The organism is Legionella qingyii (genome assembly GCF_003184185.1).
Genome location: NZ_QHJG01000029.1, coordinates 1 through 55784, shown reverse-complemented (window position 1 = coordinate 55784; position 55784 = coordinate 1). Strand labels below are relative to the sequence as shown.

Genomic DNA, 55784 nt, shown 5'->3' with positions numbered 1-55784 from the left:
GATGGTTCAACCGCATTGTTAGATGGTACAACGGCAGTGTTAGATAGTTCAACTACGACAGCGTTAGATGGTTCACTCGCTTATGCAGGGGGTGAGTCAGGTCCCGGAGTGGTGAGCCTTGATCGTATTGTTGAAACTGTAGGAGATACAAACTATGCATATGCAACTGATCCCGCATTGCAAGGTGCTTTAACTGGGAGTTCTCTTGATTCCGCTGCACTTGTTCCCACAATTGACTTAACTCCACAAGATAGTATTTTAGATGTAAGTGCACAAAGTGTTTTAAGTGTGGCAGCTGCTGATAGCAGTTCAACTATTACAACAATAGATAGCTCAACTATGACAGTAGCAGATAGTTTAACTGTGACCGCAGTGGATAGTTCGACTGCAATAGTAGATAGCTCAACTGCAATAGTAGATAGTTCAACTGCAACAGTAGATAGTTCAACTGCTATAATTTCAGGCCAAACAGATGCGACTCTATCATTACAAGGAACATATACAGATATAGGTATAGGTGGCGTCGAACTAAATCAGACACTGATCTAAGTCACAATAGTTTGTGTTAGAACTTTAGCTTAAATCTGGCATCAAAGGTGAGAAGGCCTAATCAGCCTTCTTCTTATTTATGGTGGAGAAGCAGTTCCATTTCTAAACATAGGTTTAAATTTCTTTTGTTGTTAATGCTAAGCCTTGCTTATAGCTTCTACAAGCAAGCGCTTCTTCGCCAAGCTTTTCATGTAACTGCCCTTGAGTTTCATAGGCTAAAGCGGTAGGCTCTATCTCGTTTGATTTTTCAAGATAATATTTGGCTTTTCCCCATAATTTCGTTTCATGCAGATTTGTCCCAAGCATAAATAAAGTGCCGCTGAATGAGCATTTTTTTTCAGTAATCCTTCAGCAAAAGCCAGTTGTTTTTCATCTATTGGTAATAGGCTATAGAGCCCGATCAATTGGGGACTGAGGTCTTTGCGCAGTGTACGACGTAATAGGTCGCTTGCGGTAGTATAATCAGCATTTTTTAATAAGAATCGAACATATTCTGCTATGATATTGGGCTCATTAGCTAAAGCTTTGGGTAATGAATGGAAGAACGTATTCACTGCCTCGTGTTGATTTTGCCTAACAAGGTCAATAAGCCGCTGTAAATAAGCATTGTACTGTAATAATTCAAATTCTTGTGGATTAACAACCTGATATTTTTTTAAGTCAGGCAAAATATGAATGAGCTGAGGCCAGTCCTTTACTTCTTGATAAAGTTGCATTATGAGCTTTAAAACATAAGGATGACGAGGGGCTATATCATGTAAATGCTTGAGTGTTGCCAGAGCTTGCTCCCATTGATGATTGGCTAGTTGCAATTCTGCTTGGGTTAGTTCAACGGCAATTTTAGCCTCAGGCATCGATTGTTGTGCTTCACGCAGATAATCATCGCGTAATTGATTGTCTCCCATTTTTTGGGCGGCGCGAGCTGCTGTTAAATAATTAAGTAAAGGTGTGTCCGTATTCGGCAAGGCTTGAATCAAATGATTTTTGGCTTTTAACCAATATCCTTCACTGTATTCAATTAATCCTTTTCGAGTAATTGCCTGTGCTTTTTGAGCAAGCCGTTTCGAATGCCATTGCGTTAATGTACTTGGGGTATGAGAAATTTTCTGACATAAGCGCAAAACAAGATACATGGCAATGAATAAAATAATGATACCAAAGACAGCTACCCAGACCGTAGTTTCAATGGTCCATTGGTTGATTGCAATTAATACATAGCCAGGGTCTTTATTGAGTTGAATTCCTAAAGCTACGGAGCCGAGTAAGATCAAGAAGGCCAAGATAATACGCATCATGGTTGATTTCCTCCTTGTTCATGATTTAAAGATTGAGTCCCTGGAGTCTTTTTAGTTTCAATCAATTCATTGAGCATGGGGAGCGCAGAACCCATCGCTGGTCTTTTTCGAGTGATATTCGTTTGCTGTAACTCAGTCAGCTTTCTGATTAAAGTGGCAGTGCTTGGCTTGTTTTCATTAAAATTTGTTTTAAGACTACTAATCGCTTGATTTAGAACCAGTTGATAAACAAAAGGCTCATTATTAAGAACAGCCCATTGCGCTTCCTGGAAATTGAGGCGGAGCTTTTCTTTAACTAAGGCTTCAAATAAAGGAGACATCAGTGGTTCAATCCCTTGATCATGTCGTCGAATTACAACAAGCTTTTCCAGCACATTCATACTGCTTTGTAAACGAATTTTCCATGTAGAAGAGTCATTTGCTGGGACTGTTGTCTTTTCTTTCGGTGGTGTATTTCCACTTACCGGTAATGGGATGCTCAAATCGTTAATGCTGTTTTGCGCTGCATCCAATTGACTAAGCAATCCAGCAATATCGACAGAGGGTAGAGCTTGAATTTGTGCTATATCTTTAGCTATTGCTTGGCGGATATTCAAAATTTTAGGGTCGTTTAATTGATTTAAGAGCTGATCAGCCTGCTCCAACAATGCTATTGTTGAGTCAATTTCGTTGCTCCAATGTGCATTGATCTGTGCTAACTCAAGATAATAACGTGCCTTGAGGAGAAGCCAATCCTGATTTTGATAGAACTTTTGCTGCATTGCATTTTGGATTTGCTTATTTAAATTTTCAAATTTGGCTTGTAATTGTGTTTGTGTTTCTTCGGCCTTATTTGCTCTTACATTGATTTGTTCTTGGACTTGGTCTTGACTTTGCTCCAATTGTTGTAGCTGGGTGGAGAAAGTATTTTGCGCCTTGCTTAATTGATTTTGCAATTGATTGTTCTTGGAAAGAGTATAGGCAGCAACACCTAATCCTCCTAATGCAAATATAAAGGCAATGGTAGATATCAGGTATTTATTTTTACACCCAGTAGAATTATTTTGAGGTTTTGTCTTTTCATTTTGAGCAGTACTGAGTGTTGTTTTTACTTTTTGTATTTGATCTTCGTTGCCGTTTGCCATAAGTTAATCCTTTTTCACGTAATCAAACAATGTATTCATCACCCGATTAGGGTTACAAACTCTGATATTTTTTATATTCATCGATGAAGCTACTTGAGCCAGGCGCTCGCTGATCATGAGCCATTTTTTATTACGGAGCCATTCCTGGGCCTCTTTATCAAACAGTTTAAAAAGGTTATGCAGAGACTGTTCGCTTGTTAACAGTATAATGTCCACTAAATCATTGCGCCATATCGACTCAATCAAATTGCAGCTAATTTTAGGGATCACCCTTTTATATACCTTAAGAATAATCAGGTTCGCTCCTCTTTCTATTAATTGCTCCTCAATAAGTGGCCTGCCTCCCTCGCCCTTAAATAGTAGTACGTTTTGTTTGGCTGGTTGTTGTAATGTTTTTAATGCCAATAAATGTTCACTATCAGGTATATCGGGGATTGCGTTGACTTGTATGCCAAATTTTTGGAGTGCTGCAGCACTACCTTGACCGATTGCAATGACTTGAATTGAAGATGGCCATTTAATATTTTGACTGTTTAATTGAGTAAAACAATAATGAACGGCATTGGCGCTAATGAAAATGGCTTGGTCTACTTTTTTTAAATCAGGCAATAAATTGATCCAGTTACTATCGGTTGCTTGGATCTCTAGAGTGGGTAGTTCAATTACGACGCCTCCCGCGTCGCGAATGCTTTGACTCAGCGGCTGTGCCTGCTCTTGTGGGCGAGTATTTAAAATGCGTAAACCGAGTAGGGAGCTGTTCATTTTGGTACTGATGCCAGAATGTTTGCGGCTCCTTGAGCTAACAACGTTTGGGCGCAAAGTTCAGCCAAGTGTGTTGCCTGATCCAAGAGGCCTATTTGCTCGCTCTTAATGATTTGCGAACCATCAAGAGTTAGAACTTTTGCTTGTAAGGAAAGTTGATTGCTTGCTATCGGGACACAAAAAACTGCCAAAGGAACATGACAATTACCACCCAAGAGGGCATTGACCTTTCGCTCTGCATGTACACAAATAGAGGATACTGGATCATTAAGTTCGGCAAGCAGTGCTTGCATTTCATGATCGTCACTTCTGCATTCGATTGCTAGAGCGCCTTGACCACACGCAGGAAGCATGATTTGAGCAGATAATTGTTCTGTTATTAGATCGGTAAATCCCATACGCTCAAGACCCGCAGCAGCAAGGATAATTGCTTGAAATTCTCCTGCTTTCAGTTTCTCAAGTCGAGTATTGATATTTCCTCGTAAGGACTTAACATTTAAATCCGGCCTGTACGCCAATAATTGAGATTGCCGCCTAAGACTTGAGGTTCCAACAATAGCTTGTGGGGGGAGTGTTTGTAAATCGGTATGTTGGTAACTGACAAAGACATCAAATGGATTGTCTCTTTTGCAGATCGCAGCCAAACCGAGGCCTTCAGGAAATTCCGCGGGCATATCTTTTGAAGAGTGAACAGCAAAATCAGCTCTTTTGTCCAGCAAAGCTTCTTCGAGCTCTTTGACAAATAAACCCTTGCCGCCAACAGTGAGAAGCTTATCCTTGAGGAACTTATCTCCAGATGTGCTCATAGGTAATAGTTCAATCTGCAGATTCGGCCATTTATTTAACAATAAATCTCGAACATGATTGGCTTGCCACAAAGCCAAAGGGCTTTGGCGGGTTGCTATGCGTAGGGTTCTTGAGTACATATGATACCGCATTTTGAAGAGCATGCAGTATCATACTATGTTCATTACACAGATGCACGTACAGAAAGAGCGATAAAAATGTAAGTCCATCCATTTACAATCATATCAATAGCAATGAACATTCCTATAACCCATAAGCCGCTAATTGGCCATTGCATGATGATTAACACACCAAGAATAATAGCAATAATTCCTGCAAATAATAACCAACCCCATCCTTTGCTGTCTTTTAAAGAAAAGGCAAGAATTATTCGTGTGATGCCAATAACAATGAGCACGCCAGCTAAGAGTGCAGTAATTAAAGTAGATGCTAAAAAGGGATCATAAAGAACAACACCAGCTCCGATTAGGTATAAAACTGCAATTATTGTTTGCCAGAAGATACCTTTCCAGTCTCGATGTTTGAAAATATCAATAAAATGGGATATCGCAGAAATAATTAATAAGGCAGCAAAAAAATACATGCTAACTAAGGTCAACCCGATGACCATGCTCAAGCCTACACAACCTAGAAAAACAAGTAATATTCCTAATCCCAAAAGCCAACCCCAATTTCGTCTTAACGTGCTTGGGGTGTAAATTTCATTTGTATTTGTCATATCCTTTCCTTTCCTTATTTTAAACATCCATAATCAATCAATACCATTGAAATATAACCTAATTTTCCGATAGTTGTCGAATGGCGTTACAATGTGGCCGCTCTTTGCCTGGGTTATAAAAATTAGATTATTTATAATTATCGTAAAAGGCATAAGGTTGTTGTTTATAGTAGGCCCAATAACGATCTCCATACGACCAATGCCAATATTCATTGCGATAATTGACGAAACCTACAGTGTCTAAGACATGGCACATGATTTTTCGATTTTGTTTTGCTTCGTGAGTAATAATTTCTGAAGCAGTTAATGACAGAGAACCGTCTAAATCCTCCATCCAATCTTTAGGATGAATTCCCATGTCAATGGCCTCTCCTTGTTCATTGATTAAATAGACATCAATTGCAGCGCCTGTCGAGTGAGGTGGAATATTGGGTGAACCATCCAGGTTGATGACGGGGGAGACCAGTCGTGTTGTTTCAGTAAAAATCTGCTCTGATGACCATTCGGGATGTTTATTTTTAACTTTTCCATAACGTGTATCAAAAAGCAATTTTTGTAATGCCAGACTACGGTAGCTTTCATACAAGCAAAAACGTAATCCTTTAGGTAACAAGGATTGGGCTTGGTTTAGTTTTTCATAAACCGCTTTTCGCATTTTGGTGTAATCAGTATTATTCGGTATTTCTGGAGACGGACCATAGCTAATCTCAGGATGATTCATTAAATCAATCATCGGGTCGTGATTATCAATCACCGGAATGGCAACTATCTTAGGATCGGCAATGAGCAAAATAGAGTCTTGTATGGTGTAGTCTGACATTTCAAATCCTTATAGCTTATTTTTTTCCATAGAGGCGAATGCCTCTGCTGCATTGTTCCTGATTTCTTCATCGGTTAGATCTTTGGTATGTGTGGCAATCATCCACGAGTAGCCAAAAGGATCTTTAATTAACCCGGCACGATCCCCCCAAAACATGTCCGCTACAGGCATTGTTATTTGACCTCCAGCATTTACAGCGTGTTGAAAAAAGGAGTCTACGTCAGGAACATATACAAAAAGTGTGATTGGTGATTTTCCAAGCGTTTCAGCACTTTTGGAGCAACCCTCTCCTTCCATTTCATCACCCATCATAATAATCGAGTTACCAATTTGAATGTGAGCATGCATAATGCCTTTTCCATCCAAGGAAGGGAAAATATGTAGTGTTTTAGCATTAAATGCTTGTTTATAAAACTCAATTGCTTTCGCACAATCTTTAAAAGTAAAGGCTGGCGTTACGGTATGAAAGCCTTCAGGAATTGCTTGGACCATGTTTTTGCTCCTTAGTTTTTTTAACGATCCATTATAGTTTGAAGATTGTTTCCTGGATACAAGATGATTTTCCACTTATTTGATTTTGATCCTGCTGGAAAAAAAATTCACTTCTAGGTATTATCCTAAATTATTATCATGAGGTGTATCGGCATGAGGTTGCAGTTTTTAATATCATTGTTTTGTTTTTCATTTGTGGTGTATGCAAGTGAAGAATCGCAACAACGAGAAATTCAATTAAGAATTCAACCTGTAGGAAAGGTCACTGTACAAGGTCAGGCTCAGACAGATAATAAGGCAATTAGTAATGTAGCGACAAAAGAACCCGGACAAGACACGTACCAGCAATATTGTATTGTTTGTCATCGAGACGGTCTCGCGGGAGCACCAAAATTCAGAAATGAACAGGATTGGAAACCGCGTTTAGTCAAGAGAGAATTAAATGATTTACTTGCTTCTTCAATAAAAGGTTTAAATGCTATGCCTGTAAAAGGAACGTGTATTAAATGCAGTGATGATGATCTTAAAGCAGCTATATCTTATATGTTGCCAAAATCATGAGAAAGCTTACTTATCGAAGAATTCAAACGCTCAATGCAACACTGACCGTGTTTGTATTATTTGCATCTTTTTACTTTCAATACGTTGTTGGTCTTATTCCTTGCCCTTTATGCATCATGCAGCGCATCTGTGTCTTTTTGTTGTTGGCCGTTATGGGATTGAGCTTTCAAACCTTAAAAAAGGCGCATATTATTAGTTTTCTACAAAGTCTTATTGCGTGTGCCGGTTTATTTTTTGCTTTACGCCAATTATGGTTACAGTCTTTACCTGCGGGCGAGGCGCCTGCGTGTATGCCTGGTCTCGATGTTTTAATCCGTTATTTTCCCTGGCAAACTGTAGTAAAAACTCTATTTTGGGGTAGCGGCGATTGTGCTGAGGTAAGTTGGCAGATGCTGGGAATATCAATGCCAGGATGGTGTGCTCTATACTTTTCATTCATGGTACTAATGGGATGTTTTTTATTTTGGCATACCCGACGAAGAGCGCTTCACGAAGATAATTTTTAAGCTCGTGCTTTGTAGCCTGGGTGCCGCAAAATAGAACCCAGGATTGAGCGGTTTGTTTATGTCCTAAAACCTGTGTTTCGCTGCGCTGCATCCAGGCTATATGAGCATTTTGTTAAATTGTTTTTGAAGTATTGAATTGCAGATTTTTGCTAACAGTAGCTGGAGCGCATTCTGGCACTATCGAGGATAAATAAGACTTGGGTTGATTTGTTTCCGGATGTGCGAAGCGAAGCATCTGATTTTTAAAGTGAGCGATACGAGCGGCTGATTCGGGTGATTGAGCTAAAGTAATTTTTTGCAATAACTCCAACAATACTTGCCGTGGTTGGTGGCAGACGATCAACATATCACAACCTGCTTTAAGGGCTTCTTCTGTTCGGGTCATTAAATTGCCTATATCGGCACCGGTCATGCTCAAGCAATCGCTTAAAACCAAACCTGTAAAATCTAATTCATGGCGTAATATCTCTTGCAACCAAATGGTTGAAAAGCCAGCAGGCTTATTTGCATCAACTGCCTTATAAGTTACATGCGCGGGCATGACTGCGCTAAGCAGTCCTTTATCGATTAGCTCGATAAATGGTTTTAAATCTTTGGTTTTCAACTCATCCATCGAGGCAAGAGAAACCGGCATTGTGCTATGTGAATCCCCACTGACCGAACCGTGTCCTGGAAAATGCTTGGCAACAGCTGGCATACCAGCCGCATTCATCCCTTCAATAAAAGCACCAGCTAAAGTGACAATCACATCAGGATTATGGTGAAAAGCACGATCTAAACGTGCAATAATAAGATTTTTATCATGTAGGTCAAGGACTGGGGCAAGACTTAAATCCACACCACAAGTTAATAGGTCTTTGGCCATAATTTCGCCGTATTGTCTTGCAAGTCTGATGCCGACTTCCGGGTTAAGATCATAGGTATCGCCATAAACGCGAGGAGCAGGCAAAGCACGAAATCCATGGCGCATAAAACGTTGCACAAAACCACCTTCATGATCGGTTGCTATAAAAATATTAGGATTGATTTCGCGAATTTCACAAATTAAATGTTCTAACTGCTGTGGACTTGAGAAGTTACGAGTGAAAAGAATCACGGAACCTACCAGAGGATGTTTTATGATTTCCCGTTCAATGTCTGAAAGTTCATTACTTTCTATATCGATCATGAATAAATTTGAATTTGAACTGGGCATATACATATATCCTTTTTAGAATTTGGATTAATAGGGCCATGCTTCCATAGGTTTTGCGCATGATATCATAGATTAGACTTCTTTCGAAACTCTACTGGAGTGGCAAATTGCTCTGTTGATTCGGTGCTCTGATTCTCATGCATTTCGCGTGTACACACTGATTTTTGCTCCATTTCTCCCCGACTTTTACTCACCTGTGTGCATTGCGAAAGTAGTCTATTGATTAATTATTAACAGGGCTAATGCTGGTAATCTGAGTTTGACTTAGCTATTATCGGCATTTTTGAATTATTTCTAACCGATGAAAACCTTTTCTTGCGATGTGTTGCATAAACACTCATCTACTCAAGCGCGAGTGACGCGTGTTACTACAGCTCACGGTGAATTTATAACACCAGTTTTTATGCCAGTTGGTACGCGTGCTGGTGTAAACAATATGACTCCCGCTGAATTGCATGACGCACACAGTCAAATCATTTTAGGGGGTAATACCTATCATATGTTATGTGCCCCAGGTATGGAGGTCATCGAAAAAGCGGGAGGAATGCATCCTTTTATGGGGTGGCATGGACCGATGTTAACGGATAGTGGCGGCTTTCAGGTTTTTAGTTTATCCAAGAATAAAGAAATTTGTACGATTGATGAGGATGGCGCGCATTTTCGATTGCCTGGGAGTCAGCGGCTAATTCATATGACGCCGGAAATGTCCTTAGAAACCCAAAAGATTATTGGTGCGGATATTATTATGGCCTTTGATCAGTGCACGCCGGATAGTTGTACTAAAGATGAGGTCAGTCATATCATGACGCGTACTCATCGTTGGTTAAACCAATCCATACATTATCATCAACAATATCCCAATTCACGCTATGGTTATGAGCAAGCGCTTTTTGGCATTATTCAAGGCGGAACTTTTAAAGATTTACGTCGTGAAAGTGCGGATTTTGTCTCTTCAATGGATACCGAAGGGATTGCAATAGGTGGTGAAACTATTGGCTTTGATATGAAAACTACGGTGGAAGTTATACGCTGGGTGCGCGATTACTTACCCGAAAATAAACCAAGATATACCATGGGTGTTGGAATGTCACCTCAGGACCTTTTGGATGTAGTCGCTGAAGGAATTGATATGTTCGATTGTGTTGCTCCGACGCGTAATGCGCGACATGGATCTTTATATTGCGGTGAATTGATTCGAGAAGGCAATTGGTTGCGTTTTGCCAGTGAGTATGAGAATGAACGCATTCAAATAAAAAAATCATGCTTTGCTAATGATATGTCGCCGATTATGGCACAGTGTACATGTTACACTTGCCGTAACTATTCACGTTCTTATCTACATCAGTTAACAAAACAAAAAGCAAATTTATTTACAGCATTGGCAAGCATTCATAATGTTCATGTAATGCATGATGTTTGTGATAAAATGCGTGAGTTAATAATTAACGAACGTGTGAATTAAAAGGCACTCATGCATTTAAGTCATATTACGAATAATATCCTGTAAAAAGCATAGTCTTTTTACCTATACTAAGATTCATCAATTTATTTAAAAAATGACAGGAGATATTAATGGTTGTAATTAGCACATCTAAAGGTGATATTCATCTACAGTTAGATACAGAAAATACTCCAGCTACAGCAGAAAATTTTCTTAATTATGTGCGCAGCGGTTTTTATAATAATACAATTTTCCATCGTGTTATCGCAGGCTTTATGATTCAAGGTGGTGGACTTGACTCAGAGATGAAACAAAAATCAACTCGTGAGCCTATTAAAAACGAAGCTAAGAACGCTAAGCCCAATAAACGAGGTTCTATTGCAATGGCAAGAACTATGGATCCACATTCTGCAACAGCGCAATTTTTTATTAATGTCGCTGATAATGCATTTTTGAACTACAGTGGTGATCATATGCAAGGATATGGATATTGTGTATTTGGTGAGGTAGTTGAGGGTATGGACGTTGTAGATGCGATTGCTAAAGTAAAAACTGGGCAACGTATGGGACACGCTGATGTACCCGATGAAGAAGTGAGTATTATCGAAGTTAAAGAAGTCTAAGAGTGATTTTTAGCCTGGGTGAAGCGAAGCGGAACCCGGGTTTTGCTAACGGTTTTTCCCTCATTTCGCCTCACCCAGGCTATATTTCTACAGTTCTGTTTGTCCTACGATTTTCGCTTCCGTTTTTTGATACTTTCTGAATAGTCAAATATCGGTATTTCAATGTGGAAAAAAATGGCTATAAGTCGAGCACTAAAAATACTGATTAGTGTAATAATCACATTGAGATTTTCTGAAATCTCAAAATAGTGAAGGGTGGTAAACAGTACCGCACCTGCCAAAGCAATTACTGCGTAAAGTTCTTTTCTTAATACCAAAGGAATGTCGTTGCATAGAATATCACGTAACATACCACCACAAATACCGGTAATCATGCCACTAATGACGGCAATGCTGGGTGATAAACCATGGTTGAGTACTTTTTGAGTACCAATAATCACAAATGTAGACAATCCCAATGCGTCGAGGATTAAAAATATTTTCATGATTCGAATCAATGAATGTGCAATAAATATAGTCAGGAATGCACATACTGATGTGTATAATAAATATTCAGGATGAATAACCCAAGTTAGAGGGTACGTGTTAAATAGGGCATCTCGTACAGTGCCACCACCTAATGCAGCAATGCTTGCAATCAACATAACTCCAAAGAAATCCATTTTTTTACGACCAGCCGCTAAGGCGCCAGTGATTGCTTCAACACAAATACCAATGATGAAAAGACAATGGAGTAACATATAAACTCAGTGTGTTTTTAAAATGCAATGATATCACTATTGGGCCAAATGGCGAAATATATAGAAAGGAGTTCTTTTGCAAAATGTGTATTATCAAACAAATTTTGATTTTTGGCTCTATATCAATAAATAAAGATGCCGCTGCCAAAGGCTTGATGAGTCAGGTTCGAATGGTTATTAATTGTTAAATTACCCTATCTTTAAACATGAATTGCCGATGACGGTCATTATGTCTTTCTGACTCTCTTATAAAGAGCCGTTTTATTATGTTTGGTGTGAATGACTAAAATGTTTGAGCGAAGCCAAAGCTAGATCAATAATTTTTTTAGACTGTTCTTCGTCTGCATTAATTAGGCTGACATCATTGATTAATTCAATTAAAAAATTGGGTATTTCTTGTTCTGGAAGCATTTCATTATAAAGACAGGAAGCTTTAGTAAAAATATAGTGAAGTAAATTTTTACTAATGCATACTTTTTCTTGGGCAATTCCTTGGTCATTATGAGAGCCGCCAAATAACAACCACCCTGGTGAAACATGAAGTTTCGCTGCGATTTCTATCAGTTTAACAGGATCAGGAATGGCTTCGCCGCGAAGATACTTGCGGCATATTTGTAACGAATAGCCGGTAATTTCCGACAATTTATGAATGCAAACTCCCGAAGTAGATCGTTGTGAATTAAATCCTGCCGCGATCATGGCATCACGCAGGCGATCAGCGAACTGCTTTGCCAGGTTGATTTTTTCCATGGTGTATAGAGCTCCAATTTAAGAGTAAATAAATTATAATCAATAGAAACGAAACATGCAAAATATTATAATATGCGAAACCATTGGTTTCTAATGGAAACCGATTGTTGACAAAAATGGCAAACGAAGTATAATGCCAGAGAAACCTATGGAAAGGTTATCAGCCCCAAAAGGAACAGTGATGTACGATGGAACAAATATCACAGTATAGTCCAATCGAGAAAAAGTGGTATGACTCGTAGCAGTTTACCTCGCAATATCATGGCTTGAATGGTTCCCCTCCATTTGAGCCTATCTATGACCCTTTAAAAATATCAAACAGGGGCTTACAACATACTTACAAGTGCCTTTATATGGACGTAAACTGTCATTCTCTTAAAAATAAAATCAGGACTTACGAAAAACCCCAATCTCTTTGTTAAAAAATGTTTTTAATTCGGTCATTTAGTCTATCTAAACTCCCTCATTAAAAACATTTTTTGCCTCGACCTTGAGATTTTTCGTAAGTCCTGAAAATGTAGCTTGGAAAGGCCATTGTGCAATTTTAACTCGATCACGATAGATTCATCCGTTTTTTCTAGGTAAATGATTGCTTTGTAATATAACCTTATTATATACTTCCCCACATTGGGTATGCAGGTCGTTTTATAGGCACGTAGCTCAGTGGTAGAGCACCACCTTGACATGGTGGTGGTCGGTGGTTCGATCCCACTCGTGCCTACCATGCAACTAAATCGTATTCCAGGAGCCCCGCTTTCATTTGGGATGATGCTTAAGATTGACTCCTTTTAAATTAAGGTTTAAGCCCTGCCATGCAGGGTTTTTTTTTGAAAAGAAGTGCTTACGGATAAAATTATGCCAAACATTAAATTGCCGGATGGAAGTATAAAACATTTTGAAGCGCCTTTAACTGTTTATGATGTAGCTCATAGCATAAGTCCTGGGTTAGCTAAAGCGGCTATAGCAGGCCGCATCAATGATCGCTTAGTCGATACTTCTTTCCTTATTGAGAATGATTGTGCATTAGTCATCCTTACAGAAAAACAAGATGAAAGCCTTGAAGTGATTCGCCACTCTACAGCGCACTTATTAGCGCAAGCAGTTAAAAGTCTTTTTCCAACAGCGCAGGTGACTATAGGCCCTGTTATCGAAGATGGCTTTTATTATGACTTCGCCTTTCAAAGACCTTTTACGCCAGAAGATTTAGAGTCAATCGAAGCGAAAATGATGGAATTAGCCAAAGCGAATTACCCCGTAACACGTAGAGAGTTACCCCGTGACGAGGCAATTAAATATTTCAAGGGTATTGGCGAGGAATACAAAGCCAAGATTATTGCTGATATTCCTAAAGATGAAGTGTTGTCTTTGTACAAGCAAGGCGATTTTGAAGATCTTTGCCGTGGTCCTCATGTTCCTTCCACGGGATTTTTAAAGGCATTTAAGCTGACTAAATTAGCAGGTGCTTACTGGCGTGGTGACTCCAATAACGAAATGTTGCAACGCATTTATGGTACTGCCTGGGCTGATAAAAAATCCTTAACCGACTATTTATTCCGTCTTGAGGAAGCTGAAAAACGCGATCATCGTAAATTAGGCAAGAGCTTAGAGTTATTCCATTTCCAGGATATTGCTCCTGGAATGGTATTTTGGCATCCCAAAGGTTGGACAATTTATCAAGAGCTTGAACGCTATATGCGTCATCGTCTGGTTGATTTTGGTTATCAAGAAATTAAGACCCCTCAATTAGTTGATAGGATTCTTTGGGAAAAATCAGGTCATTGGGCTAATTTTAGAGATGAAATGTTCGTTACCGAAACTGAAAATCGTCACTATGCTGTTAAGCCTATGAATTGCCCATGCCATGTGCAAGTATTCAATCAAGGTTTAAAAAGTTATAGAGATTTGCCATTAAGATTGTCTGAGTTTGGTAATTGTCATCGTTGTGAACCCTCTGGTGCATTGCATGGTTTGATGCGTGTCCGTAATATGGTTCAAGACGATGCTCATATCTTTTGTACTGAAGATCAAATCCAATCAGAAGTAGCGATGATGCTCGAATTGGTTCAATCCGTATATGCTGATTTTGGTTTTAAAGAAATTAAATATCGATTGGCATTACGTCCTGAAAAACGAGTTGGTAGTGATGATGTATGGGATAAAGCAGAGGCTGCTTTAAAACAAGCAATGAAAGATCGCAATATAGAATGGGTTGATGCGCCAGGTGAAGGTGCTTTCTATGGACCTAAAATTGAGTGCTCTTTGGCTGATTGTTTAGGCAGAATTTGGCAGTGTGGAACCATACAAGTTGATTTTTCGATGCCGGGTCGTTTGGATGCTTCATATGTTGCTGAAGATGGTAGCAAACAAATTCCTGTTATGTTGCATCGTGCAATTTTAGGCTCTTTTGAGCGTTTTATGGGGATTTTGATAGAACATTACGCAGGGAAGTTTCCCTTATGGTTGTCCCCTGTACAAGCGATTGTGCTCACAATTAGTGAAAAACAGAATGAGTATGCCCAAAAGGTAACTCAAATTTTGCAAAAAAGAGGTATTCGGGCCAACTATGACTTGAGAAATGAGAAAATTGGCTTTAAAATTCGTGAACATACTTTACAAAAAGTACCTTATCTCTTAGTGATAGGGGATAAAGAAGTTGAATCAAACCAAGTCGCAGTGCGTTCTCGCGAAGGAACAGACTTGGGTGTGATGACAATAGATACAATTTGTGATACCTTGGCGCAAGAAATTGCTCGGAAAGGATCAATTCCTAATTAACAAGCAGGGGGGGTTAAACCATTAGTGCACCAACTAAGCGTGAAAATGATCGCGCACGAATTAATGAACAGATCAATGTACCTGAGGTACGCTTAATTGATGTCGATGGTAATCAGGCAGGAATTGTCTCAACACGTGAAGCCCTGCGTGCAGCGGAAGAAGGTGGCTTGGATCTGGTTGAAATATCGCCTACAGCCAAACCTCCAGTATGCCGGATCATGGATTATGGCAAGTTTCTCTTTGAACTGAGTAAAAAACAAGCTGAAGCAAAGAAAAAGCAAAAGCAAATTCAGGTCAAAGAATTGAAATTCCGTCCTACGACGGAAGATGGGGATTATCAGGTCAAGCTACGCAACCTGATCCGTTTCCTAAATCATGGTGATAAAGTCAAAATTACGCTGCGTTTTCGTGGTCGTGAAATGGCTCATCAAGAACTGGGTATGAAGATTCTTGAGCGTTTACAGCAAGATACCGCTGAATTTGCTGTTGTAGAACAGCAAGCAAAACGCGAAGGAAGACAATTACTGATGGTTTTATCACCCAAAAAAACCAAGTAGCTGAAATCAAATGCGGAGTACATTGTTATGCCGAAGTTAAAGTCACATCGCGGAGCGTCTAAACGCTTCCGTAAGACAGCAAGTGGCGCGATTAAACGTCGTGGCGCTTATAGAAACCATATCCTCACCAAAAAGTCTACTAAGGCAAAGCGTCATTTGCGTGTAGAGGCTGGTACTTTAAAGCCATGCGATGCACGTTTGGCAGAACGCATGTTGCACGGTAGTTAAGGGGGGAATGAAGAATGCCAAGAGTTAAACGTGGTGTGACAGCGAAAGCGCGTCACAAGAAAGTTTTAGACCAAGCAAAAGGTTATTACGGAGCCCGTAGCCGAACCTACCGCATGGCAAAACAAGCAGTAATCAAAGCGGGTCAATATGCTTATCGCGATCGACGTCAGAAAAAACGTCAATTTCGTGCATTGTGGATTACGCGTATTAATGCACAAGCTCGTGAGTGCGGATTATCATACAGCCGTTTAATTGATGGGTTGAAAAAAGCATCAATTGATCTGGATAGAAAAGTATTGGCTGATCTAGCTGTTCATGACAAAATAGCTTTTGCTGCAATTGCTGAACAAGCTAAAGCTGCATTAGCAAAATAATCTTTATAAAGTATCGATAATTATTGTAGCCCGGTTCCACTAACTTGCAGCCAGGCTACACGTTAGTTTAAGAACACTAGCTTAAAGATGAAATTTATTTTAAGGAGGCTGCGGCCTCCTTTTTACTTGTGGGTATAATTATGCAGGATATCATCACCATACAAGAGCAGGCTTCTGAAGCAATTAACAATGCACAAGATGTATCTGAATTAGAATCAATTCGCGTTGATTTTCTAGGCAAGAAGGGCAAGCTGACTGAAATTTTAAAAGGACTTGCTCACTTATCCGCCGAAGACAAACCTAAAGTAGGTCAATTAGTAAATCAGGCAAAACGTGAAATCAGTGCATTGATTGAAACAAAAATGCTTGAACTCAAAGAAAAGCAATTACTAGAAAAACTTTCAGCAGAACGTATTGATGTGACTCTTCCAGGACGGAAGAAAGAGGGTGGTTCATTGCACCCTGTAACTCAAGTAAAACATAGAATTAATGAGTTTTTTAGTCGTATGGGTTTTGACATTGTTGACGGCCCGGAAATAGAAACTGAATTTTATAATTTCGAAGCGTTGAATATTCCTGGACATCATCCAGCACGTGCAATGCATGATACCTTTTATTTTGGTGATGGTCGTTTATTGAGAACGCATACGTCTCCAGTACAAATTCGTGCTATGGAACAACGTAAACCTCCTTTTCGTTTAATTGCTCCAGGGCGTGTCTATCGTTGCGATTCAGATTTAACCCATACACCTATGTTCCATCAAGTTGAGGGGTTGTTAATTGACAAGCAGGCTACTTTAGCCAGTTTAAAAGGCTTGCTCCAAGATTTATTCGCAGATTTCTTCGGTCGAAAATTGGCATTGCGGTTTAGACCCTCCTATTTCCCGTTCACTGAGCCATCTGCAGAAGTTGATATTGAATGTACCCAATGCAGTGGTAAAGGATGTCGTTCTTGTAAGTTTACTGGATGGCTTGAGGTTTTAGGCTGTGGCATGGTGCATCCTAATGTACTTAAGGCCGTGAATATTTCCCCTGATGAATATCAAGGTTGGGCGTTTGGCATGGGGTTGGATAGATTAGCAATGTTGTATTATGGAATAGATGACTTACGGATGATGTTTGAAAATGATCTTACTTTTTTAAATCAATTTTAAGATATTTTGCACTGTTGATCTGTTGTTTTCAGTATTATGGTTCGGTATCCGAGTGAAGCTCTGCGAACCTAATAAAAAGTTTAATCAGGTGGTAAGGACTATAAATGAAATTAAGTAAATTATGGTTACGTGAATGGGTAAATTACTCATTAACTGAACAAGAATTAGCAAGTCAACTGACTATGGCTGGCCTGGAAGTAGATGCGGTGAGTCCAGTAGCAGGAGAGTTTACTCATGTAATCGTTGCTGAAGTTCTTAGTACCAAACCTCATCCCAATGCAGATAAATTAACTGTTTGTGAAGTCAATGCAAACATGGATAAACCGCTGCAAATTGTTTGCGGTGCTTCCAATGTAAGAGCTGGATTAAAAGTAGCTTTGGCTATGATTGGTGCACGCCTGCCGGGAGGTTTTAATATCAAAGAATCCAAATTGCGTGGCGAATTATCTCAAGGTATGCTCTGTTCGGTCACCGAGCTAGGTATGGCAGAGCAATCTGAAGGCATCATGGAATTGGAAAGTGATGCGCCTGTGGGTATGGATCTGTGCGAATATTTGACTCTGGATGATCATATTTTTGATATAGATTTAACTCCCAACCGAGCTGATTGTTTTAGCGTTTTAGGTATCGCTCGCGAAGTAGCCGTGTTAAACAAATTGCCCTTATTAGAAAAATCAATTCCTGAACTGACGCCCAGTATCGATGATGTATTACCAATACAGTTAAAAAGTCCTGAGGCTTGTCCGCGATACTGTGGTCGAGTAATTCGTAATATAAATCCTAAAGCAACTACCCCTTTATGGATGAGTGAGCGCTTACGTCGCAGCGGTATTCGTACTTTGCATCCGATTGTGGATGTTATGAATTATGTAATGATTGAATTAGGCCAGCCTATGCATGCTTTTGATTTAGCAACAATCAAAGGTGAAATAAATGTACGCTTTAGTAATAGTCAAGAACAGTTAACGTTGCTTGATGGTCAAGAATTAACATTAAATGAAAAAGTATTGGTTATTGCAGACAAAGAGAAACCTTTGGCAATGGCTGGTATCATGGGTGGAGAAGCAAGTTCGGTACAAGCACATACCCAAAACGTATTCTTAGAAAGTGCCTATTTTAATCCGATTGTTATTGCCGGAGTAGCAAGAAAATTTGGTTTGTTCAGTGATTCATCTCAACGTTATGAACGCGGCGTCGATCCATGCTTGCAAATGAAAGCTCTTGAACGAGCTACAGCATTAATTTTAGAAATTGCAGGTGGAGAAGTAGGGCCAGTTATTGAAGCTGATGATAACAAATATTTACCAGAAACGGTGAACTTTACTTTTGATACCGATAAAGTGAAAAAATTAACTGGGCTTAGTATTTCACTGCAAGAGATGAAAACATTATTAGAAGGGCTTGGTGTCGTAGTAGGAAAAGAGCACCATAATTTTCTTGATGTCACTATTCCTTCTCATCGTTTTGATATTCAACATGATGTCGATTTAGTTGAAGAAATCATCCGTCTTTATGGATATGATAATTTGCATGCTCAACCTACCACAACATTAGTGCAGGCAGGAACAACATGTGGTAATGAAGAAATAGCAGCGAAGCTTTCACACTGGTTCAGTAACAGAGGGTATCATGAAACGATAAGTTACAGTTTTGTTGATCCTGAATTACAACGTGAACTTTATCCACACAAAGAATTTATGCAATTGCTTAATCCAATTTCTTCGGAATTATCACAAATGCGTGCCGGGATGTGGCCAGGATTGATTGCATCAATGATTTATAATGTTCACCGCCAGCAAAATGCAGTTAAATTTTTCGAAATAGGTGTCGTTTTTGATTTGAACAAGGAACAACTTGTAGAGCGTCCTTGTATTGCAGGCTTGTTGATGGGAGAACAAGGTAGTGTCAATTGGAGTGAGCCTACTCGGGTTTTTGATTTTTTTGATTTAAAAGGTGATCTTCAATCTTTATTTGCGTCACTTAAATTAAAACAAGTCGAATTCGTAGCTGCTGTGCATGATGCATTACATCCTGGACAATCAGCTCAAATCAATATCGATGGGGTATTCGCCGGATGGATGGGGATGTTACACCCACGTTTGGCAGATGCATTAGATTTACAAGAGGATGTTTTGCTCTTTGAAATCAATTTAGCGGCATTAATTGGCCATGAAGCGCCACGCTATAAAACCATTTCAAAATACCCGCAAATTCGTCGTGATTTGTCATTCTTGGTCGATGCGGACATCAGCGTCATGCTGATTGAATCAGCGGTCCGAGAAACCATAAAAGAAAGCTGGTTAAAATCTTTTGATGTATTTGATGTGTACACAGGGGAAGGGATTCCTCAAGGAAAAAAAAGCCTTGCCGTTGCTATGACGTTACAAGATGAAAATCGTACTTTAGTCGATACAGAGATAAACTCTTTAATTAGTGCTATAATCAACATGTTAGAAAATAAATTTTCAATCATATTGAGGGAATAATCGTGAATGCACTAAGCAAAGCAATAATGGCAGAAACCCTGTGTGATGAATTAAATCTGTCCAAACCTGCATCAAAGGAAATGGTCGAGAATTTTTTTGAAGAGTTGCGGCATGCTCTTGAGCATGGGTATCACGTAAAATTATCAGGATTTGGTAATTTTACACTAAGGGATAAGCCACAAAGGCCCGGTAGGAACCCCAAAACCGGAGAGGAAATTCCGGTTGTAGCCAGGAGAGTTGTAACCTTTAAACCCGGTTTAAAGTTAAAAACAAAAATTGAATCTATAGGAAAGTAGTCCATTGGCTTATTACAATAAACATGTTCTCATCTGCACCAATCAAAAGGCGGCAGGCAAACAATGCTGCGCCAATGCTGGTGGTGAGCCTTATTTTGATTATATGAAATCACGACTTCTGGAACTGGAAATGCATGGTCCAGGTAAAGTTCGTGTAAGTAAATCAGGTTGTCTCGGGCGTTGCAGTTCTGGCCCATGTATTGTAATTTACCCTGAAGGCGTGTGGTACACTTATGCGTCTTTTGCTGATATTGATGAAATCATTGAAAAGCATTTAATTTCTGGCAATATTGTCGAGCAGTTATTAATTGACCGGGAATGAACAATATATCAAGTGTAGCCTGGATGTAGTGAAGCAGAACCCAAAATTAAAATTATGAAATGCTTGAATTTCTCAGGTTTTGCATTATCGAACTACTATTAATTTACTGGCAGTGCCGTTTTACTTCGCCCAGACTACACAATAGAACAAAAAATTATTGTGATTCTTGTTTGAAATTTGTTATATTTATGCGGATTTAATAATTGTATATAAATTTTTATCCTTTTTTACTTGTAGGATGTTTCTGTTTTGGTTAAAATCGCCCGTCCATGATAGAAGATTACCAATTTAGGCGGTTCGGAGTTCATTTAATGAAGACATTTAGTGCCAAAAGCCATGAAGTCAAACGTGACTGGTTAGTGGTTGATGCCAGCGACAAAGTTTTGGGTCGCTTAGCAAGTGAGATTGCTCGTCGTTTACGTGGCAAGCATAAAGCTGAGTATACCCCCCATGTTGATACTGGCGATTACATCGTAGTGACTAATGCGGAAAAGGTTATTGTGACCGGCCGTAAATTTACCAACAAGATGTACTATCGTCATACCGGATATCCTGGTGGAATAAAATCAGATAGTTTCGAAAAATTACAGGCTAGAAATCCTGTTAGAATTATCGAACTTGCTGTTAAAGGCATGTTACCAAAAAATCCTTTAGGTAGAGAGATGTATCGTAAGCTAAAAGTATATGCAGGCAACGAGCATCCACATACTGCACAGCAACCCAAGCAACTTGATATTGAGGAATAAGTATTATGGCTGAAGTGAAGCAATACTACGGCACAGGCCGTAGAAAAAGTTCAACAGCTCGTGTGTTTTTACGTCCAGGTAAAGGCGAGATCAAAGTAAATGGCCGTACTTTACAGGAATATTTCTGCCGTGAAACTTCTTGCATGGTTGTGATGCAGCCACTAGAAACCGTTGACCTTGTTGATAAATTTGATGCTTACATTACAGTATCTGGCGGTGGAGTTTCTGGCCAGGCAGGTGCTGTACGTTTAGGTATTGCAAGAGCATTAGTTGCGTACGATGAAGCAGGATTAGCAGAAGATGCTGAGCCTAGTCCAAATTCTGTTCGTAGAAGATTACGTGCACGTGGTTTATTAACTCGTGATTCACGTCGTGTTGAAAGAAAGAAAGTGGGCTTGCACAAAGCACGTCGTGCAACTCAATACTCAAAACGTTAATCGTTTATTGGTTAACGAACCCCGCTTTTGCGGGGTTTTTTATTTTGCATGTTTGGGGTAGGAGTAGTTTGTAACCTAGGTGCAGCCAGCGGAGCCCGGGGAATCCATACTGCCTTGCGACCCCGGGTTCCGCTTTGTTACATCCAGGCTATAACATTACATAAGCAAATGATATGGTGAATGAAAATACTGATCCTGATCGCGAGCAAGAGAAAAACGATCTTGTAGATGAAGGTCGTCGCCAATTTTTGTTAACTACAACATGTGTATTAGGAGGCATAGGTGCTTTATGTGCTTTAACTCCCTTTGTTGCTTCTTGGTTACCTAGCGCTAAAGCTCAAGCTGAAAGTGCGCCTGTACACGTCGATTTAAGTAAACTCGAGCCTGGGGAGCAGGCGGTTGTTGAATGGCGTGGAAAACCAGTATGGATAATTAGACGAACCAAAGAAATGTTGCAGCGTTTGACTATAGATTCTTCAAGATTGCGTGATCCCAATTCTGTGACGAGGCAGCAGCCTTCCTATGCAAAAAATGAGTTTCGTTCAATTAATCCAGAATACTTGGTTCTTATAGGGATTTGTACGCACCTGGGTTGTTCTCCAAAATACAAACCCAATCTAGGTGATTTAGGGCCTGACTGGCCAGGTGGTTTTTTCTGCCCTTGTCATGGTTCTGCTTTTGATCTTTCTGGCAGGGTTTTTAAAGATGTCCCTGCGCCAATTAATATGGAAGTACCACCATATTATTTTATCGATCAGCATACTCTTGTTATTGGCGAGGACAAGGCATAAATTCTATGCCTACATAATCTGTAATCCGGGTGCAGCGAAGTGAAACCCGGGATAATAAACAATAGGGTTTCCCCGGGTTTCGCTTCGCTGCACCTAGGCTAAAATGTACGATTGATAACAGATAAGGCTTGATTAAATGAATAGACTCCTCAAATGGCTCGATGAGCGTTTTCCTTTGATGAGCACCTGGAAAAATTATTTCAGTGCCTATTATCTTCCTAAGAATTTAAATTTTTTGTACTTCTTTGGTTCACTAGCGCTTGTCGTTTTAATCAATCAATTGATTACTGGTTTGTGGCTTACCATGTTTTATACTCCAAGCGCTGAGCAGGCTTTTGCATCTTTAGAATACATAATGCGCGATGTAAATTTTGGCTGGTTACTGCGTTATATGCATTCAACTGGCGCATCTGCTTTTTTTATTGTTATTTATTTACATATGTTCCGTGGCTTACTTTATGGCTCATATCAAAAACCACGTGAGTTGATTTGGCTTTTGGGAATGTGTTTATATATTTTACTTTTGGCTGGTGCATTTTTTGGTTATTTATTGCCTTGGGGACAAATGTCCTATTGGGGAGCAGAAGTAATCACCTCATTGCTTAGTGCTATTCCATATATTGGTGAAAGCCTTGTTGTTTGGCTCAGAGGAGATTACTCAGTGGGTAATGCTACGCTACAACGTTTCTTTGCACTACATGTAATTGCCATTCCATTCTTACTCGTTTTCTTGGTGTTCTTGCATGTTGTTGCCTTACATAAGGTCGGCTCTAATAATCCAGAAGGAATTGAGATCAAAAATAAATTAGATGCACAAGGCAAGCCTTTAGATGGAATTCCATTTCACCCATACTACATTGTTAAAGACTTAGTCATGGTGCTTGCTTTTCTTAGTTTATTTTTTGCGGTTGTATTTTTTGCCCCTGAAATGGGGGGGTATTTTTTAGAACATAATAATTTTGTACCCGCAAATCCGTTAATTACCCCAGATCATATTGCCCCCATGTGGTATATGTCGCCATTTTATGCCATGTTGCGGGCGGTACCGGATAAATTATTAGGAATTATCTGTATGGGATCTGCTTTATTACTCCTGTTCCTTTTACCTTGGCTTGATCGCAGTCCGGTTCGCTCAATGCGTTATAAAGGAAATTGCTCAAGGATTATGTTGTTTTTCGGTGTCACTGCGTTTTTGCTATTGGGTTATTTAGGAACAATTCCTGTAACTCCCATGCGTTTGTTTTTGGCCCGTGTCAGTACAGTATTTTATTTTGCATATTTTGTATTAATGCCTTTTTATACTCGTTTTGAAGCACCACGCCCGGTACCTTCTCGCCTGGGAGGGCAATGATGCGGATGCAAGGAGTTGTTTTTTACTTGGCTGTATGGTTTGGATGCGTCGCTTTAAATCCGGTCGGATGGACCTATCCTCTAAAAATCGATGTCCAAGACCAGGCTAGCTTACAAAGAGGTGCTAGACTATTTATGAATTATTGTTCTGGTTGTCACTCTTTAAAATATTTACGCTATAATCATATGGCCAAGGGGTTAGGGTTAATAGGATTTGATGGTCAAATAAATCAAGATTTATTAAAAAATAATCTGATTTTTACCCAAGCAACGATTAATGATCCAATTCGTATCGCCTTGCCTCCAGAAGATGCAAAACAATGGTTTGGGATAGTACCACCAGATTTATCTTTGATTGCTAGAGAGAAAGGGACGAAATGGCTCTATAGTTATCTAAATGGTTTTTATAAGGATGACTCTCGACAATTTGGTACAAATAATCATCTTGTTCCTGATGTTGCCATGCCCAATATTTTAGAAACATTGAATCATGATTTATCCGGTGGACAATTTGATACTAATTTACAGGATTTGGTGACTTTTCTTGCCTATGTTAGTGAACCAGTACAGTCACTGCGTCACTATTTAGGTTTTTTTGTAGTTGGTTTTTTATTGATTTTATTTATCGCCGCGTTGGGTTTAAAAACAATTTATTGGCGAAAAGTCGGTGTAAAGTAACCCAAAAAGGTAAAAATGTGGTAAAATGCGCGTTTTTGTGTGTGTGTACTTACCTTTGTTATAGGTTGAATTAAATAGGAGTTGCTCATGGCAATTGTTGCAAAGCGCACTATAATGTCTTTATTTTCTGATACAGACGATGTTTACAGCCATCAGGTTCGAATTGTGTTGGCTGAAAAAGGGGTAAATGTAGAAATTCTTGCTGCTAAGCAGGCTGAACCCAGCGCTGATCTGTTATCAGTTAATCCATATGGAACGGTTCCTACTTTAATTGATAGAGAACTTGTGCTTTATGAGCCACGTATTATCATGGAATATTTAGATGAGCGATTTCCTCATCCACCATTATTGCCTGTTTATCCTGTAGCTCGTGCTGAAACAAGAAAAATGATGCACAGGATAGAACATGATTGGTATTATTTAATGAACCGAATTTTAAGAGATGATAATGCGGATCAGGCCAGAGCAAATTTATTTGAAAGTTTAACTGCTCTTGACCCTGTATTTGCAGATAAATCTTATTTTTTGAGTGATGAGTTTTCTTTGTTGGATTGTGCATTGGCACCTTTATTGTGGCGTTTGCCTCGATTGGGAATTGAAATTGCACCGGAATTTAAAGGAATAATTGCTTACATGCAGCGCTTGTTCAAACGTGAATCGTTTCAAACAAGTTTGACTGACGCGGAGCGACAACTAAGAGCGGCATAATTATATGACAATGACATCAAACAAACCCTATCTAATTCGCGCTGCCTACGATTGGATAGTAGATAACGAATTAACCCCTTATATCATGGTTAATGCTGAATATACGGGAGTCCAGGTTCCAAGAGAGCATGTGAATCATGATCGTATCGTGTTAAATATTTCTCCAGCAGCAACTCGCGGTCTTTTATTAGAAAACGATCGAATCATCTTTACTGCACGTTTTTCAGGAAAAACAGAACAAATTTTTGTTCCACCAGGAGCAGTATTAGAAATCTACGCTAAAGAAAATGGTAGAGGCATTGCTTTTGCTGTTGAAGATGAAGAAGAACCGCCTCCAGCATCTTCTGGGACTTCTGGCGCTGAATCGGATGGCTCAACTGTTTCTAAAAGTAAACCTTCATTAAAATTAGTTAAGTAAATGGACGTAGCCTGGGCTTTTTAGCCTGGGTGAAGTGTAGCGAAACCTAGGTAAAGCGGTTTTATTTACATCCAGCAAATCCCCGGGTTTCGCTGTGCTTCATCAAGACTACGATACTACACTAGACTACTAAGAACGTGTTCGAAATAGTAGATTTGGAGCACAAGATGATCATGCCAGCAAATGCCCTTTATCGTTGTGAGCAAATTAGAGCGTGCGAGCAACAAGCTACCTCTTTATATCAATTAGATGAAAATACACTCATGTCCCGCGCAGGTGCAGAGGCATTTTTTCATATAGCAAAGCTTTATCCGAATGTGCGACATATTGCTATCTATTGCGGTGCTGGAAACAATGCTGGCGATGGATATGTTGTTGCCAGATTAGCGCATGAACAGGGTTTATTAGTCACGATTTATCAATGTAAGGCAGTGATTGATCTACCTTTTGCCGCGCAACATGCGGCGTTAATGGCTATAAATGCAGGAGTTGAGTGTCAAGCTGCAGATGAACCATTAGACAGCGAAGTCGAATTAATTGTTGACGCTCTTTTAGGGATTGGTTTGACTGGGCCTGTGCATGGGGTTATTGCATCAGCAATTAATCAGATCAATGCAAGTGGTCTACCTGTTGTGTCTTTGGATATACCCTCAGGCCTTAATGCAGATACAGGAAAGATAGAAAACTTTTGTGTTAAAGCCAACACGACTTTAACCTTTATTGCTCAAAAAAAAGGCATGTATACTGCCGATGGGCCGGATTATTGTGGTGAAATTCATAGTTGCTCTTTACAACTTGATTCGTGTGTGTCTCAATTGATTCCAGCTGCTCGCCTTTTAAGTTGGGATACCTTACCTTTACCCATTGCTAAACGTAAAAAGAATTCGCATAAGGGAAATTATGGCCATGTTTTAGTAATTGGTGGAGGGCCTGGAATGCCTGGAGCTATTAGTCTGGCTGCAAAAGCAGTAATGCGAACTGGTGCTGGTGCAGTAACAGTTGCAACGTGGCCGGAACATGCCAAGGGTGCTTTATCATTAATCCCCGAAGCTATGGTATGTGGTGTTGAAACTGCCCAAGATTTAAAACCACTCTTGGCTCAGGCCACAGTCTGCATTATTGGTCCAGGTCTAGGGGAAAGTGAGTGGGCTACTAACCTTTTTTTAACTGCAATTACATCACAATTGCCTATGGTAATTGATGCATCGGCGTTAAGATTGTTAGCTGAGAACCCACAACTGGATGATAATTGGATTTTAACACCACATCCAGGCGAAGCGGCTTGCTTACTTTCTTGCTCTACTGATTTGATTCAGAAGGATAGATACCAGGCAGCGGCAAACATCCAGAAACAATATGGCGGGGTCGTTGTATTAAAAGGGGCTGGTACTGTGATTCAAACAGCAGACAAAGATACCTCTGTTTGTCCTCGAGGTAATCCGGCCATGGCGAGTGCTGGTATGGGCGATGTATTAAGCGGTATTATTGCTGGTCTTTGTGCTCAAGGATATTCTTTATCTGAAGCCGCACAATGCGGTGTGTGGGCCCATGCGGTTGCGGGAGATCGAGTAGCAAAAAAATTAGGGGGGGCTGGTTTATTGGCCAGTGATTTATTTGATGTTTTACCTCATGTATTGAATTATCCTGAATGATGACAAATAATAAATTAGATGCCGTTATAACACTGGATTTACCTGATGAAACGGCGAGTGAACATTTTGCCTCTCAACTGGCTTCTTGTCTTTGTCCTTCTCTAATCATGACTTTTAGTGGTGATCTTGGGGCAGGAAAAACAACTATCATTCGCGCTATGTTGAGACATATGGGCGTTCAATCTACAATTAAAAGCCCAACTTTTTCTCTAGTAGAAAGTTATCTATGTAATCATCTAACCATACATCATTTTGATCTGTATCGCATACATCATGAGGAAGAGTTGGAATATCTTGGATTTCGAGATTATTTTACCCAAGAGAGTATTTGTTGTATTGAATGGGCTGAAAATGCAGGAGGAGCATTGCCACAAGTCGATATTCGTTTTAAGTTAGCTATTAAGGGGGCTGGACGTGAAATGCAAATTATGGCATTGAGCACAGCTGGGAAAAGAATTTTAGCGCGTCTTGCAGGTGAAATATGATATTTCGCTTATGGTTTTTTGTGGTACTGTTTCTCTGCTCAGTAACAACATTTGGTGCCCAACTGAAATCAATTGTTTTAAAACAACAAGGAAATCAAACTTCACTTTTTCTAACAATTAATGGTCCATTCACCCACAAAGTATTCTCGTTAAATAATCCTGAGCGAGTTGTATTGGACTTAAAAGAGACCCAATTGGCTGTAGATTTAAACCAATTGGGTTTAATCAATGGATTAGTCAGACAAGTTCGTAGCGGGCATTCTGAGCCTAGAACCTTGAGGCTTGTTTTTGAAGTTAATCAAAAAGTACAACTAAGATCTTCTCCATGGAAACCCAATGGCGCGTTTGGAGGCGTACGCGTTGATTTATTACATAGTGGTCATCTTGTTGCGCCAATTGCTGCAAGCGCTCCTCAAAAAGGATTGTCTGTAGCAGCGAAAACATACACAACACAGAAAATACAACAGGCAAAATTACCTGTAAAAATTGAAACAAAGCAGCTAACACGACCTATTTTAGCAAACCGACAGCCAATTAAGGTAAGTGCTAGGCCTTCTAAACTGCGTGATGTTATTGTTGTTTTGGATGCAGGACATGGAGGTAAGGATCCAGGAGCTAGAGGCCCACGCAACAGTCGAGAAAAGGACGTCGTATTAGCAATTACTTTGAAACTCAAACAATTAATAGATAGGCAACCAGGTATGCGCGCTGTGCTAACCCGTTCTGGAGATTATTATGTGGGTCTGCGCCAACGTCTGGACATTGCCAGAAAATATAATGGCGATGTATTTGTTGCGATTCATGCGGACGCATTTAATAATCCTCACTCAAATGGCGCCTCGGTATTTGCTTTATCGCAACGAGGTGCTACCAGTGAAGCAGCACGTTGGCTTGCAGAAAAGGAGAACTATTCAGAATTAGGAGGGGTGAATCTAGGAGATTTGGATGACCGAAATGGTGTAGTGCGTTCCGTTCTCATTGATTTATCACAAACTGCAACGATTAATTCCGGTTTGCAAATGGGAGGGCGTGTCTTAAATCAGCTCGGTAATTTCACTAATTTACATAATAATAAAGTGGAGCAGGCGGGGTTTGTCGTTTTGAAATCTGCGGATATTCCTTCGATTCTAGTAGAAACAGGATTTATTTCAAATCCTATTGAGGAACGTAATTTAACTAATCCAGCGTATCAAACTCGTTTGAGCCAGGCAATTTTTCAGGGCATTAAAGGATATTTCTGGGAAAATCCTCCTCACGGATCACGCATTGAAGCCATGACGACGAATAATGTCCATTTGGTTCGCGCTGGAGAAACCTTACCTGCTATTGCTGCGCGTTATCATGTTTCAGTGGCAGCCCTACAATCTACGAATCATTTGCGTGGAATCACTCGACTTAAGCCGGGGCAAAAACTGGTGATTCCTCCAGCATGGGCATAAGAATTCAACAATTACCGCCGCTCATAGCAAATCAAATTGCTGCGGGAGAAGTAATAGAGCGACCTGCGTCAGTAGTAAAAGAGTTACTGGAAAATTCTTTTGATGCAGGCGCAGATGCGATTACCATCGAAATAGGCTATGGTGGTCTCAATCAAATCAAGATCAGCGATAATGGAATGGGTATTGTGGCAGAAGATTTGCCATTGGCAATTGCTGCACATGCGACCAGCAAAATCAGCACCCTTGATGACTTATATTCAATTGATAGTATGGGATTTCGTGGTGAAGCATTAGCCAGTATTGCCTCTATAGCAAAAGTCACAATCAGTTCAAGACCTGAACACCAAGAGGCAGCAGCAATGCTACGAATACATGGTGTCGAGCGATCTATTACTCCCTGTGCTCGTAGTGTAGGAACTACGGTGGATGTTGTTGATCTATTCTTTAATGCACCTGTACGAAAACGATTTTTAAAAAGCGAAAAAGTGGAGTTTCAAGCGATAGAAACCACGGTAAAACGCTTTGCTTTAAGTGCTCCAGGCATTGCGCTTACGCTAAAACATAATGGAAAACAGGTTTTAGCGCTTCCAGCTGCAACCAATGAACAAACCCGTTTAACACGCATAAGCCGTATATTTGGCAGTGCTTTTGTTAAAGAATCAATTTATCTTGATGTGGAACATGGGGCCATGAAACTCTGCGGCTGGATAAGTAACTCTAATTTTCAGCGCAGTCAGAATGATCGATTGTGGGTTTATATTAATCAGCGGATGGTAAAAGACAAGCTAATTCACCAGGCGCTAAAGCAAGCGTATGATGGTTTATTATATCCTGGTCGCTTTCCTGCATGCGTATTGTATCTAATGATCAATCATGAAGAGGTCGATGTAAATGTGCATCCCACCAAGCACGAAGTCCGCTTTCAGCAGCCACGTTTAGTGTTTGATTTTTTTACCTCACAATTGACAGCGGCATTGAAGTCTAAAAAAGAAACAAGTGAAGAAGTGTCATATGTTTTAAGCGAACAGCAGCATCAAAATCAAACTCAAATGATTTATGAACCTTATCCCAAATTGGCGACGCCAAGTAAAAGCATTTATAATTTTGAAACAGAGTTATCTTGGGTCATTTTAAATAGCAGATACATTTTAGTATTCATAAATCAACTACCTTATGTTGTTGATATTGTGACTTTGTACCAGTGTCGAATGCAGGAACAAATACCTCAGTTGTGCTTCCCTTTCGCAAGTAGACCTTTATTAGTACCAATTCGTTATTCTTTTCCGAAAAAGCACCAAAGTAGAACTATGGAGTTAGTAGAGGGCCTCAAGCCGTTAGGTATAAATCTTGAGTGGACGGGAGCTAATGAAGTACTCATTCGTAGCATACCACTTTGTATGCCCTATTTAGATTTACGGTTATTCTTGGACTCTGTTGCTGCTTGTGATGTAATTAATCAGAATGTATTGCTTGATTTGATGAATCGAGCGCAAATATTTGATCCCAGACTTTTAAGTGTTGAGGAAAAAATGGAATTAAATGAACTGTTGCTGAATATTTATAGAGAGAACAATCAGCGGTCAGGATTATTTAAAGTATTAACAAATGAAGATTGTAAAAAAATTGTAGATGCATAGTTTGAGGCGTAATTAAATTAAAGAAATCGCATTGTGCCTATTTTATGGAGGGATTCCCGCCGTCGCGGGAATGACATACGATTGTTTTCAACAAAGCCGCCCATAAGAGAGAAGGAGTCCGTTAGGGAGGATGTAGGTATGATTAGGGGCATGACACGATAAAGAACACTCACCCTCTCCCTGGAGTGGGTAAGGAGATTCCTCATATTTAATAATATGACCACCGCTTGCTTTTTATTGAGATAATGAATGGGTAAATTAGTTTTTTGTTTGATGGGACCGACTGCCTCCGGCAAAACGGCTTTAGCTTGTGAATTAGTTACACGATATCCTTTTGAACTTATTAGTGTCGATTCTGCAATGATCTATCGGGATATGAATATCGGAACAGCCAAACCCACACCCCAAGAGTTACGAATTGCACCACATCATTTAATTGATATTAAAGATCCCATTGAGTCTTATTCTGCTGCTCAATTTTGTGCTGATGCTTTAGCTTTATGTGATGAGATTGACAAGCGAGGCAAAATCCCTTTACTTGTAGGGGGGACTATGATGTATTTTAATGCATTACAAAAGGGCCTATCAACTTTACCCGAAGCTAATCCGGTTATACGCCAGCAATTGGAAGATGAAGCCGCTTTATATGGTTGGCCTGTTCTCCATCAGAAGTTAGTAGGCATTGATTCTGAATCTGCTGCACGAATCCATGCGCATGATGCACAACGAATTCAACGTGCACTGGAAGTATATTATGTGACAGGTAAAACCTTATCTGCTTTTCTTGAGCAGGATAAGGAAAAGCCAGAACATCATTTTGTAAATTTTATTCTCTTTCCAGAGCAAAGGGCGTGGCTGCATGAACGTATTGCACAACGCTTTGATCATATGTTAGCCGAAGGCTTTATTGAGGAAGTAAAGCAGTTAAAGCAAAAATGGCATTTAACCATGAATTTACCTGCAATGCGTTGTGTAGGGTATCGACAAGCTCTTGAATTTCTTCAAGGCGATTACGATTACTCCATCATGCGTGATAAAGGTATTGCTGCTACCCGGCAATTAGCGAAACGCCAATTAACTTGGCTTAGGCATTGGGGAGATGCTTTTTTTTATGATCCACAAAATGAGGCTTTTCGCGATGAGATTATAGCGAAAATCGGGGAAATATTAGATAATCTTACCAAATAAGAGTTAAAGGAACATTATGTTAAAAGCTAAAAAAGAACCAGCAAGTACGAAAAAAAATTACGTAGTGCATCGTAATGAATTACCTCTGAGCTGTCCGACAAAAGATATGATATTATGGAACGCTCATCCAAAGGTTTATTTGCCAATTGAAAAAACTGGCGTAGAGGTTTGCCCTTATTGTGGTTCCCGGTTTGTTTTACAGAATGATTAAATCCATTTGTATTGTACGATTATCTGCACTAGGCGATGTTCTAATGGCGGTGCCACTCATTAGAACCTTGCAAGCGAATCTACCGCAAGCAAAGTTGACTTGGATTATTTCCAAACCTGCTTTTGATTTGGTAGAGGGGATGGATGGAGTAGAATTTATTTTAATTGATAAACCGAACAATATTGCAGATTATTGGCGCTTTAAAAAGCAAATGAAAGGACGTACCTTTGATGTATTATTAGCCCCGCAAGCGAGTCTAAGGACGAATTTACTCTATCCTTTTATCAAAGCGAAACGAAAAATTGGCTATGATGAGCATCGAGCGAATGATGCTCATGGCTTATTTGTAAATGAACGAATAACACCAGGTTTAGAGCACACCTTAGATGGGTTCTTGAAGTTTGCTCAATCTTTAGGAATAAAGGAGCGGGTTATTCGCTGGGATTTACCTATTACTTCTGCAGATTATGAATGGGCAGAACAACATTTACCAAAGCAAGGTCCGATTTTGGTGGTTAATCCCGCTGCAAGTAAACCGGAACGAAGTTGGCCTGTGGCTCGTTATATTGACGTGTTGCGAAGGGCTAGGGAAAAATGGAATGTACAGGTGATCATAACAGGTGGGCCAATTGATTTTGATAAGCACTTGGCGGACCAAATTACCCAAGTTATTCCTGCAATTAATCTCGTTGGCAAAACGAAACCCAAGCAATTATTGGCGCTTATCAGTAAAGCAACAGTTGTTCTTTGTCCTGATACAGGGCCTTCACATATGGCTACTGCTGTAAATACTCCAGTTATTGCATTACATGCGGTGACTAACCCCCTTATTTCGGGGCCTTATCTTTTTCAACATTTGGTTGTGAATCATTATCCTGAAGCGGCAGAAAAAATTTTAGGTAGTAAACGCATCGAAGATGTTTGGGGGCTGCATGTGCATGGTGACGAACCCATGCAACTGATTCCTGTCGATGAGGTGATGGAGAAGCTATCAATTATTTTAGATGGATATAAATCAACAGACTAATTGAGCTGACTTTCTTGTTGTCTGCATGCCGCGCGGCAAAACTTAACGCCTATGCCAAAGGAATTTACGACGAGGGAGCTCCTGCTTTGAACATTGTATTTTTATTCTAATGTCAAAACAGTTACTGAGTCCCCTCTCTGCGTTTAGGATGGCAATATTCTCGTGAGCGATTCTCACGTGGGTAAATCTGGACTCTGATTTAGTACTTAAAGGAACAGTTTGCACTATTCATAATAGATTCATTCTTAATATTCCTAAGTAAAAGAAGCTCTTCCTCCTCTTCTTTAGTTGAAGACCCATTAGGCATGCAATAACTCCAAAAGGAGGGGGCTGGCGCATTTGCAGGTTTAACATGGGTTGGCTCTTGGTCACAAAGACAGTCTTTTGAATTTTCAGATTTGTATTTGTTCATTTTTGCATGAGAGGACTCTCTCGGAGAACTTGCTTCCTGATATTGTTTTTTCTCTTGTTGTAAATGTTCCAGTGGTTGTTGTTTAAAGCGATAAACATTCATTAAAATCATGCACGCTTGGAAGATCATTAATGCAACACCGACGACAGGATTAAGAGTTAATCCTATAGCAACCAATAATCCTCCTGAAACCAGGATTGATCCAAGATTGTAAATCAGGCTCATCACCAGATTTTGATTTATATTGGACACGGTTTGTTTGGAGACAGCAAAAGCCGAGGCGATAGATAATAATGCTCCATTATGAATTACAATACCGGCTGCTTGTTGGGTTAAGATATCACTACCATCGGAAACCACCGCGATACCTAAGTCGCTGGCTGTAATTGCAGGAGTATCATTCCCAGCATCTCCTATCATGGCTACCTTATGACCTTTGCGTCTTAGGGCTTTAATATGGGATGTTTTTGATAGATGATTTTCGTTTCTTTTAAGAGAGCTTGCAACACAGTTGGCGTAAACTGTTTCAATGCCCAGTGCTTGAGCATAACGATGAGCCGTTTCTTCATCTGCTCCAGTGCATAAACAGATTTTTTTTCCTATTGCTTTTAATGCTCTAATAGTGCAGTACGCATCATCCCGCAGGGGATCTGTTATGACCAGAAATCCTATTGCCACTTTATTACGTGCTACATAGACTATTTGATCACCTGCTTGTAAGTTGGGGTGCTTGAAATTGAGTGGGATTTCAATTCCTTTTTCCTTCATTACAGTCATGCTGCCAATGACATAGTCTTTATTTTTTATCATCCCAGAAATTCCAGAATGATGAGTATGATCCAACAAATTTGCTTCAACGTTTTTAATCTCGACTTGATTTGCAAAAGAATAAATGGCCTTCCCTATAGGATGACTTGATTCCTTTTCAAGGGCAGCACAATAGGAAAGAAATTCTATTTCTGAAAGGTTACTTTCTTCAAACAAATACAGTTCTCTTACACTAGGGACTCCAGTAGTCAGGGTACCATTCAAATCAAAAATTACGGTGTCTATTTGTTCTGCTTGCTGTAGTATTTTGGCACTTTTAAATTGTACCCCATGCTCTGCTGCTTTATGCATCCCAGTTTTTACTGCTAGAGGCGTAATCAACCCTAAAGTACAAGGACATGCACTTACTAAAACAGACACAGCACATTGAATTGCCACGGCTGCAGGAAAAAAAACTCCAATAATTACGCCAGAAGCCGCTGCCAGTGCAATTACGGCTGGGATAAAATACGTGAGTAATTGCCCTGTTTTTATTTCAATAGGTGCTTTTTCCAATGCGGATATTTCTATTGCTTTGTCGAGTCGAGCCAAGTACGATTCGCTTTGTATTTTCGTAACACGTATTGCTAACGGTTTTTCATTGTCGGCTAGGCGCATGCCGGCGAGTACTTCAGTATGCGGAGGAAAATATTGTGGTAGGATTGCTCCTGTGTCAATTGTCTTGTAAATAAGGCTTTCATCCTCGCAAATGCCATCAAGAGGAATAATTTCACCCGGATATACAATAATTACATCATTTACATTGATCTTATCTATTTTAATTTCATCAAAATCTTGATTAGCTTTTTTTCTCACTGATTTTGGGGCTCTGTCCTGGAATTTTGCTGTACCAATTTTTTCTTTAATGGTTTCTTCTATGGCAATTCCTATATGTCTAAAACCATAAATAAGCAAACCGGCTTCAAACATCATGGGAAGCCAGGGGACAAATAGCGAGGCAAAGGATACGACTAATATGGAGGCGGTACTGAGCGCAAATAAGCTATCCATAGTTAACGTTTTAGCCTTGGTTAGTTTGATCCAGGCGTCGTAATAGGAATTTGCGCCTAAGATTAAAGTTAATAAAGTACTAAAAACAGCAAGTGAACCCATCACTGCTAATGGAAGCCCACTCGTTGCGAGGCAAATGATGAGCACGACAAGCCCTGATACACACCCAACCCCACCAAGAAACCAATGCGATGTAAAAAAGCTTTTGGCTTTCTCCAAATTATTGGGTTGCTGATTTTTTACTTGAGCCTCTTCGCTGGGTTCTTCATTTATTGGTCGATATCCAAATTCTCTACAACTAAATAGTTCATCGATATAGCCTTTTACTTCGGTCCATACTTCATATGGGTCATCATGTTCTTGATCTTCCTCTAGAGTAATTATTGCCCTTTTAGGATCAGGTGTGGTGACATCTACATGGAACCCTTTGAATCTGCCCTCGAGTTTTTCTTTTAAGTAGTTCTCAAGAGTTTTACTACAGCTGATACAGGTCATTCCGTCGACATAAAAAGTATAGGTTTTAAATTTGGACATATTGGCTCGTTGATTAAGGTTAATTTGTTAAGATTTGATATTTCATATAGGCGAGATACATCGTGATTTTCTGAACTTAATTATGTACATGTGTTCCATGTGTCGGTCTTAATCATTGAAAAACAAGACGTTTTTACTTGAGTTTAGAAAATATCAAGCCTTAAGTTTTCTTAAAAACTAGAGGTTTCAATGTGAGTGAAATCATATCATATGCATCATTTTTTGCACCATGTTTTTTAAAAATGATTTGATGGTAGCTTATTTATAAAAATCTAGTCTGAAAATTATGGTGAACTTTATGATGTAGTGATTAAGCTACCAAGAGTTTGTGGTCGGGATGAAAGGTGTTTCTTTCACCCCGAAATTTAACGACGGTTATTGTGCTGCAGTAAAATCAGTTGAGGGGGCACCTGTACGAACACTTTGTAATAACAAGATGCTGTTAGTCATTAATAAGCGCTCATGGATTTGACGATCTAAATAAAGCTGATAATTGATCTCGGCAAGCAGTATGGCAATTTCTTTTTCTACTACAGCCGGTGGTGCGTTATTCAGGCTATTGATCCATGCGGTATTTTTCGTTTCTGTACCACCCGTACCAGTGGTCCCACCAGCCCCACCAGTACCAGTTCCAGCTGTATCAGTACTGCCTGCACTGGTAGTATTATATAATCTCCATGTTGCCATATTAAATTCATTCAGTGCTTGGCTCGTTGGGCTCCCGCTCTGCTGATTAGGCGGAGTTTGAGGCATTCTTTTTGACATGATGTAATAAAGGTTGCTTATTCCTACAGAGTTTTGCGCTGCATAGGTGCGTAGGCTTGCAAGATATTTAGCAAGTGTTTGCGTTGCTTGCATTTGTGGGGTTGAGGGGGTGCCGGTAGTCGATTTAAGAAGGGTCCTACCGTATAACGTGTCATAATCTTTCCATTTGGGTAATGCAATGGGAATTACGCCTCCTGTAACGTAACGAATGAAATTCGCTGCAAGTTGTTCTTGATTTTGTGCAGTTAAGCCATTTTTTGCTACATTACTGGTGGCCTGAGTACTTCCAAGGTCTTGACTTGAATACATTAATGGTCCAGTTAAAGCATTACTATTAAGATGGTTTAAGAATTGTTGGAGGTAATTGGGGCTGAAAAAAGTAGTCGCATCGGGAATTTCTCCTACCACGTTCGTGGGTACCAGGGTTTCATAGAGGAAGGAGCACTTTCCATCAAAAATTTGTGCATTCTTATAATCCATACAGTACGTATAGTCAGGAGTTCCCAAAATATTTAATACCGCTTGACTTACTGGATCTTGTTGATAGGTTTTTTGGTCTATTAACTCAGTTACACTAACTTGTCCGGAAGATGAAGTTGAACTGTAACTGGGAAAAGCATTATTTGCCAGGGGGTTAAGGATTGATGCACTAGGGTTAAGAGTTGATGTGGCAGTGCTTTCACTAGGCAGAAACTGAGCATAGGGGTTGCCTGCATTTCCTGTATTTGTTCCTCCACCTCCCCCTGCATTGCCACTTGCAGTAAACGTATTTACTGGAATAGAACCTAATAAAGTGTAAAACTGATAGGCTTGAGCGAGTTGTGAGGTTGTTAAATTGATGAGCGAATAGCTTATTGAGTAGTTTTGATTGCCTTGCGTAGGTTCTTGCATTACATTGTAACCTAAATAATCACCAAGATTTTTGAAGTATTCTACTAATTTTTGCATATTAGTAGCTGTTTGTTGCTGATTATATGAATCGGTTGCCTCATCTGCTATGGCAGGAAACACCGTAAAACAAAGCAGATTAAGCAATACAAGTTTCGACACTAATTTCATTTATTCTTCCCCTTCAAGTGCACGTAATACAAGTTTTAGACGGTACTGACAAAAAACTCGCGACAACAACCTTAAACGTTCAAACACGATGTTTCTTTTGAGAAAAACCCCTGCGGGATCATGGCTTCCGGTGCTTGTTTCTTCGGCATGAATCAAAACACGTGAAGCACTGCCTGGATGCACGGTATCGATTGCTTGCAGCAGACGCAGCCCTCGACCCGATTTGATATTCCCTACAATACGAATAAATTTATCTTCTTCCGATAAGAGACTCATATCTATCTTTTCTATGTCATCAAGTTCTTTGCCTAATTGCTCCATGGCTCGTTCAAACTCTGGATTTCCATCCAGAGTCCAATCTTCTACACTTTCCATAAAGGTAATCACCCTATAAATCATAGGATCGATATATTCAAACCAATATTGAGCGGACGCTTCATGACTAAGATCAGGCATACTTTTACTCTTTCTTTACTGTATTTTTAGCGGATGGACGAAATCATCACTTACTACTATAGTATATTATGAAAGATAAAAGAAAGAAGTAAAAAATATGAAAAAGCAGTCGAGAATTGGTAATCTGCTCAGAAGAATCATTAATGTTCGTAGGTGGTTTGATTGGGATCGAATGAAGGCCTTTACTTTATATTTGGTAAACGGTTTTAGGCGTTTATTTGTACCACAGAAAAAAGGTGAGGCTGAGTCATTCAACGATGCAGTTAAACTCCTGAATCTGACTGATGAGAGTTTACTTATCAAACAAAAATCTTTATTTCGGTTGAGTATTATTATGCTATTAACCGCTCTTTTGATTTTGGGATATGCTGGATTTCAGCTTTTTTATGGTTCGATAAAATCGTTTTTTGTAAGCCTCATTGTTACTTTGATTGCGTTGGTTTTAGCCTTTCGTTACCACTTTTGGTACTATCAAATAAAAAATCGTAAGTTAGGGTGCACCTTTAATGAATGGTATAGAAAGGGGTTGTTGGGAGAAAGAAATGAATAAGTTGTTAGTAACGCTGATTCTCCTTGTTTGTCCTGGTCTGGTTTTAGCGGATGGTTCTTTGAGTTTTGCCCCTCCTGCTAGCGATTATTCTGTTGTATTTCTTGGTAATTTATTTGGTGTTGTAGATGGAGTTTTAAGCGGTACCGGCAGCCAAATCATGGGAAGTATGTTTGCAGTATTAAATGCTGCGGTGTTGGCATTAGGAGGGTGTGTCATTATGTACACCCTAATAGTGGCTACCATGAATACAGCTCATGAAGGTCAGATGCTGGGTCAAAAATGGTCTTCTATTTGGATTCCAATCCGTTGTGTTATAGGTTTAGCGTTATTAATTCCCAAAACATCTGGCTATTGCTTAATGCAAATTTTAGTCATGTGGATCGTTGTGCAAGGAGTTGGCGCAGCAGATAAAATATGGGGTGCTGCATTAAGTTATTTGAATCGCGGCGGTGTTATTATTCAGGCTCAACAGATAAATCCTACGGCCTCATTGACTGAGAATTCGAGCACCTCTGGAATCGCAGGTATTGCTACGGGTGCGGTAAATATGCTTGCTGGCCAAGTATGTATGCTGGGCTTACAGAGACAATTGGAAAATACACGACAAGATCTTCTTAATGCTCAATCCAAAAATTCGGGAGCATGTAACTCTGCTGAACCGGGTGGCTTGATGCAGAAATATTGCTCTACCGTAGTCCCTGATTTTTTAAGTTCGGTCAATGCGGTTGCTGTGCAAAATGCGGCTCCAAAGAATCCTTCATGGACTGTGAGCATGCCCAATTTTGACTCCAGCTCACCTTATAGTTTTTTGAATGGGATTTGTGGCACCATCTCCTGGAACAATATTAGTTCCCTGAACTCTAATTTTGGTAGTACACAATTTTCAGCGAAACCTACTGCAGGAAACAATGTCAAAGTTGGAAATAACACGCTGACTCCAGCAGAAGTTGCAGCGACGCAATTGTCGCGCGGGATTGCTGTGCAGCAAATGTATATGGATCTGACTTCAGTAGCACGAACGATGGTGGGTAATGATCCTCAGCTGTCTCCGACTATGAATACCAATATGACTCCTTATTCTGATGTTGCCTTGCAGCAATTTGGTGTTCCTTATAAAGAAAATGGAACCGTTTGTACAAGTTATAACAGCAGTACGTCATCGCAAGATAAGTGTGTGATTTGGGGACCTGTGCAAGGTTCATCAGTTGGTGGAGTCTTGTTTAATGGTGCCGAAATAATCAATGCGATTAATGATTATAACGGTATTATGATGCCTACGGTTAATCTGGCCCGTCTTATTTCTCAATCATCAGATGAAAGTAAATCTACTGATTTTATCAATAAGGCAACGACGCAGGGATGGATAATGGCTGGTGCGTATTTCTTTAATCTTGTACAAATTCAGGGAACGTCTTCAATAGAGAATGCAGGACAAGTTGACTCAAAGACAGGACTGGATTCAAGTTCTTTTGACCCTACAGTGATGGCGAGTCCGTTTGTTGTAGGCAGCGATGGAAAATCCATTAGCTGTGGTCCAGGAAATATGAAAGACAAAGATTTTAGTACGTTATGTACTTGGTTGGGTGAAAATAGTGATGGACTTCAAAAAGTACAACAGATTCAGGCGTTAATTACTGATACATCTCCACCTAAAAAACCTTCTTTGTCGTCCAACATGACTGCAGTGGGAAGTACTCCCTCGTCTACAGTTTATGGGTATATAAACAATGCATTAATGATGCAAACGCCTGGTCAACCCGGAGTCCAGCCACTCACTTTTGCCAATTCAATCAATTTCGCGATTAATACAGATTTGTATCGCTTGCAGCGGCAAAATTTTTCTTGTGGTGAAGTCAAACCGTTCTTTTCAATTTGTTTGGGACAAATTCTTGGAAATATATTTTATAACATTATTTTAGTGACTATATATAATCTGTTTCTGGATATATTTGGCCAGATTATAAATCAGGTGGTCTTAGCGTTTTTAATGATTCCATTGCAGGGAATGGCAAATATTTTTCAACAAGGAGTGAAGATTCTTGCTGAACCTGGAGTAAATCCAATTGTTGCTTTAGCAAATATGGGAAATTATTACATTAATTTTGCCGGTAATTTGTGGATGATGCTGTTAAATATGGCAATCTCCAGTGCAATTATTCCGATATTTGGTATCTTTATTTTTGCCATGATGTCTTTAGCAATGCCGCTTGTAATTGCTTGGGTCGGCGTAATGGTCAGTGTTGGTTTTACTACAGCTTATTACATTCCATTGTTGCCCTATGTGATTTTTACTTTTAGTGCTTTAGGGTGGTTGATTGCAGTTATAGAAGCGATGGTTGCTGCACCGATTGTCGCATTGGGAGTGATTCATCCCGAAGGACACGATGCCTTTGGTAAAGGTGAGGCAGCAATCATGATTCTGTTGAATGTCTTCCTAAGACCTTCCATGATGATTATTGGTTATATTACTGCTATTGCACTTTCTTATGTGGGTGTCTGGATTTTAAATGCGGGATACGATCAAGCAGTGTCATTCATGCAACAGCAACACACTGACAACTCTGTCCTTATTGAAGGACTCCTTGGATCTTCTCCATCTTCTTCAGGTTCTGGAATTGGGGGCGTGAGTTATACCGATTGGGCTGGAATTTATGCATTCTTTTTCTCGATATTGACTTATACCACCTTGTATCTGACGATCATACAAAAATCCTTCACTCTGATAACCTATTTACCGGATAAGGTCTTACGTTGGATTGGGGGTACTCCTGAAGGAATAGGCGCAGAAGCAGCGCAATGGGGCGAGGAAGTAAAAGGCAAGACCCAGGAAGCAGGTAAAGAAACCCAGACTGCACAAGGTCAAATCGATAAGACTTTGGGTGGATATGGTGTGAAAGGTGTTGGCATGGCGAAGGGCCTTCTTGGCAAAGGTGGCGGCGGTGGCGGTGTTTCTGCTGAAGGTAATTCTACTCCAAGTAGTCCTGATGACGAAGGTGATGGGGGAAAAGATAAAAAAAAGTCTAAGCAGCAGGGCTCCAAGAACTCCGATTTGGGTGACTCCGATATGCCAATAGTCAAGTAGCGGTTGATGAAGATGAGCATCTTTTTTCAGGGATGAAAATTTGATGGTCATTTTAGATGGAAAATATTATCCAGCATGTTATTATTGTGCATAAAATAAACACTTAAAATTGTATTTATTATGGTCGAATTATCTGCTCCTCAGAGTACTATAATGAGTCATTCTGATCTGGCTCAAGAGAAACTTAAGATTGTGCAACAAGCAAAAATGGATGAAGAACGATTCATGCAGGAACTGTTTATTTTTTTGCAAAATAGACGTGCATCAATCCTGGAACAGCAATTTGACCTGAAAACCCCATTAACAGAACTTGCGAAGGATTGTGGCTATCAAGATCTTCCTACGGCTTTAAATAATGCAAAAAATGCACGTGGGCAGAAACCACTAGTGCAAGCGCTGCAAGATCAGGATTTCTCCGTAGCAAGAGCTTTACTCGATTCTGGTGCCGATTATGATGCTCAGGCAATAGAGGAATATGATATTGCTATAAACAGTAAACGCGGGCAAGAGGCGCTTCAACAACAGATAATTACCCCTCCCGAAGCCTATACTCCTTCAGCTCCGGATAAGTTACACCCAGTTAAAGAATTTGGTCTTGTATTGGGTATAGTAATGACCAGCCAAGATGGTATTTCTTCTCAACGCGCTCATGTAGGACCTACATATCAATTGATGACGGATACTGTAAAGGAATATAGCCAGAGCGGTAGTAAAGAACCCGCAAAAGAGGACTTCAAGCAAATTTCAGATGCCTTTGCTTTTGCAAATAAAACCGCTAATTTTCAACACAGTACCCCTGAAGGAAGTCCAGAAGCAGGAGATGCGCTTTGTAAACGAATACAAACAGGAGATGTAACTAGCGTCCCTATTAATTGTAAAGGACACGCCATGGGACTTGCTTTTATGCCAGTCGAAGGAAATCCTGATAAAACATATTTAGTATTTACCAACCGAGGGGTAGGTGCTGCAGGAAAGTATGGGACACAAATTTATGAAATAGATAATAAAAATATTACTCCAGATTTTATAAACAATGTGATGAGCGGTCATGATAATGGAAAATCCCATGCACAAATTATGGAGTCAATTAAGCAGGTCACTCAAGGCAAAGATCCTGTATGTACTATCGATCAAAAACCACAAAAATATGATAATTGTACTATAGCAAATACGCGCGCTAATATTCATGGAATACTTCTATGTCAAGAAGCAAATCGCAAAGGCGGTTTTGAGCATGTGAATCAAGAAGTACGTGATGAAGTAAAACAACGCTATAAAGATTTTACCAGTGACATGAGAGATAAAAAAATTCAGCAACTAGAAAAAGCTTTAGAGAACGATCCTGAAAATCAAGATTTAAAAGCTCTAGCCAAAGGGTATTTGGAAAAAACTAATAGTAAATCTTCTGATAGATTGAGCGCTGCGGTTGCAGAAGAATCTCAACAGTCAATCAATATGAATAAGCCTTAACTAAAAGCTGATCCTATGAATTAGCATTATACTTGCCTGGGTGAAAAGAAGTGTAGCCTGGGTTTTTCGTGAAATAGCTGCCCAGATTACGGCTAGTGACTTGTCCCAGGATATCTCCAATTCCTCGAACTGCGAACGCAGTGAGGGATTCCCAATAATCAATTAAATTCACATAGCTATTTTTCAGGTTTATGATTTTCAACGGAACGATCAGAAATTCTACGGATAAACTCCGACATTTCAATCGACTCTTGACCTATTTTTAATGAGCTACGGACAAAGTTTGCTGCCTCTAATATGCTGTTCAGATTGTATTTGTTTCGTTGAATCGAATGTAAATAAGCAACAAAAAACTCTGTTTTCAAATTACCAATTCCTTTACCCATGCCAGCAAGTGTTGCATCGATAAAGCGAATTTCTAAAAAGATTCTTCGGTCAGCTTATTGTTGATATTCCTTTGCACCGGCAATAATTAATTTGTAAACTCGTTCACTGATAATGCCTTGCTCGAATTTTGCTTTCGCATCCCAGGTCATAAGTTGTCCCTTTTGCCGTACCAGTTTACGCGTAGCAGAGGTTACCTCGTTAGGGTCACTTTCAAGTAAAATATCCCGGACTTCTTCGTCAAATACAAGATATTCTCTTAATGCCACCCTTTTTTCGTCTACGGTAGGGACAAGTTTTTGCCAAATACACAATCTAATTGTTTCTAGGATATCAATGGTTCTTCCTAATCGCTCTTCACCGGAAAATGAGGTTACAAGCCGACGCATGGTTTCGGCAACGCCTGAAGTATGTAAGGTTGTATATACGGGGTGTCCAGTAAGTGCTGCTTCTAATGCGGCACTAATTGTTTCCGCATCACGACACTCACCTACCATGATTAAGCGCGGTTTACGTCGCAAAGCGTTTCTTACTCCATCTGCAAAGCTCGGCAAATGCCGAGGAATTTCTGATTGGCTAACTACGGCAGATATGGTTTCAATTTCATCATAGACAAATTCAATTGGAGATTCATAGGTCAGTACTTTACGGTTTGAATCTTCTGTTTCTATCAAATCACGAATAATAGATGCCAATAATGTTGATTTACCAGAGCCGGTTGCTCCTGTAATAAATACAATACCTTCCTGAGGCGCGATGGCTTGAAGGATATTCTCTGGCAGATTCATGGTTTCAAGCCTGGGAGGTGTGGTCGGGATAGTTCTTAACGTGATTTGGATTGCATCGTGACCCTCTACAAGGCATGCTGTTCCATTGACCCGATATCGGTATCGAACACCCCGATTAGGGCGAAATTCATAGTGGGTATCGATATCTTTACCTGAAAGAAGTTGTGTTGTGGCGTTGGGGCCATATATCGCATTTATTAAATCACCCAGTTCGGTATTAGATAAACGACGATTGGTAATTCGTAATAGCTTTCCATAAACTTCAGCATAAATAGGCTCACCCGTTTGGATTGTAATATCGGAAGCACTCAGACGCTCTGTGTGCTCCAACATTTTGTCCATGAACAGTGGAGTAAAACGCGTGGGTTCATCGGGCATCAAATAAGAATTGTTATTCATACTTCGTATCAGTGAATTCTATTGTTATCGTTAATTGGAGCGATTGTCGGCTGCCAGGATTTATCCGTTATTATAATTTTAGAACGATTTGCCAATTTTTCCATGTTTTTGAATTGTTCTAAAGCATTTTCATCCTTAGAAACCGCAGCGCGCCATTGTTCACTGTTTATATTCAGAGCTGGTAATGCAGTAATTCTTAATACGCGATCATCAATATGAATTTCTGAGGCATCACCTGTGATTCCTAAGTCTGTATGAGAGACATAAGGAGGAGTTACCATATTCATTGCTAATAATTTTCTATAAAGAATCATTCCGCCAAAATCTTCTTTAATGCGAGCGATATTTTCTTCAAGAATGGTATTGGCTTGATCAATACCATTTTTCCAACCTTTGGCTGTATAGATACACCATATTTTTTTCTCTACTTTAGTTTTAGGCAACAGCGTATAGTGAGGATATTCTGGTTTAACATAATCGAGCCATAAATATTGCCGCCAAGTTGGTGGGGTGGTAACAAAATGTGCCTGTTTTGCAACTCTATAAGTACGGTCAGAAATGCGGATGGTTTGCGCATCAGCAAGATTGAGGGTGTTTCTACCTTCCAAGAGCACTGGAGGTAAGATATTGTGTTCCAGAATCAGGGAATTAAAATCATAAATAGCATCAAGCCTGCGTGATTGCTTAATCAAATGTTCATCAATGACTTTTGCTCGCCAGGCTAAACCTGCTTGCGCGCCGAGACTTAAAGCAGTTTCTTTCAAAGCCATCTGCCGAATTTTACCGTTTTGCTTTTTATTCCGTTGCTTTACATTCACATTGGCCATAGCTTGTAGCCCTTCTAATGAGCCAGTATCACCCATATTTTTTGAAGAGTGGCATGCAAGCAACAAAGCCGATAATACAACAACTATTAAGCTAGGAATAAATTTTGGCATAGCGTAATTCAACAACCTGACTGTTAGGATAAACATGAATATCAGCTTTTCTACCTGCTTGATAATCTATATCACGCAGGATTTCAGCTAAACTTTGATCTTTAATATTAAGACTGATTAAAACTGGAATTGAAGGGGCTTTTCCTAAAACACGTAGCCTGAAATGGGCTGATTTGGCAATACGGGCAGTTAACTCCTCAATAGGTCCTGACCAATCCACACTGGCTCTAGCTTGTAAGTTATATGCATTAGGTATCGTAAGCGTGTTGTCTTTATGGGGTGGTAGAATTACTTTTTCGACGCGTGCCATTTCATGCATGGAATCGCTTACAGATACAGCTGCTTCTGCTAATTTAATTGTAGCATCATCGCTAGGATTGTTTACCGGTGGTTTTTTAAAGAGTACTCCACCATGTTTACAACCCACAAGCAGGACTGAGGCAATAAATAGCATGAGAAGCTTATTGTTCATTCAATCTTCTTTAATGTCTGGAAATATTCGTTTGATTGAAACAGGAGCTAGGCTGCTTGTCAAGCCTATAAATGAGGAATTGTATGAATTTAAATGGAAATAATTTTGCAAAATTTTTGCTATTAATCATATCGTAGCCTAGATGCAGCGAAGCAAAATTTGTTATTTGATAGCATAGAATCGCCTTTTATTTCGCTGCACAGAGATGGCAAATATGAAGATTAATTTAATTTTTCAAATAATGCATATACAACTTGTCCCGCGTGTTTAAGTTTTATTTGACGCCACTGCTTTTCATCCAAGTCGATAATAGTCGGAGATTCCAAGTAAATAAGACCTCCTCGTTTTAGAATATTGCCTTGTGTTATATCTGCAAGGCACTGAGGGAGATAATTTTGAGCAAAAGGAGGATCCAGAAAAATGATATCAAACTCTTCCTGGCTGCGCTGAAAATATTGCAATGCATCTGTTTGCAGTAATTTGAGTGTTGGACTGTTAAACGCAGTGATTATTTTCTGTAAATTGGAATATGCTTTTGGCGATTGCTCAAGAAAAACAACTCGTGCTGCTCCTCTGGAAAATGCTTCCAAACCCAAGGCACCACTGCCTGCAAACGCATCCAGGCAGCGTGCATCTCTGATGTCATGCATGAGCCAATTAAATAAAGTCTCGCGCACCCGATCCGGGGTGGGGCGTAACCCCTCTACATCTGGGAAATGTAATTTTTTTCCTCGATATAACCCGCCTATAATGCGAATAACCTGTTTCACGATTTGCCTACCGTAAGCAGTAATAATTTATCGGGATTAACTTGTTGCTGGAATGCTTGTCTTACTTGATCACTGGTTACCGAATTAATACGATCAGTATAAGTGTCGAGAAAATCTTCTGGCAGATGATAAAAAGTCATCCGCAATAAAATATTTGCAATACTGCGATTACCTGATAAAGAAAGAGGGAAACTTCCAGTAAGGTATTGTTTTGCCGCATTCATTTCTTCATCAGTTGGTCCCTTATTAATGTAGGTTCGCAAAACATCTTGAATGATATCTAATGCGTTTTTGGTTTGTTTATTTTTCGTGGATAGACTGATAAGAAAAGGCCCTTTTCCTGACATAGGAACAAATTGACTATCGATTCCATAGGTCAAGCCTCGTTTTTCTCTAACTTCTATCGCGAGTCGGGACACTAAAGCACCACCGCCTAAAATATAATTTCCTACAATGAGAGGGAAATAGTTTGGTGCATGATGATCAATACCAATCTGGCCAAGCCGTATCACCGTTTGGGAGGAGGGGAAAGGAATATTTACTGTTTCTGCCTTAGCTAATTGGGTGGCTTTGGGAATGGGGGGAGCTGAATGTCCTTCGGGAAGTTCTTGCGTCAGTTGATCGGCAAGCTGATGGGCCGTCTCACTATTAATTGCACCTACCAAAACTAAAATAGCGTTTTTTGCGACATAATATCGTTTATTAAATTCAATAACCTGGTTCTTATTAATGGCATTAACAGTCTCGGCCGTACCATTAACAGGATGCGCATAGGGATGTTGCTGATATAAAGCTTGGAAAAAATGCAGGTTGGCTACTTCTTCGGGTGACTCTTGACGTTGTTCAATAGCCATTAGCAGTTGTTTTTTTTCTCTTGCAAACGCTTGTTCAGGAAAGTCCGGGTGATTAATGATTTGGGCAAAGGTATTCACTGCTTTGGGCAATGCCTTTTGGTCGACTAGAGTTCTTAGACTAAATATCACCATATCTCTGTTGATCTCGGCTCCATATTGAGCACCCACATCTGCCAGAGACTCAGCTATTTTGTTTGCATCTTGACCTGCATTACCCTGGTTCATTACACGGCTTGTTAAGGCACTTAATCCAAATTGATTTTCATCATATGCAGACCCTGCAGCAAATGCTAAGCTGATATCAAGCATGGGCACTTCCATGGCAGAGTAAAAAACAACCCGAACTCCATTTTTAGTGAACCATTTTTCTGTTTTGAACGTATTTGCTGCTGTTGTATGTGGCAGTGCAATCAGCAATGCCGCAATACATGCGCTAAAAATTCTCATGCTGTCACCTTTTGTGTTTGAGGTTCTAATATTGCCGTTGTCATGTTCTTTTCTTGAAAATAACGTTGAGCCGTTTGTTGTACTTGTTGTGGCGTAATCGCATTGATTGCTTTGGTATAATCATCTGCTTTTTGCCAGCCGATCCCAATAGTTTGTAAAAGACCCAATTCTGAGGCTTGTCCGAAGATTGAATCCTTTTCAAAAGTCTTTTGCGCAATGATTTGATTTTTAATTCGTTGCAATTCTATCTCGCTAACAGGATTGTTCTTCAAATCATCTAATTCGCTAAAAAGCCCATTTTGCAAATCATCTAGGGTATGGTTTTGGCTGGGCGAACCATATATGATAAATTGAGTTTGATATCTTGTATATGGGTTATAATAAGTGTCCGCACCTGTGGCAATGTGTTTGCCGCGAATCAGATTTTTAGAAAAACGAGCGCTTTCACCTGCATCCAAAATTCCTGCGATGATTTCCAAAGCATAAGGCTCATAGGGTTCTTTTGTCGTGCTTACGCTCGGCGCTGAATAACCTATCATCAATAAGGGTAGTTTTGCCGGGGCTTGAATTCGAACAATCTTTTGACCTAACGAAGGCGGTTCTTTTTGCAATCTACGCTCAGGAATTGGATATTTTGGTAAGGCGCCGAAGTATTGTTCTGCCAAAATACGAACCTTTTCGGGATTAACGTCGCCTACTACAACCAACGTTGCATTATTCGGCGCATAATATTTTTTATACCATTCTTGTAGATCTTCAACCTTCATGTTTTTTAGGTCACTCATCCAACCAATCACCGGATGATGATAAGGAGCGTTTAGATGAGCAGTTGCCAGAAAACGTTCAAAGGCAAGTGCTTGAGGATTATCATCAGTACGAAGACGCCGTTCTTCCTGGATTACTTTAATTTCTTTAGCAAATTCATTGGAATCAAAAAGTAAATGATTCATGCGATCGGCTTCCAACTCGAAACTGCTGGCAAGTTTTGAGGCATCTGTTTTTTCAAAAAAAGCGGTGTAATCATTATTGGTAAATGCATTCGCTTGGCCACCAATTGATGCTATAGTTTTAGAGAAGACGCCTAAAGGAAATTTTTTAGTACCTTTAAACATCATATGTTCCATAGCATGAGATACACCTGTGATTCCACCTGGCTCATCTGCGGATCCTACGTTGTACCAAATCATGGATACGGCGATAGGCGCTCGGTGATCTTCTTTAACCAATATTTTTAAACCATTATTCAAGGTAAACTCTTGAACTTGGCTAAAGGTCTGGCAAGATAGTAACATGAATAGAGTAAAGAGTATTTTGCGCACAACTTAACCTCAAAGTGAAAAAGATGATAGAATTCCATATTTTACAGGATTTGTACAGTAAATGATTAAATGGTTTAAAAAAAGTCATAATTCGACTCCTGCAGAGCCCGATCGTTCGCAAGGTGAAACTGATTCGTTGCGTCAAACTCCTATAGAGGTGACCGAGCAGGAACAAGAGCCGATAAAGGAAGGGATTTTTGCACGTTTCAGGAAAGGATTAAGTAAAACCCGTCACCAACTTGGTGATGGGCTTGGCCGACTTTTGTTAGGTAAAAAGGAAATTAGCCAAGACTTATTGGATGAGTTGGAAACTCTTTTAGTCAGTGCTGATTTGGGTGTGGAGACAACACAAGCTGTATTAAATCAGTTGACTGATAGCTTGGCTCGTAAACAGTTATCTGATGGTAATGCCGTTTATGACGCATTGAAGTCGCATTTACAATCAATTTTGAGTCAAAACAATCAGCCCTTAACTATAGAAACCGCAGATCATTCTCCTTTTGTTATCTTAATGGTCGGCGTGAATGGTGCAGGTAAAACGACTACCATAGGGAAACTGGCAAAGCAATTTCAGCAGCAAGGCAAAAAGGTTATGCTGGCTGCGGGTGATACTTTTAGAGCAGCCGCAGTGGAGCAATTGCATGTTTGGGGGGAGCGAAATGATATCCCAGTGATTGCCCAACATACAGGAGCAGATAGTGCTTCGGTGATTTTTGATGCTCTGCAAGCGGCAAAAGCACGCAAAATAGATGTCTTAATCGCAGATACTGCGGGTAGGTTGCATACACAAGGGAATTTAATGGACGAATTGAAAAAGGTAAAACGTGTATTGCAGAAACTATGTCCTGAGGCTCCTCATGAAACAATGTTGATATTGGACGCAAGCATAGGGCAAAATGCTTTAGTTCAAGCACGACAATTTAATGAAGCAATTGGATTGACCGGAATTACCATGACAAAATTAGATGGTACTGCTAAAGGTGGAATTTTATTTGCTATTGCTAATGAACTAGGAATACCCTTTCGTTACATAGGGATTGGTGAAGGGATAGAGGATTTACGACCCTTTGATGCAGCGCAATTTGTTGGTGCACTATTTAATGATCACATTTGACCAAGTGACTAAACGCTATCCAGGTGGATTTGAAGCGTTAAGCCAGGTAAATTTTTCTTTGCAAAAAGGAGAGATGGCTTTTCTTACCGGTCATTCGGGGGCGGGGAAAAGTACTTTACTTAAATTGATAGCTCTTTTAGAGTGGCCCACTTCCGGTCAACTAACTGTGAATGGTTTGCGTTTGAACCAGTTAAAAAAACGCGATGTTGCTGCACATCGCAGCCAATTGGGTATAACGTTCCAATCCCCCTATTTACTTAATGATCGCACCGTATTTGATAATGTAGCTTTGCCTTTGCAAATTCAAGGCATGGCTTATCCTATGATTGCCAAAAGAGTGCATGCAGCTTTGGATATGGTGGGGCTATTAAGCAAGGAAAAAATGCTTCCTGTCCATTTATCAGGTGGTGAACAGCAACGCGTGGGAATTGCGCGCGCTGTAGTACATAAGCCGGCCTTGTTATTGGCTGATGAGCCTACTGGAAATCTTGATCCCAAACTGTCAGCAGAAATCATGACTATTTTTGAGCAATTTAATCAAGTGGGTGTCAGTATACTCATTGCCACACATGATTTGCCATTGATTGCAGGAATGAAACATCGTATTGTCATGCTTAAAGGAGGACGAATGTGTTAAAACGAGCACAAGCAATCCTCGCTTATCATCTGCAAGCAGCGATCCTCAGTTTAAATTCATTATGCCGCAAACCATTGGCTACCATGATGACCTCCCTTGTGATTGCTATTGCTTTAGCCTTGCCGGCTCTTTTTTGGGTGTTTTCTGACAACCTGGCCAAATTAACCGCGAGTTGGCAACGTGGAGGGCACATTTCGCTCTATTTAACACCTGGGTTATCAGAAACAGAACAGCAATTAGTATTGCAAAAAGTTCGTGGAACAGATGGCGTGGCTCAAGTTTCCTTAAAAACTTCTGCGGAGGGGTTGTCTGAATTAATTCATCAAGAGGGGATGCAGGATATTATGCGTTATCTTCCTGAAAACCCTTTACCTGCCGTAGTGGATGTTGTCCCTGCTTTGATTATCGACTCGCCCGCAAAATTAGATTTATTAGCACGGCAATTAAAAACTATAGCGCAAGTAGAAAATGCAAAGGTTGATATGGAGTGGATTAGTCGTTTGCATGCACTTTTAGGTTTTGCAGCCAAGTTTGCAGATGCATTATTGGCCTTACTAGCAACGGCGGTCATTATGATTGTGGGTACTACACTCCGCCTGGCCCTTCATAGCCGACAAGAAGAAATTCAGGTTTTAAAGTTAATTGGAGCAAAAGATCCGTTTATTCTCAGGCCTTTTTTATACTCAGGGGTTTGGTATGGTGCTCTAGGTGCTGTTTTTGCGATTTTTATGGTGAATATTTTTATTTTTAGCTTGGGAGCTGCGGTAAATCAGTTGGCCGTTGCTTATCAAATGCACTATCCGTTAACTGGCTTATCAATGCGACAGATCTTGCTACTTATTTTATTTGCAATTATACTAGGATGGATGGGGGCGCGTTTATCTGTAAAACGACAATTGGCTTCCATTGAACCACAATTATGAGTTGTTCTTTAATTTTACATCTTGTTTTTACAGAGAAATTTTTAAAGGAAGAAGCATGAGTCAATATTTGCAACTTGCCGAAATGAATTTACCTGTGGGCAGTCTTGATTCGTACATTCACAGGGTTAATCAAATTCCTATGTTATCCTTAGAGGAAGAAATCGCTTATGCCGAGCGTTTTCATACTGAAGGGGATCTTGAAGCTGCACGACTTTTGGTTCTTGCTCATTTACGTTATGTTGTTCGAGTCGCTCGTGGTTATTTAGGATATGGTTTACCTCTGAACGATTTAATTCAGGAAGGCAATATAGGTTTGATGAAGGCGGTCAAACGCTTCGATCCCAAGATGGGTGTTCGTCTTGTTTCCTTTGCCGTGCACTGGATAAAAGCAGAAATCCATGAGTTTGTTTTACGCAACTGGCGTATCGTGAAAATTGCAACAACCAAAGCACAGCGTAAATTATTTTTTAATCTTCGCCAAATGAAAAATCGTTTAGGCTGGATGAGTAATGAAGAGGTGAATGCTGTAGCAAATGATTTGGGTGTAAGCCGCGAAGACGTATTAGTCATGGAACAACGTCTGAACGCGATGGACACACCTTATGATGCTCCTGATGCGGATGAGCATGATGAGTTTTATACAGCACCAGAGCGTTATTTATTTAACGCGAATGACGACCCTTCTATATTGTTGGAAAAGGAAAATGCTGGCGATCATGGGCGTGAACGACTGATGCTTGCTCTGGATCAGTTAGACGAGCGCAGCCAAGACATTTTACAGCAACGATGGTTAGCTGAAGAAAAGCTAACATTGCACGATTTGGCTAAGAAATACGGCGTGTCTGCTGAACGGGTTCGTCAGCTTGAAAAAAATGCCATGAAAAAACTGCGGCAATATATAGAAAGTGAGTAATTCCTTAATTCTGGAGCTTCCTCACTGCGTTCGGGATTGACCTATCCTCGCGAACACATAACATCTAGCCTGGGTGAAGCGAGGCGGAACCCGGGCAATCTATGATAGAAATACCGGGCTTCGCTTCACCCCGGTTACCGTTCACTCCAAAAAATTACAAACCAATGGTCCAACTCGTTCATCCAATAAAACACTTACATGATTTGCATCGGGAAGTAAGCAAAGCTTGGAGTTTGGATATTTTTCACAAAACACAATTGATTCTTTAGTGCTAATTGTATTATCTAACTCACCATGAATGCATAAAAAAGAGATGTCAGGGGATTGAGCAATGAAATGGTGTAACCGTATTAGCTTAATATCAAATTGTGCTTGTTGCTTCATAACCTGGCGTAACTGCAGATACCCATGGCCAGTTAGTTTGAATTTTTTTGCAATGTGATTAACAGGACTGCGCATTCGTGTTGGTGATGCAATTAAAATTGCGCGTTCAGGTTTATGATTTAATTGCCATTCAGGAAGTTGACCCGCTATATTGAGGGTATTGAGTAACATCGAGCCACCGAAAGAATGTCCAATGACGGCATAGAATGGTCCATGTTGATTGATGGCATCCTTCAGAATAGCAACCGCATCAGTCCAGGGGAGTTGTAATCCTTTTGCTTCTCCATGTGCGGGAAAATCGAGAGCATATACTTCATAACCTTGCTGGTATAGAGCCTGGATAATGCGTGCCATATAGGCTGCACGTGATATCCATCCATGAGTAATCAGTATTTTTTTCCCATTTGAGTTTTTTGGGGCTACAAAACGATGCAGTACATGGTGTCGTGGGAACTCTTGGTGAATTACTTCCGTTCGCTTTCCCTCAATAAACTCACAAGCCAGTTTGGCAAAATCTCTATATTCCTTTTCCAAAGGAAAAAAGATAGGAGTAATAAACGCTTGATAACACAATTGTGCATGTAAAATATCTCGTACATGGATTAATGATGAAGTTATCATAATTATATCCCCTTCTGAGTTTGTCGGGACTTACGAAAAACCCCAATCTCTTCGTTAAAAAATGTTTTTACTTCGGTCATTTAGTCTATCTAAACTCCCTCATTAAAAACATTGTTTGCCTCGACCTTGGAGTTTTTCGTAAGTCCTTTTTATTTTAAGTGTAGCATCTAAAATACAACATTTTATCAATGGAGTATTTGATCGTTTTATCTTTAATTGGTTTAAACCTGGCAAACGTTTTACGGTAAAAAAAAGGGTGGAAAATGCAAATGATGTTATATGCAGCAGTAGAACTTAATGCATTTCATAACTTTATCTCTTTAGCTCAATTTTATAAACTAGAGCTCCTAAAAGTTAATTCGGGTTTATTTCAGGGGGCTTGAGATGCATACTTCAAATTATATTTATCATGATGATGGACAGGAACTCCATGGATTTGTTGCTTATGACAAATCTTTTGCGGCCCCGCGTCCTGCTGTACTGGTCGTTCATGATTGGTCTGGTCGTAATGAATTTGCATGCGACAAGGCAAAATTACTTGCAGAGATGGGCTATGTTGGTTTTGCTGTAGATATGTATGGTCAAGGCAAGCTTGGTTCTACTACAGAAGAAAAACAGGCATTAATGACTCCTTTGATTTCTGATCAGGCCCTATTACGACGTCGTGTTCAAGCTGGATTGACTGCTGTAAGTTCTATGTCTGAGGTTGATAGTAAGCAAGTTGCAATTATTGGGTTTTGTTTTGGCGGTATGTGTGCTCTTGAGTTAGCACGTTCTGGAGCATCCATCAAAGGTGTAGTAAGTTTTCATGGTTTGCTGCACAAACCTGGAAATCTGAAATCCGAACCGATTAAAGCTAAAATTTTAGCTTTACATGGCTATGATGACCCCATGGTTCAACCCGATACAGCACAGGCATTTTGCAAAGAGATGACTGATGCGAATGTAGATTGGCAAATGCATATGTACGGACATGTACAGCATGCTTTTACTAACCCATTGGCGCATGATACGCAATTGGGAACCATTTACAATGCAGTTGCCGCTCAACGTTCATGGCAAGCAATGAGCAATTTCTTGCAAGAAATTTTGGAAAAATAGTTTTTTTCTGCGCGGAAAAAATTGGGATGCCGGGTGAAGTGAGAATGATAAACTCGGGGTTCCGATTCGTTCAGGTTATGCTGCATTAGCCTACATTCCCCGCTTTATGCTCGGAGTCCAGTAAAGACCGCATTAAAAATAGGTGCGTTTTAGTGTGTCTCTGTAGAGAGCCCGCGCATAAAGCCTGAGAGATCCTCACAAAATTTAGCCATAGTGAGGACTCTCTTGTTGA

The 55784-nt window shown here is 39.9% G+C and carries 55 protein-coding genes, 1 tRNA gene and 1 pseudogene; 36 read left to right on the top strand and 21 right to left on the bottom strand.

Translation table 11 applies throughout. The features are described 5' to 3' along the window. On the top strand, window positions 1–549 hold a 549-nt coding region (locus DGG96_RS15815; RefSeq protein WP_205872622.1), incomplete at its 5' end, for a hypothetical protein. A gap of 114 nt (window positions 550–663) precedes the next feature. Here DGG96_RS15815 and DGG96_RS15810 read toward each other — a convergent pair. The 7 genes and pseudogenes from DGG96_RS15810 to DGG96_RS15780 form a co-directional block, all read right to left on the bottom strand. After that, window positions 664–1844, bottom strand: a pseudogene (locus DGG96_RS15810) (heme biosynthesis HemY N-terminal domain-containing protein). Next, entirely contained in the window at window positions 1841–2968 is a 1128-nt protein-coding gene (locus tag DGG96_RS15805; protein WP_110143608.1) for a uroporphyrinogen-III C-methyltransferase, read from the bottom strand. Before DGG96_RS15805 ends, DGG96_RS15810 begins: the two are co-directional and overlap by 4 nt. 3 nt (window positions 2969–2971) lie before the next feature. Continuing rightward, window positions 2972–3730 (bottom strand): uroporphyrinogen-III synthase, encoded by a 759-nt coding sequence (locus DGG96_RS15800; RefSeq protein ID WP_110143607.1) that lies wholly within the window; start codon window positions 3728–3730, stop codon window positions 2972–2974. After that, a complete protein-coding gene (gene hemC, locus DGG96_RS15795; protein ID WP_110143606.1) occupies window positions 3727–4656 on the bottom strand; it encodes a hydroxymethylbilane synthase in 930 nt (309 codons plus the stop codon). Before hemC ends, DGG96_RS15800 begins: the two co-directional genes overlap by 4 nt. A gap of 44 nt (window positions 4657–4700) precedes the next feature. Continuing rightward, entirely contained in the window at window positions 4701–5255 is a 555-nt protein-coding gene (locus DGG96_RS15790; protein WP_110143605.1) for an HdeD family acid-resistance protein, read from the bottom strand. 127 nt (window positions 5256–5382) lie between these two features. Then, window positions 5383–6075, bottom strand: coding sequence for a M15 family metallopeptidase (locus DGG96_RS15785; protein WP_110143604.1), 693 nt, complete (start codon window positions 6073–6075; stop codon window positions 5383–5385). A 9-nt stretch (window positions 6076–6084) separates the two neighbouring features. Continuing rightward, a complete protein-coding gene (locus DGG96_RS15780) occupies window positions 6085–6567 on the bottom strand; it encodes a VOC family protein (RefSeq protein WP_110143603.1) in 483 nt (160 codons plus the stop codon). 153 nt (window positions 6568–6720) lie between these two features. On the opposite strand from DGG96_RS15780, the gene DGG96_RS15775 reads away from it, so the two are divergent. Both DGG96_RS15775 and DGG96_RS15770 read left to right on the top strand, forming a co-directional pair. Beyond that, entirely contained in the window at window positions 6721–7128 is a 408-nt protein-coding gene (locus DGG96_RS15775) for a c-type cytochrome (RefSeq protein WP_110143602.1), read from the top strand. Then, a complete protein-coding gene (locus DGG96_RS15770) occupies window positions 7125–7634 on the top strand; it encodes a disulfide bond formation protein B (RefSeq protein ID WP_110143601.1) in 510 nt (169 codons plus the stop codon). Before DGG96_RS15775 ends, DGG96_RS15770 begins: the two co-directional genes overlap by 4 nt. A gap of 112 nt (window positions 7635–7746) precedes the next feature. Here DGG96_RS15770 and nagZ read toward each other — a convergent pair whose 3' ends face one another. After that, on the bottom strand, window positions 7747–8829 hold the full coding sequence (nagZ, locus tag DGG96_RS15765) for a beta-N-acetylhexosaminidase (protein ID WP_110143600.1): 1083 nt from the start codon (window positions 8827–8829) through the stop codon (window positions 7747–7749). Window positions 8830–9130: 301 nt separating this feature from the next. Between nagZ and tgt the strand changes: the two genes are divergently transcribed. Next, complete coding sequence (tgt, locus tag DGG96_RS15760) at window positions 9131–10291, top strand: tRNA guanosine(34) transglycosylase Tgt (RefSeq protein WP_110143599.1); 1161 nt, start codon at window positions 9131–9133, stop codon at window positions 10289–10291. Between the two features lie 110 nt (window positions 10292–10401). After that, the gene (locus DGG96_RS15755) at window positions 10402–10893 is read left to right on the top strand and encodes a peptidylprolyl isomerase (RefSeq protein WP_110143598.1); all 492 of its coding nucleotides are present in this window, start codon (window positions 10402–10404) and stop codon (window positions 10891–10893) included. Window positions 10894–10997: 104 nt separating this feature from the next. Here the strand turns inward: DGG96_RS15755 and DGG96_RS15750 are convergent, their stop codons facing one another. Both DGG96_RS15750 and DGG96_RS15745 read right to left on the bottom strand, forming a co-directional pair. Beyond that, window positions 10998–11633 carry a trimeric intracellular cation channel family protein gene (locus DGG96_RS15750; protein WP_110143597.1) on the bottom strand — a complete coding sequence of 212 codons (636 nt, stop codon included), beginning with the start codon at window positions 11631–11633 and terminating at the stop codon, window positions 10998–11000. Between the two features lie 264 nt (window positions 11634–11897). Continuing rightward, entirely contained in the window at window positions 11898–12383 is a 486-nt protein-coding gene (locus DGG96_RS15745; protein WP_110143596.1) for a helix-turn-helix domain-containing protein, read from the bottom strand. A 649-nt stretch (window positions 12384–13032) separates the two neighbouring features. Here DGG96_RS15745 and DGG96_RS15740 point away from each other — a divergent pair. From DGG96_RS15740 to DGG96_RS15630, 23 genes are all read left to right on the top strand, one after another. After that, window positions 13033–13107, top strand: a tRNA-Val gene (locus DGG96_RS15740). Between the two features lie 131 nt (window positions 13108–13238). Then, window positions 13239–15158 carry a threonine--tRNA ligase gene (thrS, locus tag DGG96_RS15735; RefSeq protein ID WP_110143595.1) on the top strand — a complete coding sequence of 640 codons (1920 nt, stop codon included), beginning with the start codon at window positions 13239–13241 and terminating at the stop codon, window positions 15156–15158. Window positions 15159–15178: 20 nt separating this feature from the next. Further along, window positions 15179–15715, top strand: coding sequence for a translation initiation factor IF-3 (gene infC / locus DGG96_RS15730; protein ID WP_110143594.1), 537 nt, complete (start codon window positions 15179–15181; stop codon window positions 15713–15715). 27 nt (window positions 15716–15742) lie between these two features. Then, a complete protein-coding gene (gene rpmI, locus DGG96_RS15725; RefSeq protein ID WP_019234612.1) occupies window positions 15743–15943 on the top strand; it encodes a 50S ribosomal protein L35 in 201 nt (66 codons plus the stop codon). Between the two features lie 14 nt (window positions 15944–15957). Beyond that, window positions 15958–16317 carry a 50S ribosomal protein L20 gene (rplT, locus tag DGG96_RS15720; protein ID WP_058468783.1) on the top strand — a complete coding sequence of 120 codons (360 nt, stop codon included), beginning with the start codon at window positions 15958–15960 and terminating at the stop codon, window positions 16315–16317. Window positions 16318–16457: 140 nt separating this feature from the next. Next, a complete protein-coding gene (pheS, locus tag DGG96_RS15715; protein ID WP_110143593.1) occupies window positions 16458–17471 on the top strand; it encodes a phenylalanine--tRNA ligase subunit alpha in 1014 nt (337 codons plus the stop codon). A gap of 104 nt (window positions 17472–17575) precedes the next feature. Next, complete coding sequence (pheT, locus tag DGG96_RS15710; protein ID WP_110143592.1) at window positions 17576–19957, top strand: phenylalanine--tRNA ligase subunit beta; 2382 nt, start codon at window positions 17576–17578, stop codon at window positions 19955–19957. Window positions 19958–19959: 2 nt separating this feature from the next. Then, window positions 19960–20253 carry an integration host factor subunit alpha gene (locus tag DGG96_RS15705; protein WP_165831631.1) on the top strand — a complete coding sequence of 98 codons (294 nt, stop codon included), beginning with the start codon at window positions 19960–19962 and terminating at the stop codon, window positions 20251–20253. Window positions 20254–20257: 4 nt separating this feature from the next. Continuing rightward, window positions 20258–20575, top strand: a complete 318-nt coding sequence (locus DGG96_RS15700) for a (2Fe-2S) ferredoxin domain-containing protein (protein ID WP_110143590.1) — start codon at window positions 20258–20260, stop codon at window positions 20573–20575. A gap of 311 nt (window positions 20576–20886) precedes the next feature. Continuing rightward, on the top strand, window positions 20887–21321 hold the full coding sequence (gene rplM / locus DGG96_RS15695) for a 50S ribosomal protein L13 (protein ID WP_028380713.1): 435 nt from the start codon (window positions 20887–20889) through the stop codon (window positions 21319–21321). A gap of 5 nt (window positions 21322–21326) precedes the next feature. Then, complete coding sequence (gene rpsI, locus DGG96_RS15690) at window positions 21327–21758, top strand: 30S ribosomal protein S9 (RefSeq protein ID WP_110143589.1); 432 nt, start codon at window positions 21327–21329, stop codon at window positions 21756–21758. Between the two features lie 173 nt (window positions 21759–21931). Beyond that, window positions 21932–22549 (top strand): ubiquinol-cytochrome c reductase iron-sulfur subunit, encoded by a 618-nt coding sequence (gene petA, locus DGG96_RS15685; RefSeq protein WP_110143588.1) that lies wholly within the window; start codon window positions 21932–21934, stop codon window positions 22547–22549. 136 nt (window positions 22550–22685) lie between these two features. Further along, window positions 22686–23900 carry a cytochrome b gene (locus tag DGG96_RS15680; RefSeq protein ID WP_110143587.1) on the top strand — a complete coding sequence of 405 codons (1215 nt, stop codon included), beginning with the start codon at window positions 22686–22688 and terminating at the stop codon, window positions 23898–23900. Next, complete coding sequence (locus tag DGG96_RS15675; RefSeq protein WP_110143586.1) at window positions 23900–24577, top strand: cytochrome c1; 678 nt, start codon at window positions 23900–23902, stop codon at window positions 24575–24577. The genes DGG96_RS15680 and DGG96_RS15675 overlap by 1 nt, the downstream gene beginning before the upstream one ends. Before the next feature lie 87 nt (window positions 24578–24664). Next, the gene (gene sspA, locus DGG96_RS15670) at window positions 24665–25285 is read left to right on the top strand and encodes a stringent starvation protein SspA (RefSeq protein WP_058468774.1); all 621 of its coding nucleotides are present in this window, start codon (window positions 24665–24667) and stop codon (window positions 25283–25285) included. A 4-nt stretch (window positions 25286–25289) separates the two neighbouring features. After that, on the top strand, window positions 25290–25703 hold the full coding sequence (locus tag DGG96_RS15665; RefSeq protein WP_110143585.1) for a ClpXP protease specificity-enhancing factor: 414 nt from the start codon (window positions 25290–25292) through the stop codon (window positions 25701–25703). Between the two features lie 173 nt (window positions 25704–25876). Continuing rightward, a complete protein-coding gene (locus tag DGG96_RS15660) occupies window positions 25877–27355 on the top strand; it encodes an NAD(P)H-hydrate dehydratase (protein ID WP_110143612.1) in 1479 nt (492 codons plus the stop codon). Then, a complete protein-coding gene (gene tsaE, locus DGG96_RS15655; RefSeq protein WP_407656345.1) occupies window positions 27355–27840 on the top strand; it encodes a tRNA (adenosine(37)-N6)-threonylcarbamoyltransferase complex ATPase subunit type 1 TsaE in 486 nt (161 codons plus the stop codon). The genes DGG96_RS15660 and tsaE overlap by 1 nt, the downstream gene beginning before the upstream one ends. Further along, window positions 27837–29279, top strand: coding sequence for an N-acetylmuramoyl-L-alanine amidase family protein (locus DGG96_RS15650; protein WP_110143583.1), 1443 nt, complete (start codon window positions 27837–27839; stop codon window positions 29277–29279). The genes tsaE and DGG96_RS15650 overlap by 4 nt, the downstream gene beginning before the upstream one ends. Further along, window positions 29270–30916 carry a DNA mismatch repair endonuclease MutL gene (gene mutL, locus DGG96_RS15645; protein WP_110143582.1) on the top strand — a complete coding sequence of 549 codons (1647 nt, stop codon included), beginning with the start codon at window positions 29270–29272 and terminating at the stop codon, window positions 30914–30916. The genes DGG96_RS15650 and mutL overlap by 10 nt, the downstream gene beginning before the upstream one ends. Before the next feature lie 249 nt (window positions 30917–31165). Next, window positions 31166–32104, top strand: a complete 939-nt coding sequence (gene miaA, locus DGG96_RS15640) for a tRNA (adenosine(37)-N6)-dimethylallyltransferase MiaA (protein ID WP_110143581.1) — start codon at window positions 31166–31168, stop codon at window positions 32102–32104. A 16-nt stretch (window positions 32105–32120) separates the two neighbouring features. Continuing rightward, window positions 32121–32315, top strand: coding sequence for a zinc-finger domain-containing protein (locus DGG96_RS15635; protein WP_058468769.1), 195 nt, complete (start codon window positions 32121–32123; stop codon window positions 32313–32315). Continuing rightward, on the top strand, window positions 32308–33342 hold the full coding sequence (locus DGG96_RS15630; RefSeq protein ID WP_110143580.1) for a glycosyltransferase family 9 protein: 1035 nt from the start codon (window positions 32308–32310) through the stop codon (window positions 33340–33342). Before DGG96_RS15635 ends, DGG96_RS15630 begins: the two co-directional genes overlap by 8 nt. A 199-nt stretch (window positions 33343–33541) precedes the next feature. Here DGG96_RS15630 and DGG96_RS15625 read toward each other — a convergent pair whose 3' ends face one another. The 3 genes from DGG96_RS15625 to icmW all read right to left on the bottom strand — a co-directional run bounded on the left by DGG96_RS15625 (window position 33542) and on the right by icmW (window position 38386). Further along, window positions 33542–36106 carry a heavy metal translocating P-type ATPase gene (locus DGG96_RS15625; RefSeq protein ID WP_110143579.1) on the bottom strand — a complete coding sequence of 855 codons (2565 nt, stop codon included), beginning with the start codon at window positions 36104–36106 and terminating at the stop codon, window positions 33542–33544. A gap of 375 nt (window positions 36107–36481) precedes the next feature. Further along, entirely contained in the window at window positions 36482–37930 is a 1449-nt protein-coding gene (gene icmX / locus DGG96_RS15620) for a type IVB secretion system protein IcmX (RefSeq protein WP_110143578.1), read from the bottom strand. Further along, window positions 37931–38386 (bottom strand): type IVB secretion system protein IcmW, encoded by a 456-nt coding sequence (icmW, locus tag DGG96_RS15615; protein WP_110143577.1) that lies wholly within the window; start codon window positions 38384–38386, stop codon window positions 37931–37933. 97 nt (window positions 38387–38483) lie between these two features. Here icmW and icmV point away from each other — a divergent pair, with 97 nt between their 5' ends. The 3 genes from icmV (at window position 38484) to ankD (ending at window position 43488) form a co-directional block, all read left to right on the top strand. Beyond that, the gene (icmV, locus tag DGG96_RS15610) at window positions 38484–38936 is read left to right on the top strand and encodes a type IVB secretion system protein IcmV (protein ID WP_110143576.1); all 453 of its coding nucleotides are present in this window, start codon (window positions 38484–38486) and stop codon (window positions 38934–38936) included. After that, window positions 38929–42018, top strand: a complete 3090-nt coding sequence (gene dotA, locus DGG96_RS15605) for a type IVB secretion system protein DotA (protein WP_110143575.1) — start codon at window positions 38929–38931, stop codon at window positions 42016–42018. Before icmV ends, dotA begins: the two co-directional genes overlap by 8 nt. Before the next feature lie 120 nt (window positions 42019–42138). Beyond that, window positions 42139–43488 carry a Dot/Icm T4SS effector AnkD/LegA15 gene (ankD, locus tag DGG96_RS15600; protein WP_110143574.1) on the top strand — a complete coding sequence of 450 codons (1350 nt, stop codon included), beginning with the start codon at window positions 42139–42141 and terminating at the stop codon, window positions 43486–43488. A gap of 176 nt (window positions 43489–43664) precedes the next feature. On the opposite strand, the gene DGG96_RS15595 is transcribed toward ankD, so the two are convergent. The 7 genes from DGG96_RS15595 to DGG96_RS15565 all read right to left on the bottom strand — a co-directional run bounded on the left by DGG96_RS15595 (window position 43665) and on the right by DGG96_RS15565 (window position 49832). Continuing rightward, complete coding sequence (locus DGG96_RS15595) at window positions 43665–43853, bottom strand: hypothetical protein (RefSeq protein WP_233590619.1); 189 nt, start codon at window positions 43851–43853, stop codon at window positions 43665–43667. A 75-nt stretch (window positions 43854–43928) separates the two neighbouring features. Beyond that, window positions 43929–45059, bottom strand: coding sequence for a Dot/Icm type IV secretion system ATPase DotB (gene dotB / locus DGG96_RS15590; protein WP_110143573.1), 1131 nt, complete (start codon window positions 45057–45059; stop codon window positions 43929–43931). 8 nt (window positions 45060–45067) lie between these two features. After that, window positions 45068–45997: a type IV secretion system DotC family protein gene (locus tag DGG96_RS15585; protein ID WP_110143572.1), complete on the bottom strand. Its 930-nt coding sequence runs from the start codon at window positions 45995–45997 to the stop codon at window positions 45068–45070. After that, a complete protein-coding gene (gene dotD / locus DGG96_RS15580) occupies window positions 45978–46469 on the bottom strand; it encodes a type IVB secretion system lipoprotein DotD (protein WP_110143571.1) in 492 nt (163 codons plus the stop codon). Before dotD ends, DGG96_RS15585 begins: the two co-directional genes overlap by 20 nt. Window positions 46470–46690: 221 nt before the next feature. Continuing rightward, entirely contained in the window at window positions 46691–47239 is a 549-nt protein-coding gene (gene rsmD / locus DGG96_RS15575) for a 16S rRNA (guanine(966)-N(2))-methyltransferase RsmD (RefSeq protein ID WP_110143570.1), read from the bottom strand. Further along, window positions 47236–48540 carry a M16 family metallopeptidase gene (locus DGG96_RS15570; protein WP_110143569.1) on the bottom strand — a complete coding sequence of 435 codons (1305 nt, stop codon included), beginning with the start codon at window positions 48538–48540 and terminating at the stop codon, window positions 47236–47238. Before DGG96_RS15570 ends, rsmD begins: the two co-directional genes overlap by 4 nt. Next, complete coding sequence (locus tag DGG96_RS15565; protein ID WP_407656346.1) at window positions 48537–49832, bottom strand: M16 family metallopeptidase; 1296 nt, start codon at window positions 49830–49832, stop codon at window positions 48537–48539. Before DGG96_RS15565 ends, DGG96_RS15570 begins: the two co-directional genes overlap by 4 nt. Window positions 49833–49920: 88 nt before the next feature. Here DGG96_RS15565 and ftsY point away from each other — a divergent pair, with 88 nt between their 5' ends. Genes ftsY through rpoH form a run of 4 tightly spaced genes read left to right on the top strand, consistent with a single transcriptional unit; the run spans window position 49921 to window position 53446 of the window. Then, window positions 49921–50973 carry a signal recognition particle-docking protein FtsY gene (gene ftsY, locus DGG96_RS15560; RefSeq protein WP_110143567.1) on the top strand — a complete coding sequence of 351 codons (1053 nt, stop codon included), beginning with the start codon at window positions 49921–49923 and terminating at the stop codon, window positions 50971–50973. Continuing rightward, window positions 50960–51610 carry a cell division ATP-binding protein FtsE gene (ftsE, locus tag DGG96_RS15555; protein ID WP_110143566.1) on the top strand — a complete coding sequence of 217 codons (651 nt, stop codon included), beginning with the start codon at window positions 50960–50962 and terminating at the stop codon, window positions 51608–51610. Before ftsY ends, ftsE begins: the two co-directional genes overlap by 14 nt. Then, the gene (gene ftsX / locus DGG96_RS15550) at window positions 51604–52533 is read left to right on the top strand and encodes a permease-like cell division protein FtsX (RefSeq protein WP_110143565.1); all 930 of its coding nucleotides are present in this window, start codon (window positions 51604–51606) and stop codon (window positions 52531–52533) included. Before ftsE ends, ftsX begins: the two co-directional genes overlap by 7 nt. Window positions 52534–52588: 55 nt before the next feature. Beyond that, window positions 52589–53446 carry an RNA polymerase sigma factor RpoH gene (gene rpoH, locus DGG96_RS15545; RefSeq protein ID WP_110143564.1) on the top strand — a complete coding sequence of 286 codons (858 nt, stop codon included), beginning with the start codon at window positions 52589–52591 and terminating at the stop codon, window positions 53444–53446. Window positions 53447–53587: 141 nt separating this feature from the next. On the opposite strand, the gene DGG96_RS15540 is transcribed toward rpoH, so the two are convergent. Beyond that, complete coding sequence (locus DGG96_RS15540; protein ID WP_110143563.1) at window positions 53588–54451, bottom strand: alpha/beta hydrolase; 864 nt, start codon at window positions 54449–54451, stop codon at window positions 53588–53590. Between the two features lie 384 nt (window positions 54452–54835). On the opposite strand from DGG96_RS15540, the gene DGG96_RS15535 reads away from it, so the two are divergent. Continuing rightward, window positions 54836–55552 (top strand): dienelactone hydrolase family protein, encoded by a 717-nt coding sequence (locus DGG96_RS15535; protein ID WP_110143562.1) that lies wholly within the window; start codon window positions 54836–54838, stop codon window positions 55550–55552. The last annotated feature ends 232 nt before the right edge of the window (window positions 55553–55784 follow it).

Bases quoted from the DNA above. Each gene is read 5' to 3' on its own strand.
- DGG96_RS15805 (WP_110143608.1), bottom strand. From the start codon at position 2,968: ATGGCAAACGGCAACGAAGATCAAATACAAAAAGTAAAAACAACACTC.
- DGG96_RS15800 (WP_110143607.1), bottom strand. From the start codon at position 3,730: ATGAACAGCTCCCTACTCGGTTTACGCATTTTAAATACTCGCCCACAA.
- hemC (WP_110143606.1), bottom strand. From the start codon at position 4,656: ATGTACTCAAGAACCCTACGCATAGCAACCCGCCAAAGCCCTTTGGCT.
- DGG96_RS15790 (WP_110143605.1), bottom strand. From the start codon at position 5,255: ATGACAAATACAAATGAAATTTACACCCCAAGCACGTTAAGACGAAAT.
- DGG96_RS15785 (WP_110143604.1), bottom strand. From the start codon at position 6,075: ATGTCAGACTACACCATACAAGACTCTATTTTGCTCATTGCCGATCCT.
- DGG96_RS15780 (WP_110143603.1), bottom strand. From the start codon at position 6,567: ATGGTCCAAGCAATTCCTGAAGGCTTTCATACCGTAACGCCAGCCTTT.
- DGG96_RS15775 (WP_110143602.1), top strand. From the start codon at position 6,721: ATGAGGTTGCAGTTTTTAATATCATTGTTTTGTTTTTCATTTGTGGTG.
- DGG96_RS15770 (WP_110143601.1), top strand. From the start codon at position 7,125: ATGAGAAAGCTTACTTATCGAAGAATTCAAACGCTCAATGCAACACTG.
- nagZ (WP_110143600.1), bottom strand. From the start codon at position 8,829: ATGCCCAGTTCAAATTCAAATTTATTCATGATCGATATAGAAAGTAAT.
- tgt (WP_110143599.1), top strand. From the start codon at position 9,131: ATGAAAACCTTTTCTTGCGATGTGTTGCATAAACACTCATCTACTCAA.
- DGG96_RS15755 (WP_110143598.1), top strand. From the start codon at position 10,402: ATGGTTGTAATTAGCACATCTAAAGGTGATATTCATCTACAGTTAGAT.
- DGG96_RS15750 (WP_110143597.1), bottom strand. From the start codon at position 11,633: ATGTTACTCCATTGTCTTTTCATCATTGGTATTTGTGTTGAAGCAATC.
- DGG96_RS15745 (WP_110143596.1), bottom strand. From the start codon at position 12,383: ATGGAAAAAATCAACCTGGCAAAGCAGTTCGCTGATCGCCTGCGTGAT.
- thrS (WP_110143595.1), top strand. From the start codon at position 13,239: ATGCCAAACATTAAATTGCCGGATGGAAGTATAAAACATTTTGAAGCG.
- rpmI (WP_019234612.1), top strand. From the start codon at position 15,743: ATGCCGAAGTTAAAGTCACATCGCGGAGCGTCTAAACGCTTCCGTAAG.
- rplT (WP_058468783.1), top strand. From the start codon at position 15,958: ATGCCAAGAGTTAAACGTGGTGTGACAGCGAAAGCGCGTCACAAGAAA.
- pheS (WP_110143593.1), top strand. From the start codon at position 16,458: ATGCAGGATATCATCACCATACAAGAGCAGGCTTCTGAAGCAATTAAC.
- pheT (WP_110143592.1), top strand. From the start codon at position 17,576: ATGAAATTAAGTAAATTATGGTTACGTGAATGGGTAAATTACTCATTA.
- rplM (WP_028380713.1), top strand. From the start codon at position 20,887: ATGAAGACATTTAGTGCCAAAAGCCATGAAGTCAAACGTGACTGGTTA.
- rpsI (WP_110143589.1), top strand. From the start codon at position 21,327: ATGGCTGAAGTGAAGCAATACTACGGCACAGGCCGTAGAAAAAGTTCA.
- petA (WP_110143588.1), top strand. From the start codon at position 21,932: ATGGTGAATGAAAATACTGATCCTGATCGCGAGCAAGAGAAAAACGAT.
- DGG96_RS15680 (WP_110143587.1), top strand. From the start codon at position 22,686: ATGAATAGACTCCTCAAATGGCTCGATGAGCGTTTTCCTTTGATGAGC.
- DGG96_RS15675 (WP_110143586.1), top strand. From the start codon at position 23,900: ATGCGGATGCAAGGAGTTGTTTTTTACTTGGCTGTATGGTTTGGATGC.
- sspA (WP_058468774.1), top strand. From the start codon at position 24,665: ATGGCAATTGTTGCAAAGCGCACTATAATGTCTTTATTTTCTGATACA.
- DGG96_RS15665 (WP_110143585.1), top strand. From the start codon at position 25,290: ATGACAATGACATCAAACAAACCCTATCTAATTCGCGCTGCCTACGAT.
- DGG96_RS15660 (WP_110143612.1), top strand. From the start codon at position 25,877: ATGCCAGCAAATGCCCTTTATCGTTGTGAGCAAATTAGAGCGTGCGAG.
- tsaE (WP_407656345.1), top strand. From the start codon at position 27,355: ATGACAAATAATAAATTAGATGCCGTTATAACACTGGATTTACCTGAT.
- DGG96_RS15650 (WP_110143583.1), top strand. From the start codon at position 27,837: ATGATATTTCGCTTATGGTTTTTTGTGGTACTGTTTCTCTGCTCAGTA.
- mutL (WP_110143582.1), top strand. From the start codon at position 29,270: ATGGGCATAAGAATTCAACAATTACCGCCGCTCATAGCAAATCAAATT.
- miaA (WP_110143581.1), top strand. From the start codon at position 31,166: ATGGGTAAATTAGTTTTTTGTTTGATGGGACCGACTGCCTCCGGCAAA.
- DGG96_RS15635 (WP_058468769.1), top strand. From the start codon at position 32,121: ATGTTAAAAGCTAAAAAAGAACCAGCAAGTACGAAAAAAAATTACGTA.
- DGG96_RS15630 (WP_110143580.1), top strand. From the start codon at position 32,308: ATGATTAAATCCATTTGTATTGTACGATTATCTGCACTAGGCGATGTT.
- DGG96_RS15625 (WP_110143579.1), bottom strand. From the start codon at position 36,106: ATGTCCAAATTTAAAACCTATACTTTTTATGTCGACGGAATGACCTGT.
- icmX (WP_110143578.1), bottom strand. From the start codon at position 37,930: ATGAAATTAGTGTCGAAACTTGTATTGCTTAATCTGCTTTGTTTTACG.
- icmW (WP_110143577.1), bottom strand. From the start codon at position 38,386: ATGCCTGATCTTAGTCATGAAGCGTCCGCTCAATATTGGTTTGAATAT.
- icmV (WP_110143576.1), top strand. From the start codon at position 38,484: ATGAAAAAGCAGTCGAGAATTGGTAATCTGCTCAGAAGAATCATTAAT.
- dotA (WP_110143575.1), top strand. From the start codon at position 38,929: ATGAATAAGTTGTTAGTAACGCTGATTCTCCTTGTTTGTCCTGGTCTG.
- ankD (WP_110143574.1), top strand. From the start codon at position 42,139: ATGGTCGAATTATCTGCTCCTCAGAGTACTATAATGAGTCATTCTGAT.
- dotB (WP_110143573.1), bottom strand. From the start codon at position 45,059: ATGAATAACAATTCTTATTTGATGCCCGATGAACCCACGCGTTTTACT.
- DGG96_RS15585 (WP_110143572.1), bottom strand. From the start codon at position 45,997: ATGCCAAAATTTATTCCTAGCTTAATAGTTGTTGTATTATCGGCTTTG.
- dotD (WP_110143571.1), bottom strand. From the start codon at position 46,469: ATGAACAATAAGCTTCTCATGCTATTTATTGCCTCAGTCCTGCTTGTG.
- DGG96_RS15570 (WP_110143569.1), bottom strand. From the start codon at position 48,540: ATGAGAATTTTTAGCGCATGTATTGCGGCATTGCTGATTGCACTGCCA.
- DGG96_RS15565 (WP_407656346.1), bottom strand. From the start codon at position 49,832: ATGTTACTATCTTGCCAGACCTTTAGCCAAGTTCAAGAGTTTACCTTG.
- ftsY (WP_110143567.1), top strand. From the start codon at position 49,921: ATGATTAAATGGTTTAAAAAAAGTCATAATTCGACTCCTGCAGAGCCC.
- ftsE (WP_110143566.1), top strand. From the start codon at position 50,960: ATGATCACATTTGACCAAGTGACTAAACGCTATCCAGGTGGATTTGAA.
- rpoH (WP_110143564.1), top strand. From the start codon at position 52,589: ATGAGTCAATATTTGCAACTTGCCGAAATGAATTTACCTGTGGGCAGT.
- DGG96_RS15540 (WP_110143563.1), bottom strand. From the start codon at position 54,451: ATGATAACTTCATCATTAATCCATGTACGAGATATTTTACATGCACAA.
- DGG96_RS15535 (WP_110143562.1), top strand. From the start codon at position 54,836: ATGCATACTTCAAATTATATTTATCATGATGATGGACAGGAACTCCAT.